The sequence below is a fragment of the Micromonospora haikouensis genome (assembly GCF_900091595.1).
Classification (GTDB): Bacteria; Actinomycetota; Actinomycetes; order Mycobacteriales; family Micromonosporaceae; genus Micromonospora; species Micromonospora haikouensis.
In genome coordinates this window covers 196375-254045 of record NZ_FMCW01000003.1, presented here as the reverse complement: position 1 = coordinate 254045, position 57671 = coordinate 196375, and the positions used below count along the sequence as shown (strand labels likewise).

Here is a 57671-nt window from a genome sequence, read left to right as displayed (position 1 = left end):
CGGCCAGGTCGGCCCGGGCCAACACGCGCAGCCGCCGCTCGCCGGACTGGGCGGCCAGCCGGTCCATGGCGGCCAGGCGACGCCGCGCCCCGGCCAGGTCGCCCACCCGGACGTCGTGCCAGGCGAGGCTGTGCTGCGCCACGGCCATGTCGCGCAGCCGCCCGTGCCGGGTGGCCAGGACGAGCACGGCGGCGGCCTGGTCGCGCGCCTCGTCGTGCCCCCCGGTCGCCCCCAGCAGCGCGCAGAGCACCGCCCGCGCCTCCAGCTCCCCGGCCACGTCGCCGGCCCGGTGCAGGATGGCCCAGGCGTCCCGGGCCGCCGGCAGCTCCTGCTCCGCCGCGCCGTGCTCGACGGCGAGCCGGGCCGCGCCCAGCACCGCACGGGCGCGCAGCCCCGGATCGGCGGCGGCGGTGCGCGGGTCGGCCAGCAGCCGCCGCAGCCACTGCCGCCCGACGACGTCCCGGCCCCGGAACCGCCACCAGCGGGCCAGCCCGACGGCCAGCCGGAGCGCGGTCGACGGGTCGTCGACGGCGGCGTGGGCCAGCGCGGCGGTGATGTCGGCGGTCGCCTCGTCCAGCCGGCGCACCGCCGAGGTCAGCTGCGGGCCGGCCAGGTCGGGGGCCGTCCGGGCCACCAGCCGCGCGAAGACCTCCGCGTGCCGCCGCCGGACGTCGCACCGTTCCCCGGCGCCGATGGCCTGCTCGGCGGCGAACTCCCGCACCGCGTCGAGCAGCCGGAACCGGAACGGACCGGTCCCCCGGACGCTGAGCAGGCCGAGCTGGAGCAACCGGTCCAGCAGCGGCACCGGGTCGATCGAGACCGTGCCCTCCGGGTCGGCGTCGTCGGCCAGCATCTCCTCGGCCAGCTCCACGGACCACCGGTTGCGGAACACGGAGAGCCGACGCAGGGCGGCCCGCTCGTCCGGGGCGAGGAGGCGGTAGCTGGCGGCCACCGCGTCCCGCAGGGTGACCGTCGCCCCACCCCCCGGCGTCCACCCGGGCCCGGGCCGCTGGGCCGGCGAGGTAGCGAGGTCGAGGACCCGGTCGCCGTACCGGTCGAGCAGCTCGTTGAGGTCGAGGATGCGCCCCCGGGCGGCCATCAGCTCGATGGCGAGGGGCAGCCCACCCAGCCGGCGGGCCAGCGCGGCGAGGGCCGGCAGCTCGGCCGGGTCCGGCGGCTCCCGCCGCACCCGGGCCAGCCGCGCCGTGAACAGCGCCACCGCCGGGTAGCCGGCCAGGACGGCCGGCCCGGCCGGGTCCAGCTCGGGCGGCGGCACGTCCAGCGGCGGTACGGGCCAGACGCGCTCGCCGGGCACACCGACCGGGTGCCGCCCGGTGACCAGCACCCGCAGCGTGGGCACCGCCCCCGCCAGCCGGTGCAGCGCCCCGGCCACCGGGTCGGGCGCCCGCTCCACCGCGTCGATCAGCAGCAGCGCCGGACGGGCGGCCAGTCGCACCGCGAGGTCGGACGCACGGGCCGCGCCGAAGGCCGCCGCCGCGGCGGAGAGCACGTCGGCCGGGTCCGAGCCCTCCCCGACGAGCACCCCGGCGACCTCGCCCGGCGCCCGCCCGGCCACGGCGTGGGCGACCGCCAGGGCCAGCGCCGTCTTGCCCACCCCGGCCAGCCCGACCAGGCTGACCACGGACGGGCCGTGGTCGGCGGTGAGCAGCTCGACGAGTTCGGCGACGTCCCGCTCCCGGCCGATCAGCTCGACGGGCGGCGGGAGCGCGATCGGCGTACCCCCGGGGTGGGCAGCCGACGACGGCCCGGCACCGACCGGGTGGGGAACCGACGGCGGCGGGGCGGCGGGTGGTTCGTCGGCCGCGCGGGCGGGGTCGGCCGGGGCCGCCCCCCGGGCGGCGGCGACGAACGCCGCGCGGACGGGCCCGGCGAGGCCGAGGGCACCGGCCAGCAGGTCGACGGTGGTCCGCTGCGGCCGCGCGGACCGGCCCCGCTCCAGGTCACGGACCGTCCGCACCCCGACCCCGGCGCGGGCGGCCAGCTCGGCCTGGGTGAGGCCGGCGGCGTGCCGGTGCGCGCGCAGCAGGGCGGACAATCCGGTACGACCGTCCGCGCCCGGCGGACGGCCATGATCGGGAGCCATGGGCAGGAAGGGTACGGATCGGGTCTGACTGTCGTCAGCCAACCGTCGCCCTGCCGACGCTGACCGGCACAAATATCCGACAGCGCTGCACGCGGGAGTTTACCGGCGTGAGAGGGGGACCCTTCTCTACCTCAGGCGTTAATAGGGGGCCCTTCCTTTCACAGGCCGAGGTCGCGGGCGATGATCATGCGCTGGACCTCGCTGGTGCCCTCGCCGATCTCCAGGATCTTCGAGTCGCGCCAGAACCGGGCCACCGGGTACTCGTTCATGAAGCCGTAGCCGCCGTGGATCTGGGTCGCCTCGCGGGCGTTGTCCACGGCGACCGTGCTGGCGTGCAGCTTGGCGATCGCCGCCTGCCGCTTGAACGGCTCGCCGGCCAGCATCCGGGCGGCGGCGTCGTAGTAGGCCAGGCGGGCGGTGTGCGCCTTCAGCTCCATGTCGGCGATCTTGAACTGGATGGCCTGGTAGTTGCCGATCGGCTGGCCGAACGCCTGGCGCTGGCTCGCATACTTGATCGACTCGTCGACGCAGCCTTGGGCGAGGCCGACGGCCAGGGCGGCGATGGCGATCCGGCCCTCGTCGAGGATGCGCAGGAACTGGGCGAAGCCCCGGCCCCGCTCGCCGAGCAGGTTGGCCGCCGGCACCCGGCAGTCGTCGAAGGTCAGCTCGTGGGTGTCCGAGGCGGTCCAGCCGACCTTCGAGTAGCCCGGCGCGACCGTGAACCCGGGGGTGCCCGACGGGACGATGATCGTGGAAAGCTCCTTCGACCCGTCCGGCCGGGTGCCCGTGACGGCGGTGACCGTGACCAGGGCGGTGATGTCGGTGCCCGAGTTGGTGATGAACGCCTTCGAGCCGTTGATCACCCACTCGTCGGTGGACTCGTCGAGGACGGCCCGGGTCTGGGTGCCGCCCGCGTCCGACCCGGTGCCGGGCTCGGTGAGGCCGAAGCCGGCCAGCGCCTCGCCGCTGAGCAGCCTCGGCAGCCACCGCTCCCGCTGCTCGGCCGTGCCGAAGCGGAAGATCGGCATCGCGCCGAGGGAGACGGCCGCCTCCAGGGTGATCGCCACGCTGGAGTCGACCCGCGCCAACTCCTCCAGGGCCAGGCAGAGCGCGAAGTAGTCGCCGCCCATGCCGCCGTGCTCCTCGGGGAAGGGCAGGCCGAACAGGCCCATCTTGCCCATCTGCCGGATCACCTCGTACGGGAAGGTGTGCTTCTCGTAGTGCTCGGCGATGACCGGGGCGACCACCTCGCGGGCGAAGTCCCGCACGCTGGACCGCAGCGCCTCTTGCTCCTCGGTGAGCCGGAAGTCCATCGATTCCTCCTGTACGCAGTCCTCCGTCGGGCGCTCGTGACGCCGACGGGGTGGGTGGTCCTGGGTAGCGGTGGTGGCCGTCGGTGGTGGCCGTCGCTGTGCTGGTGGGGGCGTCGCTGTGCTGGTGGGAGCGTCGCGGTGGTGGCCCGGGGGGTCGCGGTGGCGGTGCCGGCCCCGGCGCGGCGGGTCAGACCGGGGTGACGCCGTGGCGGCGGCGGGAGAAGTGCCGGTCCTTGGTGCGGGCGGCGGCGTACCGGCGGACCAGCTCGGCGCGCAGCTCGTGCGGCTCGACGATCGTGTCGACGACCAGCTCGCTGGCCAGGCGGACGACGTCGATGTCGCGCTCGTACTCGGCGCGCCTGGCGGCGACGAAGGCGGCCCGTTCCGCCTCGTCGGCGATGGCCGCGATCTTGTTGGCGTAGACGGCGTTGACGGCGGCCTCCGCCCCCATCACCGCGATCTTCGCGGTGGGCAGGGCGATCGTCGCGTCGGGCTCGAAGCCGGGGCCGGCCATCGCGTAGAGGCCCGCGCCGTACGCCTTGCGGACCACCACGCAGATCTTCGGCACCGTCGCCTCGGAGATCGCCGTGATCATCTTGGCCCCGTGCCGGATGATGCCCTGCTTCTCCACCGCGCTGCCCACCATGAACCCGGGCACGTCGGACAGGAACAGCAGCGGCACGTTGAACGCGTCGCAGAGCTGCACGAACCGGGTCGCCTTGTCGGCCGAGTCGACGAAGAGCACGCCGCCCTTGAACATCGAGTTGTTGCCGACGACGCCGACGACCTCGCCGTCGAGCCGGCCGAAGCCGATGGTCAGCTCCCTGGCCCAGAGCGCCTGGATCTCGAAGAAGCTGCCGTCGTCGAGCAGGCCCTTGACGTACCGGCGCATGTCGAACGCCTGCCGCTCGCTGGCCGGCACCAGCGCGGCCAGGTCGGCCTTGGCCGGCGCGGGCGTCGCCTCGGCGGCCGGCGGCGGCTGGGTCCAGTTGGCCGGCAGGTAGGACAGGTAGCGGCGGACCACGTCGAGCGCCTCGGCCTCGGTCTTGCAGAGGAAGTGCCCGACGCCGGACTCGGCGCAGTGCACGCGCGCCCCGCCCATCGCCTCCAGGGTGGTCTTCTCGCCGGTCACCATCTCGACCATCCGGTCGGAGCCGAGATACATGCTGGCGTTGCCGTCGACCATCGCCACCACGTCGCAGAACGCCGGGATGTAGGCCCCGCCGGCCGCGCTCGGCCCGAACAGGGCGCACACCTGCGGGATCGAGCCGGAGGCGCGGACCTGGTTCCAGAAGATCTTCCCGGCACCGCGCCGGCCGGGGAACAGGTCGACCTGGTCGGTGATCCGCGCGCCGGCCGAGTCGACCAGGTAGACCATCGGCACGCCGGTCGAGTAGGCCCGCTCGATGATCCGGATGATCTTTTCGACGGTACGCGCGCCCCAGCTGCCCGCCTTGACCGTGGAGTCGTTGGCCATCAGGCAGACCGGCCGGCCGTCGATGGTGGCGGTGCCGGTGACGACGCCGTCGGCGGGCAGGCCCTCGGCCAGGGCGTTGGCGTAGAGGCCGTCCTCGACGAACGAGCCCTCGTCGACCAGGAGCGCCACCCGTTCGCGGGCGAAGAGCTTGCCCTTGGCGGCGTTGGCCGCGTGGTATTTGTCCGCACCGCCGGCCTTCGCGCGCTTGCGTAGCTGCTCCAGTGCCTCACCGTCGAGCGTCACGCCGACTCCCCATTGCCGCCACCGTGCCGGCCCGCCGCACGGGCACGCCGACCACCCTGAACGATCGTTAGGGTATCCCACCCGCCGCCCGATCGGCGACCCCGGGGCGGAACCGGACGCCCCGACACGCCGTCGACCGACCGATCGTGATCCAAATATTGAAATGCGTAGATGATTCTCGTTAGGCTCCCGACACCCCCTCCCGAATAGGAGTCAGCGATGGCCTCACGAATCAGCCGGACCCTGGTCGCGACGGTCGCGACGGCCGGTGCGACCCTCGGCGTCACCCTCGCCAACCCGTCGCCCGCGTCCGCTGCCATGACCATCTGCTACAACACCAGCCAGGCCCCGAGCTACGCCAGCATCGCCAACCAGGCCGCCACGATCTGGAACAACGCCACGTCGAACCTGACGCTGACCGCGAACTGCGGCACCAACCTCCGGATCTACCAGATCACCGGCGGCGGCTCGTACGCCGTGCGGACCAGCCTCGGCAACGGGCGGGTCTACATCGACACCCAGCAGGCCGCCCAGTACAGCCCGCTGCGGATCATGACCCACGAGATCGGGCACATCCTCGGTCTGCCCGACAACTACAACGGCAACTGCGCGATCCTGATGTCCGGCGGCAGCGCCGGCACGAGCTGCACCAACCCGTACCCGAGCACCGCCGAGGCGAACCGGGTGACCAGCCTGTTCGCCGGCACCCGCAGCGCCACCGAGCGGGGCGCCGACAGCGGGTCGACCGTCTTCCAGGACAGCTGGCCCGCCGCACTCGCCCCGGTGAGCTGACCGAGCGGGAACACCGGAGGGGCCGGCAGCGCGCCGGCCCCTCCGCCGCGTCCAGCCGGCCCTGCCGCCTCCCGGTCGGTCAGGCCGGCAGGGGGGTCAGCCGGGTGCGCGGGCCCGCCCGCAGGACGCCGGAGGGGAGCTTCTTGCCGAGCAGCTCCTCGGCCAGCTCCGCCACCTCGACGAGGGCCGCCAGGTCGATGCCGGTGTCGATGCCCATGTCGTGCAGCATGTGCACCGCCTCCTCGGTGGCCAGGTTGCCGCTGGCCCCCGGCGCGTACGGGCAGCCGCCGAGGCCGCCGACGCTGGCGTCGAACTCGGTCACCCCCAGCTCCAGAGCCGTCAGCAGGTTGGCCAGCGCCGTGCCCCGGGTGTTGTGGAAGTGCAGCAGCACGGGAACGTGCGCGTTGCGGTCGCGTACCGCGCTGATCAGCTCGCGGACCCGGCGCGGCGTGCCCATGCCCGTGGTGTCACCGAACGCGACCCGGTCCGCGCCGTCGCGGACCACCCGGTCGACGATGCCGGCGACCCGCGCCGGGTCGACGTCCCCCTCGTACGGGCAGCCGAAGCTGGTCGCCACGATCACCTCGGCGGTTGCCCCGGCACCGTGCAGCAGGTCGATCAGCTCGGCGATGTCGTCGAGCGACTCGGCGGTGGACCGGTTGACGTTGCGCCGGTTGTGCGTGTCGCTGGCCGAGACCACCACCTCGATCTCGGTGAACCCGGCCGCCAGGGCCCGCTGCGCGCCCCGGGTGTTCGGCACCAGCGCCGAGTAGCGCACCCCGTCGACCTTCGCTGCCCGCCGCCACACCTCGTCCGCGTCGGCCATCTGCGGGATCGCCTTGGGGTGCACGAACGACACCGCCTCGATGCGGCGCACGCCGGTGCCGGAGAGCGCGTCGATCAACCGCACCTTGGCCTCGGTCGGAATGGGCTCCTCGTTCTGGAGTCCGTCGCGCGGCCCGACCTCCCGGATCGAGACCGCCGCTGGCATCTGGCTCATGGTCACCTCGCTGTGACGTCGGGCCGCCGGGGGTACCGCACGCGCCGCCGCCCCTCGTGAGGGCGGCCGACGGGACGACGCCGGACGACCAATGGTCCCTCCAGACAACCAGACCCCCGAGCCCCACCGCCAGGCCGACCCGCCCCGCCCCCTGCCGCCTGGGCGGCCTGCGAAGTTGACCAAGAGGTTTGCGTCACCGGGCATGCCGGATCCTGACGCAAACCTCTTGATCACCGAGGCGGAACGGCGGGTGGAACGGCGAGGCGGAACGGCGGTCAGCGCATGCGGGTGACGATGCCCGTGTCGTAGTCGCCGGAGAGGAACTCCTCGTTCTCCAACAGCTCGGCGAAGAACGGCAGGTTGCACTTGGGGCCGGCCACCTCGAACGCGGCGACCGCCGCGCGGGCCCGCTCGATCGCCTCCGCCCGGTCGCGGCCGTTGACGATCAGCTTGGCCAGCAGGCTGTCGTAGAACGGGGTGACCGTGTTGCCGTCGACGTAGCCGGAGTCGACCCGCACGCCCTCGCCGGCCGGCTCGCGCCATGTCGTGATCACGCCGGGGCCGGGCAGGAAGCGCTTCGGGTCCTCGGCGTTGATCCGCAGCTCGATGGCATGGCCGCGCGGGGCGAGCGCGTCCGGGTCGAACGTCGGCGCGAGGCCGGCGGCCACCCGGAGCTGCTCCTCCACCAAGTCGACGCCGTAGACCAGCTCGGTGACGGGGTGCTCGACCTGGAGCCGGGTGTTCATCTCCAGGAAGAAGAACTCCTGCGTGGCGGGGTCGAAGAGGCACTCCACCGTGCCCGCGTTGCGGTAGCCGACCGCCTCGCCGGCCCGCACGGCGGCGGCCAGGAGGCGCGCGCGCAGCTCCGGCGAGACCGCCGGGGACGGGGACTCCTCGACGAGCTTCTGGTTGCGCCGCTGCACCGAGCACTCCCGCTCGCCGAGCGCCACCACCCGGCCGTCGGCCAGGCCGAGGATCTGCACCTCGACGTGACGCACCCGGGGGAAGTACCGCTCGATCAGCACAGACCCGTCGCCGAACATCCGCTCGGCGAACGCGCGCACCTTGTCGTACTCGGTGCGCAGCGCCGCCTCGTCGGCGGCCACGCCCATGCCCATGCCGCCGCCGCCCGCCGCGGCCTTGACCATCACCGGGTAGCCGATCTCCGCGGCGGCGGCGACCGCCGCGTCCAGGTCGGCGGCCGGTTCGGTGGTGCCGGGCGCGACCGGCACGCCGGCCGCCGCCATCAGGTTCCGGGCGTTGATCTTGTCGCCCATCGCGGAGATCGCGTCGGCACCGGGTCCGACCCAGATCAGCCCACTGCTCTCGACGGTACGGGCGAAGTCGGCGTTCTCCGACAGGAAGCCGTAACCGGGGTGGATCGCCTGCGCGCCGGTCGACTTGGCGGCGGCGAGGAGGGCCTCGACGTTCCGGTAGCTCTGGGCCGGGTTCGCCGGCCCCACACAGACGGCCTCGTCGGCCTCGGTCACGAACGGCAGGCCGGCGTCGGCCTCCGAGTGGACAGCGATCGCGCGGATTCCGAGCCGGTTCGCGGTTCGGATGATCCGACGGGCGATCTCGCCGCGGTTGGCCACCAGCAGCGATTCGATCATGTTCTCCTCCAGCGTCCAGGGGTGGGGACGATGCCAGGGAACCATGGGTGACGGGCCGGCCACGAGTCAAGCGCGTGGCGGCGGGGCGGATTCAGCGGCCCGTGTCGAGCTGCTGCGGACACAGAACAGGCCCCCGGCGGATGCGGAGGGCCTGCGGGTCGAAGGGCTGCGGGACGAGGGTGCTGCGCGACGAGGGTGCTGCGGGGCGAGCGGGTCAGGCGGTGCGCTTCGCCAGCTCGACGAAGCCGCGCCACGAGGCCGGCGAGAAGGAGAGGGTGCCGCCGTCGCGGTCCTTCGTGTCACGGACGAGAACGACGCCGGGCAGGTTGTCGGCGACCTCGACGCAGTCGCCCTGGTTGTTGCCGCTCTTCGTGGACTTACGCCACCGCGCGTCGCTCACGTCCATGCTGCCGCTGCTTCCCTCAAGAGGTCCAGAGACTGCGACCGAGACAGGGCTTCGCCCCGGATGCGTTCCCACCGTCGCTCCAGGGTAACAAGGTCCGCCCCCTGCTCCAGAATCTGCGCCTGCGCCTGACTGTCGACATAGGCCACCCGCGCCCCGTCAGGCAACTCGGCGAGAGTGAACGGGCCGCCGAAGCCCGGGTACATCCCGGCGGAAGCCGGCACGATGTGGATCTGCACCGAGGGAAGCTGCGCGCACTCCACCAGGCGCTCCACCTGCGCCGCCATCAGCTCGCGGGCACCGGGGCGGGCGCGATGGAGGACGCCCTCGTCGATGACGGCGACGTACAGCGGGCCGCCGTGCCGTCGCAGAATCGCCTGCCGAGCGAGCCGCGTCGCCGCCAACTCGTCGACCTCGGATGGCGACAGGCCCTCGCCTTCGACCGTCGCCCGCGCATATGCCTCGGTCTGCAGAAGGCCCGGCACCCAGGCGAGCTGAAATCCGCGCAGCGAAACGGCCTCGCGCTCGATTTCCACCCACGGCCGGAACCACGCCGGCTCACGACGCTTCAGCACATCCGGCCAAAGGTCCTCTACGTCCCGGCCGAGGATGGCCGCGAGCTGAGAGCGACGCTGCGGCCTCGGAATGCGCCCCTTGCTCACCCACCGCTGAGCGGTCTTTGGGTCCACACCTACCTGAGCTGCGAGGCTCTCTGCGGTCTCGCCGGCTTGGGTCATGGCCGCGATTAAGCCATGGTTCACAGCTTCTCCTGCCTTAGCGTCCCGAACGTCCGGAAGTCCTAACGTAACGATGTGTTTGGGTCCTGTCACTATGCGACAGGTTGTTTGTGGGACGGCGTGGGTTGGCGGGCAACGGAGCCCCGGCCCGCGTTCGTCGAGGGGGCCGCCCGGTCGGTCCTGCGCACCAAGCGCGGGCGGCCCCCTCTCCAACGGCCACGGACAGGGGAAGCAGATGCCGAACCGAGCAGGACCCACCGCGCCGGCAACCGCCCGGACCGGGAGGCGGCGGTGACCGGCCAACCGATCGACCCGGGCGACGTGCTGCACCTGACCCGCGCCGCGAGCCCGCAATTCGTCAAGCCGATCACCGTACGGGTCATCCGCGAGGTGCGGGACCGGCACACCTACCACGGCTGGACGTGGATCGAGGCGTACGAGCTGGACGCCCGGGGCGACGCCGTCGCCAAGCGCGAACTGTTCGTGCTGCGCGAGGGGCTGCACCGGCTCGCCGTCGCCCTGCGGCAGGCCGCGCCCGCCCCGGGCACGAGCCCGGCCCGGGTGCGCTGATGCCCCGCCCGGGTTCGCTGGTGCCCCGCGTTGGTGCCGTGATGCCCCGCCGGCACCTACCGATGCGTCCCGCCTGGCTCTGTCGGGTCTGCGCCGCCCAGTGGCCCTGCCCGCCCGCGCGGCTCGACCTGCCCACCGAGTTCCACGGCCACAGCGTCGCGCTCGCGTTCTATCTGGCCGCCGCGATGCGGGATGCCATGGACGACATGTACCGGCTCGGCGGCCGGCCCGACAAGGCCACGATGCACGCCCGTTTCCTCGGCTGGCTCTCCCCGACCCACCCCCACGGGACCGAGCGCCACCGACCGCCCGGAGCGGGCTAGGCGTCGGCCTCGGCCAGGAGGGCGGCCAGCGTGGCGGCGCGCAGCAGCGCGGCCCGCCGCTGCCGGTCCACCTCGCCGCCGAGGAACGGCGTCGAGTTCATCAGGCCGAACGCGGCGTGCGCCAGCACCCGCGCCTCGCCGTCGGGCAGGCCCGGGTGCAGGGCGGTCAGCACCGTCACCCACTGCTCCACGTAGAGCCGCTGAAGCCGGCGGATGCGGCGGCGCGGCTCGTCCGGCAGCCGGTCCAGCTCGTGCAGGTGCAGGGCGATCACGGCCGGGTTGGCCAGCGCGAACTCGACGTGGAAGTCGATCAGCGACTCCAGCACCCCGCGCGGGTCGTCGGAACGGCCGGTGACCCGTTCCCGCCCGCCGTCGAGCAAACCCTCGCTGACCGGGATCAGCGCGGCGGCCAGCATCGCCTCCTTGCCGGCAAAGTGGTGGTAGAGGGCAGGGCCGGTGACGCCCGCCGCCGCGCCGATGTCGTCCATCGACACGCCGTGGTAGCCCCGCGCGGCGAAGAGCCCGACCGCGATCTCCAGGATCTCGTCCCGTCGGGACCGTCGCTTGCCAGTGCCCGCCACGCCGCCCGCCGCTCCCCGTGCCCGCTGTTCCACCGTCACCCGGCAAGCCTAGACCCGCCCGGACGCCTAGGTTACCCGCCGGTCGGCCCCCGCCAGCCGTCGTCGCCCCGTCAGCCGCCGTCGCGCTGGCAGCCGCCGTCGCCCCGTCAGTCGTCGTCGTCGCCCAGGCCGTGCTCCGCCCGGACCGCCGCCGCCTCGTCCGGGCGGCCCAGCTCGTCGAGCACCCGGGCGAGCAGCCACGCCGCCTGGGACGCCGGCCGGGAGCCCGGGGGCAGGCCGCCGAGCACGTTCCGCAGCAGCGGCTCCGCCTCGCCCGGCCGGCCGGCGCGCACCAGCAGCTCGCCGCCGAGCAGCTCCACCCGGGCCGCCTCGCCGAACGCCTCGATCGACCGCAGCCGGGCCGGCACCCCGGCCAGCCGGTCCAGGCCATCGTCCGGCCGTTCGTCGGCGGCCAGCACCCGGGCACCGACCTCCGCCGCGAGCGCCGCCTCGTACGTCACCACCGGCGGCACCTCCGGCCGACCGGTCAGCGCGGCGGCGAGCCCGTCCACCACCTCGACGGCACGCACCGCCGCCGGCACGTCCCCGGACCAGTTCAGGGCGTCGGCCTCCCGGCGGCGGGCGCGCAGCTCGTCGACCGGCGCACCGGCCAGCCGGTAGGCGGTGGCCGCCTCGGCGAACCGCTGCGCGGCCAGCGCGTCCCGGTCGGCGTCGTAGAGCAGCCCGCCGGCCTCCTCCAGCACCTGCGCCCGGTGGGGCAGGTTGTCCGGCCCGTCGAGGTTGCGGGCGAGCTGGTCCAGCAGGACCAGCGCCGGCTCCAGCTCACCGAGGTCGACGTAGATCCCGGCCAGCAGGTGCCGGCAGCGGTCCGCCTCGGCCTGCGCCCCGAGCCGGTCCAGCCCGAGCACCGCCTCCTCCGCCACCTCGGCCGCCTCCGCCGGCCGCCCGGCCGCCCGGTACGCGTTCGCCAGCTCCCAGCGCAGGAAGGCGTCCCCGTCGGCGCCCTGCTCGACGCAGAGGGTCACCGCCTCGGCGAAGTCCTCCACCGCCTCGGCCACCCGGTCCGCGCTCAGCAGGGCCCGCGCCCGGAACACCCGCACCGGCAACCGGGCCTGCGCCGGGGCCGTCTCCAGCGCCTCGTCGCAGGCGGCAACCCGCTCGGCCGAGTCGTCCGTCGCCCGCGCGTACGCCAGGGTGGCGGCGGTGACCAGCTCGCCCACGCCCACCTCGCGGGTGAGCCGGCGGGCCAGCTCGGCCGCCGCCCGGAACTCCTCCGGCCGCTCCAGCTCCTCCAGCACGTGCGCGCGGTGCAGCGCCACCCGGGCGGCCAGCCACGGGTCGACGTCGGCCTCGGCGGCGGCCAGGTCGGCGGCGGCCAGCGCCTCCTCCCAGCGCTGCAGGTGCGCCAACGCGAGAGCGAGCCGGTCGTACGCGGCGGCCCGCTCCCGGGCGTCGTCGTGCCCGGCGAAGAAGTCGGCGGACCCCTGCGCCAGCGCCAGCCCCTCCTCACCGTCGCCGGTGAGGCAGAGCAGCGCGCCGAGCCGGCCGGCGACCACCTGCTCGCGCACCGGGTCCGGCAGTTCCCGGTACGCGGCCAGCGCCGCCCGGTTCGCCTCCTGCGCCGCCTGCGGGCCGTCAGCGTCGGTCAGCTCGGCGGACCGCAGCTCCAGCCGCCGTGCCGCCGTGCGGGGCGGCTGCCCGGTCGCCCCGAACCGCCCGTCGTAGGCGGCCAGCGCGGCGGCCAGCCCCGCCCGGTCGTGCGTACGCCAGCAGTTGTCTGCCAGGTCGAGCAGCTCGTCGGCGGTGGCCCCGGCCGGCACGGTGGCCGCCGGAACCGGGGTCGCGGGCGGCTCGGGCCGGCGGGCCGGGCGACGGCGGAGGCTCGCCGACAGCGGCAGGTGCTCGCCGTCGGGGCCGGCGGCCAGCCGCCGGGCGATCCACTCCGACTGGTGGGTGGTGCCGTTTCGGGCGTCGAACCGCGCGGCCAGCGCGGTCGCCGTGTCGGTCAGCTCGGCGGCGAGCGCGGCGGCGGACACCTCGCCCGCCGGCCGATCGCCGGCCGCCCGCCGGTGCAGGGTGACGTCGCCGGCCCCGGCGGCGCGGCGCAGCGCGGCGGCGGCGGTGGCCGCGAAGTGCATCGCGGCGGCCGGGGTGGGCGCGCGGTCCAGCCAGTCGAGGTGCCGCTCGACGATCTCCACGGCCCGCGCCTCGTTGCCGGTCAGCGTGCAGAACTCGACGTGGTCGCCGATGTCCCACAGGTCCGACAGGTTGCCGCGCAGCCGCCGGTACGCCTCCCGGTGCGCGTCCCGCGCCGCGTCGCCCCGCCCCGAGCGGAGGTAGGGCACCAGCAGCGCGGTCAGGATCGCCTGCGGCTGCTCCGTGCAGGTCAGCCGGCCGGCGAGGACCGGCTCGGCCAGCGCCACCGCCTCGTCGTGCCGGCCCACGTGGGCGAGGTGGGCGACCTGGGTGGTGGGATCGCAGCCGGCGCAGTCCGACAGTTCGTCGCGCGGGGCGGTCAGCCACTCCTGGTACCACCGCTCGGCGGCCTCGGCGTCGCCCACGTGGTCGGCGACCAGGTAGCGGTGCTTGTGCACGGCCTGGAGGCTGTGCCCCGCGTTGGCGTACCGGCGCTGCATGTCGTCGAGCACCGCGTACGTGCGGTCCAGCGGCAGCTCGGGGAACTTCAGCATGGCGTTGACCATGTACTTGAAGTGCCAGAGGAGCTGGTGGGCGTAGCGCTCGTGGTAGGGCTGCGGATCCCGGTCGAACTCGGCCAGGCACCACGAGAATGTGACGAAGGACTTCGCCGGCTCGCCGCCGTAGACGTACGCGGTGGTGGCCTGCATCCGCACGGCGAACGCCAGGTGCCGGTCGTCGCCGCTGTCGGCGCGGCGCAGCAGCTGCTCCAGGGCGGCCGTGCGCCCCGCGCCGTACGGCATGCCGCTGCTCTCGTGCAGCATCCGCCACAGCTCGTCGTCACTCATCGGTGCCACTCTCCCGTCCCGGTACGGCCCGGCCGAGCAGGCCGAGGAAGGAACTGTTCAGCAGCGCGGCGTCGGCCGCGCGGATCGGGTGGTGCCCGAGCAGCAGGGCCTGCCCGTACAGCGCCTCGACGGCGAGCCCGACCAGCTCCGGGTCGTCGAGGGTGGTGACCCGGCGGACCAGCGGATTGCGGTGGTTGAGCACGAGCTGCGGGCGGTCCGGCGGGGCGGACGCGGCGAGCGCGTCGAGCACCCCGCCCCACAGCTCGTCGGCGGCGTCCCGGGTCGCGGCGAGCTGGTCGTTGAACGCCGCCGAGCGGCTGACCAGGTAGAGCGCCGGCAGCGACACCGGGTCGTACGCCCGCACCACCACCTCGCAGCCGAGCCGTTCCAGGGCCCGCTGCGCCCCGGCGAGGAACGGCCGCAGGGCCAGCTCGACGGCCGGGTCGAGGGCGTCGAAGCGGGTGGTCAGGTCGCTCGGCTCCAGCCGCTCGATGAGCACCGACCGGTCGACGGCCGGCAGCCGCTCGATCAGCTCCGCGTCGTACGTGAACCCGGCGTTGACCACCGCCAGGTCCTGCGCGGCGGCGACGGCGGCGAGCTGGCGGAACTCGTCCAGGCTGGCCGCGTACCGGACCAGGCCGTGGCGCTGCCGGAACTCGGCCAGGGTGAGGGTGCCGACGTTGGTCTCCATCGGCCACCACCGGTCGACCAGCCGCAGCATCTCGTCGTCGTGCACGGCGAGGGCCTTCACGCCGAGGTGGTGCACCTGGAGGAACTCGCCGAGCCGGCGCGGGTCGTGCCGGGCCAGCCGGACCAGCCAGCCGCGCACCTGGTCGCCGAGGGCCTCCCGGGTGGCGGTGAGCAGGGCGTCCTCGTAGAGCGCCTCGCGGCTGGCGGTGGGCCGCAGCTCCCCGGCGTCGACCACGCAGTGGGCGAAGAACGCCCAGTCGGGCAGCAGCCCGTCGGCGTGCTCGGTGAGCAGCATCCGCTTGAGGTAGACCCGGTGGCCGGCGCGGGCCGCCGGGTTCACCGGGGTCGGCAGGATGAACGCGACGCCGGTCAGGCCGGCCTCCGGCACCGACAGCGGCACCACGTCGAACGGGTCGACGCCGAGCAGCTGCCGGGCGTAGCGGGTCAGGGCCGGCCGGTCGACGCCCGCGCCGGGCGCGGTCGGCCAGGGCGGCCCGCCGGTGGTGGTGACCGTGTCGCCGACCCGGACGGTGACCGGCAGCAGCGACCCGTAGAGCCGGGCCAGCTCGGTGACGGTCGCGGTGCCGAACCACTGGTCGGCGTCGCGGCGCGGCACCAGCGTCACCGTCGTCCCGGGCTCCGGGCGCTGCTGACCGGCCGGGGCGACCTCGACGGCGTACCGGCCGTCGGCGTAGCCCGTCCAGAGCACCGTCGGCTCGTCGGCGTGCCGGGTGACCACCCGGATCTCGTCGGCCGCCAGGAAGCAGGAGAGCAGCCCGATGCCGAACTGGCCGAGGAACTCGTGCCGGGAGAAGCCCAGCTCGTCGCGCTTGGAGCTGCGGCCGATGGTGGCCAGCAGCTCGTGCACCTGCGCCTCGGTGAGGCCGATGCCGGTGTCATGCACCCGCAGCGTCCCGTCGCCGGTCAGCTCGGGCGGGAAGATCCGCACCAGCGCCGGCGCGTCGGGCTCGCTCGCCCGCCGTGCGGTGATCGCGTCGACCGCGTTCTGCATCAGCTCACGGACGTAGACCCGTGGGCTGCCGTACAGGTGATGACTGAGCAGGTCGACCACGCCTCGGAGGTCGACCTGGAAGGTGCGGTCCAACGCTGCTGCTCCCCGGTCCGATGCCGGCGCTCACCGTACCGGTGATCACCGACGCCCGGCTGCCCCCGTTCGGCCCGATCGCCGGACACCCGGTCGTCCGGCCCCTAGTGTGAGGGCCGGGACGCGCGCCGGAGCGGGAACGGGTCGGGCGGGGGGCACGGTGGTCGACGACGGCACGAAGGAGCGCCCGCTGGTGCTGGCGGGGATCCTGCTCGGCGGGGCGGGCGTCTTCGACGTGCTGGCCGGCGTCGGCGACCTGATCGGCGACCCGTACGTCTCCATCGAGGGCGGCGGGATGTACCACTACGACATCACCGGCTGGGCGTGGCTGCACCTCGCCGCCGGGGCGCTGTTGGCGGTGGCCGGGGCGCTCGTCCCGCTGGGTCGGCGCTGGTCCACCCGGCTCGCCCTGCTCGCCGTCGTCGTCGCCGTCGCGACGCACCTGCTGATGCTGACGTACCACCCGATCCGGGCGGTGATCGTCCTCGGGCCGGCGCTGGCCGCCGCCCGGTTGGTGCTGCGGCAGCGGCGCCCGGCACCGGCTGACCGCCCGCCCGCCTGACTACCCGGCCGCCTGGTGCCCGGCCGCCGACGAGCGCCGGCTGACCGCCCGGGCTACCGGGGTTCCCGGGACGGCTGGCAGACCTTGCCGGTCAACGCCGGGTCCGACTGCTCGCTCTCCTCCCACGCCGGGTTGGCCGAGATCGCCAGCGGAGGCGCCTGCCAGGCCGCCCCGAGCCGCTGGAACAGGGGATACCCGCGCCGGGTCCGCTGGATCGGCTCCCCGCCGAGGAAGTTGACCAGCCTGTCCTGGACCAGGGTCCGGTTGAGCAGGCCGCCGTGCACGCCCGGGGTCTGGAAGACCGGGATGCCGGTGTAGTCGCCGGGTGGCGCCTCGGCGGCCGTCGTGTACGGCAGGAAGGCGACCATCCGCACGCCGGGCACCGGGCACATGAGCTGGTTGCGGTAGAACGGCGCGTCGTCGAGCAGCGACCGGATGAACGGCTCGTCCGGCCCGTTACCCGGAGCACCGGCGAGACGTCCCAGCCCGAACATGGCTCGGAGCGTCCAGCCGGTGACCACTCCCCACCCGTGGCGCTGCCCACGGGGCGGGTAGTAGGCCCGGCCGGCGTTGATCAACGGGCTGAACATGACCAGCGAGTCGACCGCCGGGTGGGGCCGCCGGGCGAGGTAGGTGCGGGCCACGATCGCCCCCTCGCTCTCCCCGACCAGGGCCACCTTCCGGCCGGTACGCCGGTGCAGCCGGTCCACCTGCGCGGCGAGCAGCCCGGCGCTGTCCGCCACGGAGATGGTGGTGTCCCGTGGCCGGTAGGGCAGGGGTTTGCCGTCGGAGCCCAGCCCTCGGTAGGAGAACCGTTCCACCCTCGGGTCGCGCGGCTGCTCGCCCCCGTACGCGGAGCCGTAGCCGGCCAGCACCACCACCGCCTCGGTGACCTCCGGCGGCAGCGGCCGGGTGAGCAGCACGTCCTCGGTGCGCAGCTGGTTGCCGGGTACCGTGCTGACCAGCGTCGGGATCAGCAGCGGCACGACGAGTGCCAGCAGGGCCACGATCGGGGCCACCGGCACCCGGGCCCACCGCAGCCGGGGAGCGAGCACGGCCGCCCGTACCGTCCGGTTCCACAGCACGCCGTTGACCACGCCCGCCGCCGCTGCCACCGGCACCGTCCACCAGCCGGGCACGCTCCACGCCACCGCCCCGGCGACCGTGAGCACCACGAAGTTCAGCAGCGTCCACCCGACCAGGGGCAGCGAGGGCAACCCCCGCCACCATGGCCCGACGGCGGCGGCCCGTTGCAGGAACGGCGCGAGCAGGAACATCGGCAGCAGCGACGCGAGCAGCACCCAGGACAGCGCCACCACCGACGCGGCCACCGAGATCACCGCCCACGGCACGACGAGGACCGTGACCACCACGGAGACACCGACGTTGCGCTTCAACAGCTGGCGTACGGGCGGCCGGGGCGCCTCGACCGGCCAGGACAGCGCGACGAGGCCGGTGGTCAACGCGCCCCGGGTGAGCGCCACGTAGGCCAGCCAGAGGACGAACTCCGGCCACGACCGGTGGTAGACGAACAGCCACCTCAGGTCGTGGTACGTGTCGTACGGCCAGACCGCGCTCACCTGGGGCGCGATCCCCTCGGCCGCCACGAAGCCCATGGCGACCAGGACGGCGGCCTCCACCGCCGGGGACACGGCGGTCAGCACGAGCAACGCGACGAGCCTGCGGTCCAGGGTCAACATGGCCTCCTCGCCACCGTCGCGGGTCCTGCCCCATTCGCAGGCTCCACCGGTGGCGGGCTCCGTGTCGGCGCATCCGGCACATTGCCCACAGAAGGTCAGTCGGCCAGGCCTCCCGGCTGGTCGCCCTTCACGACGGGGGCCCGCACCAGGTTGCCCCACTCGGTCCACGAGCCGTCGTAGTTGCGCACCTGCGGGTAGCCGAGCAGGTGGTGCAGCACGAACCAGGTGTGGCTGGACCGCTCCCCGATCCGGCAGTACGCCACCACGTCGTCGGACGGGCTCAGCCCGAGCTGGTCGGCGTAGATCGCCCGCAGCTCGTCGGCCGACTTGAACGTGCCGTCGTCGTTCGCCGCCGACTTCCACGGCTTGCTCACCGCGCCCGGGATGTGCCCGCCGCGCAGCGCGCCCTCCTGCGGGTAGTCCGGCATGTGCAGCATCTCGCCCGTGTACTCGCCCGGCGAGCGCACGTCCACCAGCGGCCGGCCGGCGGCGACGTGCGCCATCACCTGCTCCCGGTACGCCCGGATCGGCGCGTCGTTGCGCTCCGGCACCGGGTACGCGGCGCGCGGCCGGGTGACCTTCTCGCGGGTCAGCTCCCGCCCCTCGGCGGCCCACTTCTGCCGGCCGCCGTCGAGCAGCCGCACGTCGGCGTGGCCGAAGAGGGAGAAGACCCAGAGCGCGTACGCCGCCCACCAGTTGAAGTTGTCGCCGTAGAAGACGACGGTGTCGTCGCGGCCGATGCCCTTGGCGGCGCACAGCTCGGCGAAGCTGGCCGCGTCCAGGTAGTCCCGGGTCACCTGGTCGTTCAGCTCGGTGTGCCAGTCGACCTTCACGGCGCCCGGGATGTGCCCGGTGTCGTAGAGCAGCACGTCCTCGTCGGACTCGACCACGACGAGGCCCTCGTCGCCGAGGTGCTCGGCGAGCCAGTCGGTGGTGACGAGCCGCTGCGGGTCGGCGTACGACTGGAGGCGGGGATTCGGATCACTCGGCACAGGCATGAGCCCAACCTACGCCGGTTCCCCCACCCCAGGGTGACGGTCGCGGTCAGGCGCGGCGGTGCACGAGGCGGCCGGCGACCACCGTGGCGACGCAGCTCCCATCGTCGGCGAAGACGGCCAGGTCGGCCCGGCCGCCGGTGACCAGCGCGGGCGGGCGCGCGGATGCCAGCAGCGCGACCCCGTTGCGGGCGGCGGCGGCCCGCAGGCCAGGGTCGGTCACCTGGTCGGCGAGCGCCGCGGCGGCCCCGAGCCCGAACAGGGCGTGCACCCGTTCGCGCGGGGTGGGGGCGGGCGGCAGCGGCCCGTCGTGCACCAGCGCCGGCCCGAGCACGCCGGGCCACCGACGCACCCGCACCCCCGGGTACGCGGCCGTCAGCTCGCCGGCCGGCGCCACCGCCTCGATCCGGTCCCCCGTCACCAGCACCGCCGTGTCGGCGACCGGCCGGTCGTCGAGGGTGCGCCGCAGCAGTGGCGCGGCGTGGATGGTCCGCACGTCAGTCGGCGACCGGGCCGAGCACCGGCCGCTTCGCCGTGACGGTGTCGCCGGACGAGCGGCCGGTGAGCCGGCGCTTGACCCACGGGGCGAGGTGCCGGCCAGCCCAGCGCAGGTCGGCGGCGCGGGCGGCCAGCCACGGCGTCGGCGCGGGGTGCGGCGGGACCAGCAGCCAGTCCTCGTCGCAGCCGACGCCGAGGGCGGTCAGCACCTGCCCGGCGACCCGCCGGTGCCCCGCCGCCGACAGGTGCAGCCGGTCGGTGCTCCACAGCATCGGATTGAGGAAGGTGTCGTCGGCGTAGAGGTCGACCAGGATCGCGCCGTGCCGCTCGGCGGTCTCCCCGACGGCCCGGTTGAGCAGGTGCACCCGGGGCGCGACGAGCCGCTGCCCGGGCAGCCGGGCCATCACGTCGGCGAACCGGAACAGCAGCACGTCCGCGCCACCGGAACGGAGCTGCCGGACCACGTCGTCGAAGCGGGCCACCAGCGCGTCCGGGTCGAAGGTGCGGCGCAGCACGTCGTTGCCGCCGGCCGCGAAGCTGATCAGGTCGGGCTTCATCGACAGCGCGGCCGGCACCTGCTCGGCCACCACGTTGGGGAAGAGCCGACCCCGGATCGCCAGGTTCGCGTACTGGAAGTCGGGGCCGGCACCGGCGGCGAGCCGGGTGGCCACCAGGTCCGCCCAGCCCCGGTAGGTGCCGTCCGGGTACGCGTCGTCCATGCCCTCGGTGAAGCTGTCCCCCACCGCCACGAAACTGCGCCAGCCCACCGAACCCTCCGCCTTGCCAGCAAGGAAGGGCCCCCTGTTAACGCATCCGGTTGTAAAGGGGCCCCTGCTTAACGTCAGACAGTCTGGCACCGGCCACCCGCGCACATCGTCCCGGCACCGGGAACGTGAGGGAGTTCATCGACCGCGAGGACGCCTCCGGTCGGCCGCGCCGGTAAACCGCGTCGCCCGGCCGGTCACCGCGGCCGTACGCTGCGCTGATGTTGTTGCGCATGTCGACCCTGCTGCTGCGGACCCTGCGTGAGGACCCGGCGGACGCGGAGGTGCCGAGCCACCGGCTCCTGCTGCGCGCCGGCTACGTCCGTCGCGCCGCACCGGGCGGCTACACCTGGCTGCCGCTGGGCAAGCTGGTGCTGGACCGGGTGACCGAGATCGTCCGGGGCGAGATGACCGCCATCGGCGACCAGGAGGTGCACTTCCCGGCGCTGCTGCCGGCCGAGCCCTACCGCACCAGCGGCCGGTGGGCCGAGTACGGCGACGACATCTTCACCCTCGCCGACCGCCGGGGCGCCGAGCACCTGCTCGCCCCGACCCACGAGGAGCTGGCCGCGCTGCTGGTGAAGGACCTGTTCACGTCCTACCGGGACTTCCCGGTGACGGTGTTCCAGGTGCAGACGAAGTTCCGCGACGAGGCCCGCCCCCGCGCCGGGCTGCTCCGCGGGCGCGAGTTCCTGATGAAGGACGCGTACTCGTTCGACCTGGACGACGCCGGGCTCCAGGCCGCCTACGACCGGCACCGCGAGGCGTACCGACGCGTCTTCACCCGGCTCGGGCTGGACTTCACCGTGGTCCGCGCGACGTCCGGGGCGATGGGCGGGTCGGCGTCGGAGGAGTTCCTGGCCGCCACGGACGTCGGCGAGGACACCTTCGTCGGCTGCACCGCCTGCGACTACGCCGCCAACACCGAGGCGGTCGTCACCCGGCCCCCGGCGGCCGGCGACCCCGACGCGCAGCCGGCGTCGGCCGTGCACGACACCCCGGAGACGCCGACCATCGCCGCGCTGGTGGGCCTGGCGAACACCCGCCGGCTCGCCGGCCGCGCCGACTGGACGGCCGCCGACACCCTGAAGAACGTCGTGCTGACCGTACGCCGGCCGGGCGCGGCCGAGGCCGAGCTGCTGGTGGTGGGGCTGCCCGGGGACCGCGAGGTGGACCTGAAGCGGCTCGGGGCGGCGCTCGCCCCGGCCACCGTGGCGGTCTTCGACGACTGGGCCGCCCACCCGGAGCTGGTACGCGGGTACATCGGGCCGCAGCGGCTGGCCGGGCTGGGCGTCCGCTACCTCGTCGACCCCCGGGTGGTCCCCGGGACGGCCTGGCTGACCGGGGCCGACGAGCCGGGCCGGCACGCCACCGACGTGGTCTGCGGCCGGGACTTCACCCCGGACGGCACCGTCGAGGCGGCCGAGGTGCGGCCGGGCGACCCGTGCCCGGCGTGCGCCTCCGGCGCGCTGACGATGCGGCGCGGGATCGAGGTCGGGCACATCTTCCAGCTCGGCCGGCGCTACACCGACGCGTTCGCCGTCGACGTGCTCGGCCCGGCCGGCAAGCCGGTCCGCCCCACCATGGGCTGCTACGGCATCGGGGTGTCCCGGGCGGTCGCCGCGATCGCCGAGCAGCACCACGACGACCGGGGCCTGGTGTGGCCGGCGGCGGTCGCGCCGTGCGACGTACACCTGGTGGCGGCCGGGAAGGGGCCGCAGCTCGACGCGGCGCTGGAGCTGGGCGGACGTCTCGCCGCCGCCGGCCTGCGGGTGCTGGTCGACGACCGCACGCACGTCTCCGCCGGGGTGAAGTTCACCGACGCCGAGCTGATCGGTGTCCCGCGCGCCGTCGTGGTCGGCCGCCGTCTCGCCGACGGGTACGTCGAGCTGCGCGACCGGGCCACCGGCGAGCGGACCGAGCTGCCGCTGGCGGGGCTGGTGGACCGGCTGCGCGACGAGGCGCTGCGTGCCCGGGGCGATCTGGTGTAGCGGGCGGCGCACTGGGTACCGGTTACCGATCGGCACAGGTGTGTATTCGGAGGCTCCCATGACCGGTTACCGGGTCAGCGACGTGATGACGAGGCAGGTGGTCTACCTGCCCGCGGAGACCACCCTGGACGAGGCGGCCAGGGTGATGAAGGAGGCGGACATCGGCGACGTCGTGGTCACCGACGGCGCGAGCCTCGCCGGCATGCTGACCGACCGCGACATCGTGGTCCGGGCGGTGGCCGAGCGCAGCGATCCGGCGACCACCACGATCGGTTCGGTCATCACCCGCGAGGTGGTGATGATCGAGCAGCACGCCACCGCCGGGGAGGCGGCGTCGCTGATGCGGGAACGCGGCATCCGGCGCATCCTCGTGTGCGACGGCGAACGCAGGCTCGTCGGCATCGTCTCCCTCGGCGACCTGGCCATGCAGCTCGACCCCAACTCGGCGCTGAGCGACATCAGCGAGCAGGCCCCGACCGCGTGAAAGGAGGGGCCCCCTGTTAACGCCTCCGGTAGAGCAGGGGCCCCTTCTTAACCGTGCGGTTGACCGCGTCGACCCGTCGGTAGCAAAGCGGGACGCCGATCCACCGCCGGTAGCCTGAACGGATGCCCGAGATGCCGACCAAGCTGGCCGAGATCGTCGACGAGTTCGCCGCAGCCCCCCGCGACGTGGTGCTGGAGATGCTGCTGGAATACGCCGACGTCATCCCGCCGCTGCCCGGGGAACTCGCCGGCCGGGAGGGCATGGAGCAGGTCCCCGAGTGCCAGACCGCGTTCTTCCTGCGGGCCGAGGTGAACCCGGACCGGACGGTGACCACCTGGTTCGACTGCCCGCCGGAGGCGCCGACGACGCGCGCCTTCGCCGGCATCCTCGCCGAGGGGTTGTCCGGGGCGAGCGCCGACGAGGTGCTCGCCGTACCGGACGACCTCTACCAGCGGATGGGGTTGGCGCAGGCGATCAGCCCGCTGCGGGTCCGGGGCGGCACGGCCATCCTGGCCCGGCTCAAGCGCCAGGTCCGGGAACAGATCTCCTGATCGACGGGTTGTCGCTGGTCATGGAGATCGAGATCTACGCCGACGTCGTCTGCCCCTGGTGCTGGATCGGCAAGCGCCGGCTCGAACAGGCACTGGAGTCGTACGGCGGTGAGGTGACCGTCCGGTACCGGCCGTTCCAGCTCGACCCGTCGCCGGTTTCCGAGCCGAAGCCGCTGGTGGAGGCGCTGGCCGCGAAGTTCGGCGGCCGGGAGCGGGCGGAGGGCATGTTCACCCAGGTGACCCGGGTCGCCGCCGGCGTGGGGCTCGACATGCGCTTCGACCGCGCGGTGCACGCCAACACCTTCGAGGCGCACCGGCTGATCCGGTTCGCCGCCGAGCGGGGCCGCTCCGCCGAGCTGGTCGAGGCGCTCTACCGGGCGCACTTCGCCGACGGCGTCGACATCGGCGCGCGGGACGTCCTGGTCAAGCTGGCCGCCGGGGTCGGCCTGGACGAGGTCGAGGCCCGGGACTACCTGGAGTCGAACCTCGGCCGCCGCGAGGTGGCTGCCGACCTGACCACCGCGCGCGAGCTCGGTGTCTCCAGCGTGCCGACCTTCGTGCTGGCCGGGAAGTACGTCGTCACCGGCGCCCAGGAGCCGGAGACCCTGCTCGCCGCCCTGCGCGAGGTCGAACAGCGCGAAGCCTGACGCGTCGGGGCCACGATCCGGGCAGCAAACGATCGGCGTCGATCACGTTCCACGTGAAACGACATCGATCTACGCCGTGGGCTGGGCGGGCCTGGCCAGCCCCTCCACCACCCGCGCACCGGGAAGCGCGCCGAGCGCCGGTCCCGGCAGGGCGATCTTGCTGTGCCGCACGCCGGAGCCGACGATCACGTACGGAGCGGCGACCACCCGCGCGTCGACCAGGATCGGCCAGTCCCCGGGCAGCCCGATCGGGGTGATCCCGCCGTACTCCATGCCCGTCAGCTCCACCGCCTCGGCCATCGGGGCGAAGCTCGCCTTGCGTACGTCCAGCGCCCTGCGGGCCACCCCGTTGACGTCGGCCCGGGTGGTGGCGAGGACGATGCAGGCGGCGTACCGGATCTCGCTCCCGCGCTTCCCGGCGATCACCACGCAGTTCGCCGACACCTCCAGTCCCACCCCGTACGCGGCGCAGAACTCGGCGGTGTCCGCGAGGCTCGCGTCGATCGGCGCGACCAGCACCTGGTCGACGTCCACCGGAGCGTCGGCGGGCCACTGCCCGAGCGCGGCGGCCACCGGGGGTGCCAGCAGGTCCGATCGGCTCCGGGCGGGCTCGGTCTTCAGCGTTCCCATCACGGCTGCGATCCTCGCACCCCCGGACGCCACCCGCTCGCGGGACGCCCACCGCAGGTGGCCGGGCCCACGCCCAGGCGAGGCCGGACCGACGATGCCGGTGTTACCACCTCGGGGCCGGCCCAGCCCCGTGCCCGGGCCGGCCCCGAGGTGCGTCCCCCGCCCCGCCGGGGGAGTCGTCCGGCCCCGTCCCCGTGGGGACCGGTGCCGGGTCAGCCGTTCGCGACGAACGGGTTCTCCCGGACGAACGTCCGGTCCTGCGCGGCGGCGACCTCCTGGGAGCGCAGCAGGCCGGGCCGGCGGGCCTCCAGGTCTTCGAGGGCGTGCCGTACGGCGAGCCGGATCACCCCGTAGAGGAAGACGAAGCCGGCGACGTAGAGGATCACGGTGGAGACGAGGACCAACATGGCGTCACGGTAGGCAGACGTCGAACGGGGAGACTTCTCATCTACGGTCGGTTCCCCCGTACGTGGCGGCGAGGTGGTCCGCCCACGTTCGGATGCCCGTCGGGGTCGCGGCGGCGGTGCCGCCGCCCGCGCCCGGCAGGGCTCGTCGCGCGCGAAGCTCACGGCCGGGGGCGCGCGGCCGGCCCCGCCGGGATCACCCGGCCGGCGAGCAGGACGCCCAGCCCGGCCAGGCCGGCCGCCAGCACCAGGGTCACCGCGTAGCTCGACCGGCCGGGGGTGGTGCCCGCCGCGAGCACCGCGCCGGTCAACGCCAGCACGGTCGCCGCGAAGAGCGAGTCGCCCAGTTGCAGAGAGGAGCTGTTGCGGCCCTGCTCGCCGGGGGCGGACAGCTCCAGGGTGAGCACCGACAGCGACGGGTAGAGCAGCCCCATCCCGAGCCCGGCGGCGGCCCAGCCGAGCACGCACACCGGCAGCGGCACCGCCGGCCACACCGCGAGCGCCACCGTGGCGGTCCCGCCGGTGATGCAGGCGAGCCCGGCGCGGACCAGCGTGGCGGAGGACCGGGGCGCGAGCCGGTCCCGCAGCCCGGCCAGGAAACCGCGCCGGGTCGCCGATGCGGTGCCCGGCACTGCGGCGCCGGGCGCGGGCAGCCGGCCCTGCAACCAGGACCCGGCCGACCAGGAGAGCGCGCCGACGGTCAGGACCAGGCCCGCGCCGGTCGGCGTGAGCCCGCGCTCCCGGGACAGCATCAGCGGGATCACCACCTCGGCACCGGCGAACGCGGCCGAGGCCAGCCCCCGCAGCCCCACCACCGTGGGCAGGCCCCGGCCGGCCCGCAGGAAGCCGGCCGGCAGCAGGCGCGGGGCGCAGCAGAACAGGCCCGCGAGCGCGGCACCGACCAGGCCGACCGCGAGCACGCCGCGCTGCTGCCCCCCGTAGTGCAGCAGTGCGGCGCTCGCCCCCGCCCCGAAGGCCCAGCCGACCCGGGCCGCCGCGCCGGCCGACGGCCGGACGACGGCGGACGGAGCGAGGCTGCGCAGGCCCGGCTGGACGAGCAGCAGCGCCGGCACCGCCACCGCCGGCACCGCCAGGAAGACCCACCGCCAGCCGAGGTACTCGACGACCAGCCCGGCGATCGCCGGGCCGACCAGCGACGGGATGACCCAGGCGGCCGCGAACGCGGCGAAGATCCGCCGGTGCAGCGCCTCCGGGTACGCCCGCCCGACCACCACGTAGAGGGCCACCGACAGCAGGCCCGAGCCGAAGCCCTGCACCATCCGGCCCGCCACGAGCACGCCCATCGTCGACGCGGAGCCGGCGACGAGCAGCCCGGCCACGAACCAGCCCACCCCGTGCCACACGGGTGCCCGGGGCCCCCGCGCGTCGCACCACACCCCGGAGACGACCATCCCCACCACGCCGGAGGCGAAGGCCCCGCCGAACGCGAGCCCGTAGAGGGACAGCCCGTCAAGGCTGCGGGCGACGGTGGGCATGGCCGTGCCGACGGCCAGCGCCTCGAAGGCCAGCAGCGACACCAGTGCCACCACGCCCACCGTCATGGCGCGCAGCGCGGGGGCGAACAGGTGCCCCGGGGCGGCCGGGGGCGCGACGGCGGTCACCGCCGACCGGCCGTGCGGAAGACCCACGCCGGTGGCGCAACCGGGGGCTTCCGCCGCCGCCCGCCGGCCGGGCGTTCCCGGCTCACCTCGATCCTCAGCAGTTCGATCAGCATGCGCCCAGCCTGCGACCTCAACCCGGATTCAGGTCAAGCCGGACGTGACCGGGCTCTCACCCCGCGCGATCGGGCCGCACCCACCCCTGCTCGACGCGCCGCAGGGGATCAGGCGGACTCCAGCGCCTCGCCGACCCCCCTCGCCAGCCCGGACAGGTGCTGGTCGGCGAGCAGGTGCCCGGCGGTGATGACCAGCGCGAGCGGCCACTCGATGACCTGGAGCGCGGCGAGCACCCCGAGGCCCGCGTAGTAGGCCACCTTGTCGGGCGGCGGCACGGCGACCTCGCCCAGCATCGGCACCTCCACCCGGCGGCTGTACGTCCGCACCATCTCGTGCGCCCCGCTGAGGTGTCGCGTGATCGTGCTCATCCCGGCCTCCCCTGTGTCGTCCGCGCTGGCCATGACCCGAGCCGCGTTCCACCGTCGGCCCCGTCCATGCCAGGGACGGAGGAACTTCTCCGGCCAACGCCGAGAAATTCCCGGACGAAGGGGGCATGACGCCCGAGCGGGCGGGAAGTCAGCCCGCCGGGACCGAGCGTGGGAGGCGAGATGGCGTACGGCGGGAGCTGCGGCGGCACGGGGAAAGCCGGCCGGCGGCGCTCCGGCCGTACCGCTCGATGACCTCGCTGGGCCGGCTCGCCGGCCGCCTCCTGCCGTCGGTGACGATGCCCCTGGTCGGCGACGTGTCCCGGACGGTGCCGCACCTGGTGGGCGACGCCTCCCGCAGCGTCGGCGTCGCCGCGACCCGGCTGGCCCGGTCGGCCGGCCTGACCAGTCGCCGGGTCTGGTCCCGGCCGGGTCGGCACCACATCGAGGTGCACGGCGTCGGCCAGGACGGCGGCGACCGGCTCGCCCGCCAGGTGGAACGCACGCTGGAACGGCTGCCCGGGGTGACCTGGGCCCGGGTGAACGCCGCCTCCGGCCGCGTGGTCGTGGCCGTCGAGGAACCGGAACCGAAACTGCGCGACCTCATCACCACGATCGCCCGCTGCGAACGCACCTGCGACCACGAGCCCGACCCGGAGATCCCGCCCCCGCACCCGCCCGAGGACGGGCCGCGCACCCCCCGCACCCTCGGTGCGCTCGCCTCGGACGCGCTCGGCCTGACCATCTCGGCGGCCACCCGGATCCTGCCGTTCACCCCGGTCCCGGGCGAGGTGTCCGGCCTGCTCACCGCCGTCGACCTGCACCCCAGGCTGCACGCCCTCGCCGGCCGGGGACTGCGCGCCGACCCCCGCGCCGACATCCTCTTCCCGCTCGCCGAGGCGGTCGTGCAGGGCCTCACCGGCGGCTGGGCCGGGATCGTGCTGGACGGCGCGCAGCGCGTCGTGCAGTGGGGCGAGGCCCGCGCCCAGCTCACGGCCTGGTCGAAGGCGGAGCCCCGGCTCACCGGCGACCCGGACCGGGCCGTCGCCCGGGTCCCGACGGCGCAACGCCCGAACCCGAAGCCGGACGGTCCCGCCGAACGCTTCGTCGCCCGGATGCTGGCGGCCGGCGCGGCGGCCGGCGCGGCGGCGATCCCGGTGGTCGGGGGCAAGCGGGCCGCCGCGCTCGGGCTCTCCAGCCTGCCCAAGGCACCGGGCAGCGGCCGTGAGGGGTACGCCGCCCAACTCGGTCGCATGCTCGCCCGGCGCGGCGTGATCGCCATGGACCGCAGCGTGCTGCGGGAACTCGACCGGATCGACACGGTGGTGCTGGACACCGCCGTGCTCGGCTCGCAGCGGGCGGTCCTCGCCGACCTCGCCCCGCTGTCCGGGGCGGACACCGGGCAGGTGGCCGCCCGCGCCTTCGCGCTGTTCGACCCGGCCGCCCCCGGCCAGGTGCAGCAGGCCGACGGGTGGCGGCTCGGCCCGCTGGACGACGTCGGCGCGACCGACCCGGGCGACACCGACGACAGCCGGCGGCTGCGCTCCGGCGGCGGCACGCTGCTCGGCCTCGCCGAGGCGGACCGCCTCGTCGCGCTGCTCCGGGTCGAACCGGAGCCCGCCCCCGGCGTGGACGCCCTGCCCACCGCCACCCGGCAGGCCGGCCTTCGGCTGGTGGTCGCCGGCAACGACGACGGCCGGTACGCCTTCGCCGACGCCGTCCTTCCCGGCGGCCCACGGACCGTCGACACCGTGCGTCAGTTGCAGCGCGACGGCGCGGTGGTGCTGCTGCTCTCCGCCGACCGGACGGCACTGGGGGCGTCCGACTGCGGGCTCGGGGTAGCCGGGCCCGACGACCTGCCGCCGTGGGGGGCGCACCTGCTGGTGGGCACCGACCTGCGGGTCGCCGCCCTGATCATCGAGGCGGCGGGGGTGGCCCGCCGGATGACCGCGCAGAACATCCGGCTGTCACTGGCCGGCACCGGGCTGGGGGCGCTCGGCGCGTTCACCGCCGACCCCCGGCAGCTGCCGGGCCGGACGCTGGCCGCCGTGAACGGGGCCGCCGCGCTGGCCTTCCTGCACGGGGTGTGGCGGGCGGGCCGGCTGCCGGACCGGACGGACACCGCGCCGCCGGCCCCGACGGCGTGGCACCTGATGCCGACCGACGCGGTGCTGCGCCAGCTCGACACCGGCCCCGACGGGCTCGACGACGCCGAGGCGCAACGCCGCCTGGTCGGCCGCACCGGGGACACGCCGGGCCCGTCCGGGCTGCTCCGCGCGTTCGTCGACGAGCTGGCCAACCCGCTCACCCCCGTACTCGCCGCCGGTGCGGTGCTCTCCGCGAGCTTCGGCTCGCTGGTCGACGCGGCCCTCGTCGGCGGGGTGGTCGGCGGCTCCGCGCTGGTCGGGGCCGTCCACCAGCGCAACACCGAACGGTCGCTGGCCGAGCTGCTGTCCCGTTCCGCGGTCACCGCCCTGGTCCGTCGCGGCGGCACGGAACGGACCGTCGCCGCCGAGGAACTGGTCAGCGGGGACGTGATCGTCCTCGGGCCCGGCGACGCCGTACCGGCGGACTGCCGGGTGCTCGCCACCGACGGGTTGGAGGCCGACGAGTCGTCGCTGACCGGCGAGTCGCTGCCGGTGGGCAAGTCCGCCGACCCGGTGGTCGCCGCCGCCGTCGCCGACCGCCACTCCATGCTGTACGAGGGCACCACCATCGCCACCGGCCACGGCACCGCCGTCGTCGTCGCCACCGGCGCGGACACCGAGGCGGGACGCAGCCTGGCGCTGGCCCGGCAGTCGCCCCCGGCCAGCGGCGTGGAGGCCCGGCTCGGCAAGCTCACCAGGTCGGCCGTCCCGTTGGCCGCCGGGTCGGCGGTGGCGGTGGCCGGGGCGGGGCTGCTGCGCGGCGTACCCCTGGCGGAGACGGCGGCGACCGCCGCGAACCTGGCGGTGGCGTCGGTGCCGGAGGGCCTGCCGTTCCTGGTCAGCGCGGCCCAGCTCGCCGCCGCCCGGCGGCTGGCCGAGCACGGCGCGCTGGTCCGCAACCCGCGCACCATCGAGGCGCTGGGCCGCGTCGACGTGCTGTGCTTCGACAAGACCGGCACCCTCACCGAGGGCAAGTTGCTGCTCGCCGGCGTCGGCGACGGCAGCGGCACCCGGTACGCCGCGCCGGAGGGGCTGGACGGTGCGCTGCGACGGACCCTGGCCGCCGCGCTGCGCGCCACCCCGGCCGGCGAACCGGACGAGCTGCCCCAGCAGACCGACCGGGCGGTACGCCGGGGCGCGGCGGCGGCCGGGGTCGACGAGCGGACCGGCGCCGACGGCTGGCAGGCGGCGGGCGGCCTGCCGTTCGAGCCGTCGCGGGGCTACCACGCCACCGTCGGCCGGGCCGGAGGCGGGCTGCTGCTCAGCGTCAAGGGCGCCCCGGAGACGGTGGTGCCCCGCTGCGCCGCCCGGCGCACCGCCGACGGGCACGACCGGCCGCTGGACGACGCCGGCCGGGCCGAGCTGCACCGGATGCTCGCCGAGCGGGCCGGCGCAGGGCACCGCGTCCTGGCCGTCGCCGAGCGTCCCGTCACCGCCGAGACCGTGACCGACGACGACGTGACGGGCCTCGTCTTCGTCGGCCTGCTGGCGATCGCCGACGGGGTACGCGAGTCCGCCGCGCCCGCCGTGCGCCGGATCCGGCAGGCCGGCGTGCACACCATCATGATCACCGGGGACCATCCGGCGACGGCCGAGGCGATCGCCGCCACCATCAGCCCCGACCACGGCGAGCAGCGGGTGGCCACCGCCACCGAGCTGGACCGCCTCGACGACGACGCGCTCGCCGAACGGCTGACCCGCATCGACGTGGTGGCCCGCTGCACCCCGGCCCACAAGGTACGCATCATCCAGGCGTTGCAGCGCAACGGGCGGACCGTGGCGATGACCGGCGACGGGGCCAACGACGCCCCGGCGATCCGACTCGCCGACGTCGGCATCGCCCTCGGCCAGCGGGGCACCCCCGCCGCCCGCGCCGCCGCCGACCTGGTGGTCACCGACGACCGGCTGGAGACCATCATCGCCACCCTCGTCGAGGGTCGGGCCATGTGGTCGTCCGTCCGACACGCGCTGAGCATCCTCGTCGGCGGCAACCTCGGCGAGATCGCGTTCAGCGTGCTCAGCGCCGCCAGCACCGGCCGGTCGGCGCTCAACGGGCGGCAGCTGCTCCTGGTCAACCTGCTCACCGACCTGGCACCGGCGCTGGCCATCGCCGTCCGGCCACCCGCCGACGGCCACGCCGACCACCTGCTGCGGGAGGGCCCGGACAGCTCGCTCGGCGAGACGCTGACCCGGGAGATAGCGCTGCGGGCGGCGTCCACCACGCTGGGCGCGACGGTGGGCTGGACGCTCGCCCGTTACACGGGGCGACGACGGCGGGCCGGTACGGTCGCGCTCGCCTCGCTCGTCGGCACCCAGCTCGGGCAGACCGTGCTGGCCGGCGGCACCAGCCCCACGGTGCTCGTGTCGACCGCCGCCTCCGTCGGGGCGCTGGTGCTCGTGGTGCAGACGCCGGGGGTCAGCCAGTTCTTCGGCTGCACCCCGCTCGGGCCGGTCGGCTGGAGCATCGCGGCGGGATCGGCGCTCGGCGCGACCCTGGCCAACGGCACCCTCACCCGCCTGCTGGGTAAGGAAGGGCCCCTTGTTAACGCCTCCGGTAGAGAAGGGTCCCCTTCTCACACCTGAACCGCAGCGCGCACGGCCGGGCTGGGCGGGCGGGGGCGGGCGGGGCCGGGGCCGGGGCCGGACCGCCCGCGTCAGGCGTCCGACCGCCAGGTCGCCGCCGCCCGGCCCAGCCGGTCGTTGACCGCCCGCCCCACCCCGACGTCCGGCACCCGCTCCGCGACGATCTCCGTGACCCCGGCCGCGTCGAGTCGATGCAGCGCGTCGAAGAGCCGGGCCGCCGCCACCGTCAGGTCACCCCCGGGCGACAGCACCTCGACCGCGGCCCAGTCGCCGCCCGCCGGTCGTTCCCGGAAGGCCAGCAGGCCCCGCCGGGTGCCGTCGCCGGCCGTCGTCTCCGCCCCACCTGCCACCCGCAACGGGGTACGCGGGGCGTAGTGCGCGGCCAGCGTCCCGGGTGCCACCGGCTGGCCGGAACTGCCCGGGCGTACGGTCACCGGGCCCACCGCCTCGACCAGGGTCTCCACCGGCAGCGCGCCGAGCCGCAGCACCACCGGCCGCCCGCCCCGGGCGTCCACGATGGTCGACTCGATGCCGCAGCGGGTCGGCCCGCCGTCGAGCACCACGTCGACCGCGCCGCCCAGCCCCGCCACCACGTGCTCGGCCCGGGTGGGGCTGAGCTGCCCGAACCGGTTGGCGCTCGGCGCGGCCACCGGCACCCCCGCCGCCGCGATCAGCGCCCGCGCGGACGCCTCGTCCGGCACCCGCACGGCCATCGTCTCCAGCCCCGAGGTGACGATCGGCGGGATGGCGGCGGGACGGTCCACGATCAGCGTCAGCGGCCCCGGCCAGAACCGCTCGGCCAGCGCCGCCACCGCCTCGGGCACGGGCCCCACCAGCCCGGCCAGGTCGGCCGCGTCGGCGAGGTGGGTGATCAGCGGGTCGAAGCTCGGCCGCTGCTTCGCCTCGAAGATCCGGGCCGCCGCGCGGGCGTCGAGGGCGTTCGCGCCCAGCCCGTAGACGGTCTCGGTGGGGAACGCCACCAGCCCCCCGGCCCGCAGGACCGAGGCAGCCTCGGCGATGCCGCTCTCGACGGGCAGGACGCGCGGAGATCCGGTGCTCACCCCCCGACGCTAACCTGCCCGTCCCGGGCGCACCGGCTCGCCCCTTCTCCTCTCCCCACCGGTACGGGAGGATGCGGGCATGCTCCGGACACCGCGTGCGCTCCTGCTCGACTTCGGCGGGGTCCTCGCGGACGCGCCACCGCAGCCACCGAACCCGCCCGAGCTGGTGCAACAGCTGTTCCGGCTCGTCGACGGCGCGGTCCCCGCCGAGCAGATCGCCCGCGACCTGACGGCCGGCGCCCACGCGTACGGGCGGTGGCGGGACGAGGAGAGCGCCGGGGAGCACCCCGTCGAGCTGGGCCACCGGCAGGTGTGGGCCAGGTTCGTCACCGGCGGCTGGCCGGCCCCGGCCCGGGCCGCCGTCGACCGGGAGGCAACCCCGCTGGCGTACGCGTGGACCTGGCACCAGCAGTGGGCCGTGCGCCCCGGCATCCCCGACGCCCTCGCCACCGCCACCCGCGCCGGCCTCCCGCTCGCGGTCGTCAGCAACACCACCTGCGGTGCCGCCCCACGCGACTTCCTGGCCGCCGCCGGCCTCGGCACACTGTTCACCGCGCAGCTCTACAGCGACGAGGCGGGCGTGCGTAAGCCGAACCCTGAGCTGGCCCGGCTCGCCGCCCAGGCGCTCGGCGTGCCGGTCGCCGACTGCTGGTTCGTCGGCGACAGCCGGCACCGCGACGTCGCCTGCGCCCGCCGCGCCGGAGCCGGGGCGGCGGTGCTGATGCGCTCACCGCGCACCGACCGCGAGGAGCGCCTGCCCGCGCTCGCCCCGGACGCCGTGGTCGAGGACGGCCACGGCCTGCTCGCGCTGCTCCGCGACGCCGGAGTCAGCGCCCCGGTCGGCTGACCAGCACCGTCATTCGTTCCGACGACCGGGCACGTCGCGCTCCGTGGCTGCCGAAAGTGGACGAACCGCGCTGATCGTGGGGACGACCGCAACGACGTCGAAACTGTCGCGGGGCGAGGGCAGGTCGAGGTAGTGCCTCTCGTCCTGCCCAGGGTCGTACACGCCAGAGACCACCCGGGTCCGCGCAGGTCGATCGAGCAGCGGCGCGACCTCGGTGGCAGCCGGCGAACGCAGGTCCACGATCCGCACGCCGCCCGCACCACGGGCCAGCAGCGCCCCTTCCAGCGAGTTCGGGCTCGGCTCGGGCAGGTCCATCCCCGGGATCCGCCCCCGGCCGAACGTGAGATGGACGGCGGCGTACCTGTCGGCGAGGGCAGCCCGAAGATGAGCGCCCAGCATCACCCCTCGGTGTGCGGCGACGTGCGCGCTGCCCTCCCAGAGGACGATGCGTTCGCCCGTCCGACGCTGATGCGCCAGGAGCCGATCGGCGGCGGAACGCTCCTCCCGGGCCACGTCGTGCCCCACACCGATGGCGTTGGCGTGGTGTTCCACGATCGCGTCGAGCATCAGCAGCACCTCGTCGCGATCGGGGCCGCCGTCGAGTGCGAGAACCAGATCGCGGGCGGTTCGGGCGAGGTCGACGAACGGCGTACCCGGGTGGGTGCCGTGTGCACGTTGGACGTGTTCGCCACTGTCGTGGGCGGTACGGATGACGTCGAACAGCTCCCCCACCCGCCTTGCCGTCGGCACGTCCAGCCGGGCAAGCAGCTCCACGGCGCGGTGGTAGTCGGCGGGCAGCACCCGCGACCCGCCGACAGCGATGACCCGCACCGGATCCGTCCGCCGCTGGTTGTGCCGGCGCAGCCAGCCGAGCGCCGCGCGCATCTCGGTCGTCCGCCACGGGCCCCACGCCTGGCCGAGCACCCCGTCGAGATCGATGTCCGCGCCCCGGACGAACTCGTCGTACAACTCGCCGACCCGCTGGTTGTCGAGCACCGCGACGACCCGGAACCCGCGACGGATCAGGGCGCGGGTCGTGTGTTCGACAAGGCCGAAGAGTTCGTGCGCCGCGCGGGTGGAGGTGCCCAACCCCACGACCGTAGCCGCGTCGACGAGGGAGGAAAGCTGCTGTCCGGCCCGCTGGAGATCGTCTGCCCGTTCGCTCATGTGACGAACCATCACAGTTGAACGTGCGTTGAGGTCAAGCCTGCGAACCTCGGGCCGGTGAGCAGTCACGGCGGCCACAACGCTGCACGACTTTGAGTGGAGCCCAGGGGACTCGAACCCCTAACCCCTGCCTTGCAAAGGCAGTGCTCTGCCAGTTGAGCTAGGGCCCCGAAGGCGGGCGGAACCGCCCGGAGCTGGCAGTCGAAGTGACGGTCAGCGCAGGTCGGGCGCGGTGGTCGCCTCGTGCCACAGGGCCCGCTCGTCGTTGGAGGCCTTGACCTTACGAGCGACCAGGGCAGCCACACCGAGGACGCCGGCCAGAATCAGAAGCTTCTTGAACATGGGGCGACCCCTTGCGCTCGACAGCCGTCGGAACGATGTGCGGTGGGGCTAGCTGGAATCGAACCAGCGACCTCAGAGTTATCAGCTCTGCGCTCTAACCGACTGAGCTATAGCCCCGCGTGGCGACGGCCAAGGTTAACGCATCCGCCCGCCGCGCCCCAAATCGGGGGCCGCCGAGCGCCGAGCGCCCCGCCGTACCCCCCGAAACTACCCGGACGCACGACGCCGGGGCGACCGCTTTACGCGGCCCGCCCCGGCGTCGGACGCGGTCAGTCCCGCTCGGCGAGCGTCAGCTCGATCCCGCCGACCAGGTCGGCGCAGACGTTGTAGACGAACGCGCCGAGAGTCGCCAGCGCGGTGAACAGGACGACGTTGACCAGGCCGATCAGGGCGGAACTCAGGATCACACCCTTGGCGGTGATCTGGAAGGTGCTGCTGCTCTGCCCGCCGGCGGCCACCAGGTCGGTCAGGCTGTCGTTGACGCTCTGGAACACACCCATCGCGTCCAGCGCCAGGTAGAGCACCGACGTGGCCACGACCACCACGATGAAGAGCACGACGGAGACCGCGAACGCGAACTTCATCACGGACCACGGGTCGATCCGCTTGAGGTTCAGCCGGGCCCGGCGGGGCCCGCGCGACGCGGCCGAGCTGACCGAGGTACGCGCCGAGCGCACCGCGTCACCCACGCGGGCCGCCCCGACGGCCGCCGCACCGGCCACCCCCGGCGGCAGCCCGCCGCCACTGGCGGGACGGCCGACACCGGCCGGACGGGCACCGTCCGGCTGCGGCTTCGTGGCGGTGCCACCCCCGATGCGCGGCAGGGTGCCTGTGACGGCGCTGCTGCCGGCCGCCGACTGCCCGCCGCCGGTCCTGATCGGCTGGGTCGTCGCCGGACGGGCCGCACTGCCCGCCGCCGCGGCCGGAGCCGCCGCGGAGGTGGGCGCGTCGATGCCGGATGTCTCGGTCTTGTCGCTCGCCCCCGAATCGTCGCCGGGGGAGTCCGGCGGCGGCGCCATCCCGGGCGCCCGGGTGAACTTCGGGGCAGGCGCGTCGGCGGGGACGGTTGCCCGGCCCACGGCCGCGCGGCCGGTCGCTGGTGCGCCGCCCTTCGCGGCGGCCTCCTCGTCGACCGGGTTGGCCGAGGTCCCCTTGTTCCCCGACTTCGCCTGTGTCTCCGTCATCAACTAGTCCTGTTCGTCAGGCTCGTCGGCATTGCGAGCAATCGCCACGATAGTCACGCCGTCCGGGAGGTCCATCAGCTTGACCCCCATTGTGTTCCGGTCACGCGTACGGCGTACAGGCTTCACCGGAGTCCGGATGACGCCACCGTTGCTGGTGATCGCGAACAGCTCGTCGTCCGGGTGGATCACCACAGCGCCGACCAGACCACCGCGGCGCTCGGTGATCTTCGCAGTCAGCACGCCCTTACCTCCCCGGCCCTGCACCGGGTATTCCTCGATCGGGGTACGTTTCGCATATCCCCCGTTCGTGGCCACCAGGACGTCCAGCCCCTCGCGGACCACCTCCATGGCCAGCAGGACGTCCTCGTCGCTGAACCGCATGCCGATCACACCCGACGTGGCCCGACCCATCGGCCGCAGCGCCTCGTCCGTGGCGTTGAAGCGGATCGCCTGCGCGTTCTTCGACACCAGCAGCAGATCGTCGGACGGGGCGACGAGGGCAGCACCGACCAGCTCGTCCTCATCGCGCAGGTTGATCGCGATGACTCCGCCGGAACGGTTGGAGTCGAACTCCTCGAGCCGCGTCTTCTTCACCAGGCCGTTCTTCGTGGCCAGTACCAGGTAGGGGGCCACCTGGTAGTTCGGGATTTCGATGATCTGCGCGATCTGCTCGTCCGCTTGGAAAGCGAGCAGATTGGCCACGTGTTGGCCCTTGGCTACCCTACTGGCTTCCGGAAGCTCGTACGCCTTGGCCCGGTACACCCGGCCCTTGTTCGTGAAGAACAGGATCCAGTCGTGCGTCGAGCACACGAAGAAGTGGCTGACGATGTCGTCCTGCCGCAGCGTGGCCCCGCTGACGCCCTTCCCGCCACGCCGCTGCGAGCGGTACAGGTCGACCTTCGTCCGCTTCGCGTACCCGGTGCGGGTGATCGTCACCACCACGTCCTCGCGGGCGATCAGGTCCTCCATCGAGACCTCGCCGTCGAACGGCACGATCTTCGTACGCCGCTCGTCGCCCCACTTCGCGATGATCTCGCCCAGTTCCTCCGAGACGATCCGCCGCTGCCGCTCCGGCTTGGCCAGGATGTCCTTCAGGTCGGCGATCTCCAGCTCCAGCTTCGCCAGATCGTCGAGGATCCGCTGCCGCTCCAGGGCCGCCAGCCGGCGCAGCTGCATGTCCAGGATCGCGGTCGCCTGGATCTCGTCGATCTCCAGCAGCCGGATCAGGCCCTGCCGGGCGTCCTCCACCGTCGGCGACCGCCGGATCAGGGCGATCACCTCGTCCAGTGCGTCCAGCGCCTTGCTCAGGCCGCGCAGGATGTGCGCCCGCTCCTCGGCCTTGCGCAGCCGGAACGCCGTCCGCCGCCGGATCACCTCGATCTGGTGCTCGACGTAGTAGCGGATGAACTGGGCCAGGTTCAGCGTGCGCGGCACCCCGTCGACCAGCGCCAGCATGTTCGCGCCGAACGTCTCCTGGAGCTGGGTGTGCTTGTAGAGGTTGTTCAGCACCACCTTGGCGACCGCGTCGCGCTTGAGCACGAGCACGATCCGCATGCCCGTACGCCCCGAGGACTCGTCCCGGATGTCGGCGATGCCGGCGAGCTTGCCCTCCTTGATCAGCTCCGCGATCCGCTCGGCCAGGTTGTCCGGGTTCACCTGGTAGGGCAGCTCGCTGACCACCAGCGCCGGGCGGCCCCGCTTGTCCTCCTCCACCTCCACCACGGCCCGCATCCGGATCGACCCGCGACCCGTGCGGTACGCGTCCTGGATCGCCTGGGTGCCCACGATCAGACCGTGGGTCGGGAAGTCAGGACCCTTGACGATCTCGATGAGCGCGTCGAGGGTCGTCGCCTCGTCGACGTCCGGGTTCTCCAGGCACCACTGCACCGCCGCGCCGATCTCGCGCAGGTTGTGCGGCGGGATCTTCGTGGCCATGCCGACCGCGATGCCCTCGGAACCGTTGATCAGCAGGTTCGGGATCCGCGACGGCAGGATGGTGGGCTCCTTGGCCCGGCCGTCGTAGTTGTCCTGCAGGTCGACGGTGTCCTCGTCGATGTCCCGCAGCATCTCCATCGCCAGCGGGTCGAGCTTGCACTCCGTGTTGTGGCTGACGAACCCGTCGGAGACGAACGAGTGGTCGTCCGTGTCCACCCGGATGCTGTAGACCGGCTGCACCCCGGCGTCCGTGACGCTGGCCACCTCGGCGTAGTAGAACCGGCCGTCGACCAGCGGCTCAACCACGTCGAGCACCTCGCGCTCGGTGATCCGGGCCACGATCTCCTCGCGGTCCCGCTCCCAGCGCTCGATCCGGTCGACGTTGTGCCGGCGCAGCCAGTCCCGCTCGGTCCACCGGGTGGCGCCGTGCTCGCGGATGAAGTCGCCGACCAGCGGCACGTGGTCGCCGGAGAGCGCGGTGCTGCTCGCCGGCACCTGGGCCAGCTCCGACTCCAGCTTGACCTGCTTGCGGCCGAGGAAGCCGACCTGCTGGGCGAAGATCCGGGCGTCGCGGCGGTTGGTCACCACCACCTTGATCTCGCCGTTGTCGTACGGGCACTGCCGGCTGATGACGCCGAACTCCAGCAGGAGCTGCTGCACCTCGCGGGCCAGCCGCTCGCTGCGGGTCGAGTACGAGATCTGGATGGTGTTGCGGGGCAGCACCGACGACGAGCCGTCGCCCTCGAACAGGGCCTGGAGGAAGGCCCGCTTGATCGCCGCCGGCCCCCGCCAGACGAACTCCGGCACGAACTTTGCGGCACTCCGCGCCCCGACCAGCTCGCCGAGGGCTGTAGTCGCGAGCTGCCGAACGCTTGCGCGAAGGCGGTGCAGGGTCTTGCCGGATGGCATGACCTCTTCGCTGAACCAACGCTTGCCACCGATGGCCAGGTCGAAGGCCGCGACAACCCGAGTGAAGAACCCACGATCCGCGTTGGCGAACTCGACCCATGCGTCGGAGATCCAACCCTCACTGACTAGGGCACCGGCGAGGACGGCCGCCTCGACGTGCTCCAGCATCGGGTAGCCGATCTCCTCCGGCACCGTCCGCTGGATGACCACCCGGTCGCCGGGGCCGATCTCGGCGAGCAGCTTCCACAGCAGGGTCGGCACGCCGGCCACGTCGACCAGGCAGAGCACCGGGTGGTTGTGGGTGCCGGTCAGCTCGTACCCCTCGCGGGTGCGCAGCCGCAGCGTCGGGTGCTCGCCGGAGTGGAAGAACTTGGAGGCGCGGACCAGGTCGCCGTTGCGGTCGCGGACCTTCAGCTCGATGTCGGTCTCGCTGCTCGGCGCGGCGTCGGGGACGACGTCACCGATCCGGACCGCGCCGTCGGCGGTACGAATACGGACATTACCGGTGATACAATATCTCATCGCCGCAGCCGGGTCGTTTCCGGGCGAACCGAAGTTGCCGTTGCCGTCGACCAGCGGGTAGCGCAGCGACCAGGGCTGCGCCATCCGGACCAGCGCGTCGTAGATCGCCGAGTCGCCGTGCGGGTGGAACTGACCCATCACGTCTCCGACGACGCGGGAACACTTCACGTAGCCGCGGTCCGGCCGGTAGCCGGAGTCGAACATGGCGTAGAGGATCTTGCGGTGGACCGGCTTGAGCCCGTCCCGGACGTCCGGCAGTGCCCGCCCGACGATGACGCTCATGGCGTAGTCGAGGTAGGAGCGCTGCATCTCCACCTCGAGCCCGACCGGCTCGATCCGGTCGTGCGCCACGACTGCGGCGGCGGGGGTCTCGGGGACCTCGGGCTCGCTCGGGGTGGACTCGGGGGTATCGGTCACTGTTAACCCTTATCAGAATCAGAGTCGGTTTCGTGCTGTGGATAACCGCTGTGGAAACCGGCCACACTGTGGATAACTCTGTGGATCGGCGGGCCGCCGGTGGACGGCCGGGCGGTCCCGCCGGCTCCGTCAGATGTCCAGGAAGCGGACGTCCTTGGCGTTGCGCTGGATGAACGAGCGGCGCGCCTCGACGTCCTCACCCATCAGCACGCTGAACAGTTCGTCGGCCACCGCCGCGTCGTCGAGCGTGACCTGACGCAGGGTGCGGGTCGCCGGGTTCATCGTGGTCTCCCAGAGCTCGGGGTAGTTCATCTCGCCGAGGCCCTTGAAGCGCTGGATGTCGTCCGGCTTGGCGTTGGGCTTCTTCTGCTGGCGCAGCGCGATCAGCCCGTCGCGTTCGCGGTCGGAGTACGCGTACTGCGCGTCGTCGCCCTTCTTGTTCCACTTGATCTTGTAGAGCGGCGGGGCGGCCAGGTAGACGTGGCCCAGCTCGACCAGGGGCCGCATGAAGCGGAACAGCAGGGTGAGCAGCAGCGTCTGGATGTGCTGGCCGTCGACGTCGGCGTCGGCCATCAGCACCACCTTGTGGTAGCGCAGCTTCTCCATGTCGAAGTCGTCGTGGATGCCGGTGCCCAGGGCGGTGATCAGCGCCTGGACCTCGTTGTTCTTCAGGACCCGGTCGATCCGGGCCTTCTCCACGTTGAGGATCTTGCCGCGGATCGGCAGGATCGCCTGGGTGCGCGGGTCCCGGCCCTGCTTGGCCGAGCCGCCGGCCGAGTCGCCCTCAACGATGAACACCTCGGACTCGCGCGGGTCGGTGGACTGGCAGTCGGCGAGCTTGCCCGGCATCGAGCCGGACTCCAGCAGCGACTTGCGGCGGGCCAGCTTGCGGGCCTGCTGCGCGGCGATGCGGGCGCGGGCGGCCTGGGACGCCTTGGTGATGATGATCTTCGCCTCGGCGGGGTTCCGGTCGAACCAGTCGACCAGCCACTCGTTGCAGACCCGCTGCACGAAGCTCTTCACCGGGGTGTTGCCGAGCTTGGTCTTGGTCTGGCCCTCGAACTGCGGGTTGGCCAGCTTGACCGAGATGATCGCGGCGAGGCCCTCGCGGATGTCCTCGCCGGAGAGCTTCTCGTCGCCCTTGAGCAGCTTCTTGTCCGCGCCGTAGCGGTTGACCACGCTGGTCAGCGCCGCGCGGAAGCCCTCCTCGTGAGTGCCGCCCTCGTGGGTGTTGATCGTGTTGGCGAAGGTGTAGACCGACTCGCCGTACGACTCGTTCCACTGCATGGCGATCTCGACCGACATGCCCTCCTCCTCGGCGCCGAACTCGACCACCGTCTTGTGGATCGGGGTCTTGGAGGCGTTGAGGTGCCGGACGAAGTCGGCGATGCCGCCCTTGTAGCAGAAGGTGACCTCGCGGGTCTTGCCCTCCTCGCCCTCGGGGACCCGCTCGTCGAGCAGGTGGATGGTGAGGCCCCGGTTGAGGAAGGCCATCTCCTGGAGGCGGCGGTAGATGGTCTGGAAGTCGAAGTCGACGGTCTCGAAGACGTCGGCGTCGGGCCAGAAGGCGACGGCGGAGCCGGTGCGGTCGGTGGTCTCGCCCTTCTCCAGCGGCGACGGCTTGGAGTTGGCGTACTGCTGCCGCCAGACGAAACCGGACTTGTGGATCTCCACCGCCATCTTGGTGGAGAGGGCGTTGACGACGGACACGCCGACGCCGTGCAGACCGCCGGAGACGGCGTACGCCTTGCCGTCGAACTTGCCGCCGGCGTGCAGCACGGTGAGTGCCACCTCGACGCCGGGCTTCTTCAACTTGGGGTGCAGGTCGACCGGGAAGCCACGCCCGTTGTCGGTGACCCGGACCCCGCCGTCGGCCAGCAGCACCACGTCGATGGTGTCGCAGTAGCCGGCAAGCGCCTCGTCGACCGCGTTGTCGACGACCTCCCACACCAGGTGGTGCAGACCGCGCTCGCCGGTCGACCCGATGTACATGCCCGGCCGCTTGCGGACCGCCTCCAGCCCTTCGAGGACGGTGATCGACTCGGCGCCGTACTCCTGCTTGTCCTGCGCTGCCACCCTCGGCCACTTTCTCGCGCCGCCAGCGCCGCAAGCGGCGAGTCGGGCGCGGGTTCGGCGGACAGGACGCGACGTCGGCGCGCGGACCGGCACCGGGCGTGAACCGGGGCACGGGCCGGAGCGCCGGTCGCCGCGGATGCCCGCGGATCGCGATCGGCTCGACCCGACGTGGGACAATGATCTCGGGCCGGTGGGCCCGTGTCCGTCGCACCGTGTCGGGTCTTCGTCTCGCCCTCAATCTTACTGTGCGCAGACGACAGAACCGCCACTCGGCACCCCTTCGCGGCGGCTGAGAACTCCGTAGCCGGCCGATCCGCGCCACCCGCGACTCCCCCTACGGGCGAGCCCCGGATCGGGTGGCGGCGCCGCCGCCGGGACTCGGGGGGTGGGGGTCGCGGCGGGAGGGACGGTGGGCGTAGGTTTGCGGCGCCCAGCGTGGCCGGTCTTGATCTTTTCCGGTCGGAACCGGACGATCGACCCGAACGCTTCGACACGTGCTCTCAAGGGGTGACGCCAGATGGGGCTGGACAACGTCGCGGTGCACTGGCCGCGGACCGGCCGCTTCTACGATCCGGTCGCACCGGCCGAGTTCGTCGACTTCGGCGAGATCGTCGACCTGCCGCGGATCTCCGCGCCGACGGCGGCTCTCGCCGAACACATCGCAAAGACCGGCACGGTCCGGGCGACCGCCTACACGGAGCTGGTCGACCTGCTGCTCGGGCTGGAGAATGTGCTCTACGCCACGGAGAACGCGGCCGAGGACGAGGACCCGGTGATCGACCCGGACGGCTGCGCCTGGATCGCCGGCGGGATCGAGCGCTTCGTGGCCGGTCACCGGCCGCACGGGGAGACGGTCACCTTCGACTCGGTCAGCACCGTGCTGCGTGGGCTGCTCGGCGACGGCCGCCTCGCCGAGCAGCAGTTGCGCTGGCTCGACACCCGCCTGGACGGGCTGCGCGACGAGAACGGCGACCCGCCGCAGTGGGACTTCACCTGCGCCGAGCTGGGTGTGCTGGCGGCCTTCTACCGCCGCTGCGCCGACCGGGGCTTCGCCGTCTACGCCGACGCCTGATCGGCCCGGCACCGGCCCGTCCCGCGCGTGGTGATCGACTCCATGTCGGCGACGTGGCGGTATCCGGGCGGCCGGGATACCGCCACGTCGCCGACATCGCGCGGCCGGCCCGCCCGAGGCGGCCCAGGCCCGCCCGCCCGCGCGGCCCGGGCGTCAGCCGTACGTGTCGCGGGGGCCCCGGCCCCGGACGCGGCGCGGCCCCCGGGACCAGGACGGCGCGGCCGGCCCGTGGATGTGCAGCTTGCGCACCACGTTGTGGCCCACCTCGCTGGCGATCTGCCGGAGCAGCGAGGCGGCGAGCAGCCGCAGCTGCGTCGCCCACGCGGTGGACCGGGCCTCGACGGTCAGCTCGCCGTCCTCCAGCTTGACCGGGCGGCTGTTCTGGGCCACCTCGGGGCCGACGACCCGCTCCCACGCGCCGAACACGGTCGCCTCGGCGGCCGGCTGCTCCCAGCCGCGCGCCTTCATCAGCCGGCCCAGCACGACACCCAGCGGCTGCGGGTCGCGGGGGTCCGGCCCGGGGCCGGAATAGCCGCGTAGCCGCCGGCCGCCCTCGCCGTCGCCGGAGACGACGCTGCGCCGGCGGTTCTTGGCCGCCGTCTCGCGGCGGGCCCGCGCGGCGTCCAGCACCGCCCGGGCCAGTTCCGGCCCCGCCGCCCCGGCGGGCGCGTCGCCACCGCCCGCGGCGGCCGGGCCGTCGGACCGTCCGGTCCCGTCGGCCGCCCGGCCGGCGCCGCGGCGTGCGCCGCCGCCCGGGGCTGCGGCGTCCCGGCCAGCCGGCCCCACGGCGGGGGTACGGGGCCCGAGCCGGGCCGGCGGCAGCTCCTGCTCATCCGGCACGGCGCACCTCACCCTCGCCGACCTGGTAGCGGACGCCGTGCAGGCCGGTCGGTACGTCGTCGTCCACGGCGCAGGTCACCAGCAGTTGGCTCGCCCCGCCGACCAGCCCCGCCAGCCGCTCGCGGCGGCCCGCGTCGAGCTCGGCGAAGACGTCGTCGAGCACCAGCACCGGCTCGATGCCGTCGGAGCGGAGCAGGTCGTATCCGGCCAGCCGCAGGGCCAGGGCGAACGACCAGGACTCGCCGTGGCTGGCGTACCCCTTGGCGGGCAGCGGGCCGAGGGTGAGGGCCAGGTCGTCGCGGTGCGGGCCGACGAGCGTGGTGCCGCGCTCCACCTCGGCGGACCGGGACTCGGCCAACGCCGCGAGCAGCGTCTCGGCCAGCGCCGCCCGGTCCGCCACCGGGTCCGTCAGTTCCACCGACGGCCGGTACGTGATGCCCGCCGCGCCCTTGCCGGCGGCGACCGCGTCGTAGGCCTTGGTGACGTGCGGGCCGAGCGCGGCGACGAGTTCCAGCCTGCCGGCGAGCAGCTCGGCCCCGTGCCGGGCGAGGTGGGTGTCCCAGACGGCGAGCGTGGACAGGTCCCCGCCGCGCGACCCGCCGGTCTTGCGGGCCAGGTACGCGGTGCGCAGCAGGGCGTTGCGCTGCTTGACGACGCGTTCGTAGTCGGCGCGCACCCCGGCGTAGCGGGGCTGGCGGCTGACCAGCAGGTCGTCGAGGTAGCGGCGGCGTTCCGCCGGATCGCCGCGGACGAGTTCCAGGTCCTCCGGGGCGAACAGCACCATGCGCAGCGCGCCGAGGACGTCGCGGGCCCGCCGGGCGGGTGAACGGCCCAGCCGGGCCCGGTTGGCCTTGCCGGGGACGATCTCCAGCTCGACCAGCAGTTCCCGGCCGTCGTGCGCCACCGCGCAGCGGATCACGGCCGACGTGGCGCCCAGCCGCACCAGCGGGGCGTCCGTGGCGACCCGGTGCGAGCCCAGGGTCGCCACGTAGCCGAGCGCCTCGACGAGGTTGGTCTTGCCGGTGCCGTTGGCGCCGACCAGGACGTTGGAGCCGGGTTCGAGGTCGACGGCGACCCGCTCGTAGGAGCGGAAGTCGACCAGTTCGAGCCGGCGGACGTACACGGGTGGCGGACGCCGCTCAGCGCTTGTGGACGGCGTGGCCGCCGAACTGCTGGCGCAGGGCGGCGACGGCCTTCATGGCGGGAGAGTCCTCCTGCCGGGAGGTGAAGCGGGCGAACAGCGAGGCGGCGATGACGTTCAGCGGCACGGCCAGGCGGATGGCCTCGTCGACCGTCCACCGGCCCTCGCCGGTGTCCTCCGTGTAGCCGCTCAGGTCGGACAGGTCCGGGTCCTCGTCGAGGGCGCGGTCGAGCAGGTCGAGCAGCCAGGACTGGACGACGGTGCCCTCGCGCCAGGACTTGAACACGCCCGGCACGTTGGTGACCAGCTCGGACTTGGTGAGCAGCTCGTAGCCCTCGGCGTAGGCGTGCATGAGGCCGTACTCGATGCCGTTGTGCACCATCTTGGCGTAGTGGCCGGCGCCGACGGGGCCGGCGTGCACGAAGCCGTGCTCGCCGGCCGGCTTGAGCGCCTCGAAGATCGGCATCAGCCGGTCGACGTGCTCCTGCGCGCCGCCGACCATCAGGGCGTAGCCGTTTTCCTTGCCCCAGACGCCGCCGGAGACGCCGACGTCGAGGTATCCGATGCCGCGCGTGTCGAGCCGTTCGGCCCGGGGGGCGTCGTCGCTGAACCGGGAGTTGCCGCCGTCGATGATGATGTCGCCGTCGCTGAGCACCTCGGCGACGGCGTCGATGGTGGTGTCGGTGACGCCGGCGGGGACCATCACCCAGACGGCCCGGGGGCCGTCGAGCTTCTCGGCCAGCTCGGCCAGGCTCGTGACGTCGCTGCGGTCGGCGTTGCGGTCGTAGCCGACCACCTCGTGACCGGCGGCGCGCAGCCGCTCGCGCATGTTGCCGCCCATGCGGCCGAGTCCTACGAGGCCGAGCTGCATGTGTTCCTACCTCCGCTGCGTCCGGGTCGGGTATGCGCGATCAGCGGGAGACGCGGATCGGCATGATGAGGTACCGGTACCCGGGGATGACCTCGCCATCCTCGCCTGCGGGGGAAATCACCGCCGGCTTGAAGGCGTCGACGAACGCGAGCTGCGCGAACTGGGCGCCCAGGTTGGCCAGCCCGTCGATGAGGTACTGCGGGTTGAAGCCGATGGTCAGCGGGTCGCCGGTGAAGGTGGCGTCCATGGCCTCGCTGGCCCGTGCCTCCTCGGTGCCGCCCGCCTCCACGACGAGACCGTCGGAGCTGAAGCTGAGCAGCACGGGGGTGGTGCGCTCGGCGACCAGCGCCACCCGCTTGACGACCTCGATGAGGGTGCTGACGGCGAGGCGGGCCTCGGCGTTGTGGCTGGCGGGGAAGAGCGAGCGCACCGGCGGGTAGTTGGCGCCGTCGAGCAGCCGGCTGGTGGTGCGCCGGGTGCCGCCGGAGAAACCGATCATGCCCTCGCCGGCCGCCCCCTGGGACAGGGCCATCGTCACGTGCCCGCCGAGCGGACCGAGGGCCTTGGCGGTGTCGTGCAGGGTGCGCGCCGGCACCAGGGCGTTGATGCTCACCTCGGGGTCGTCCGGGTGCCACTCCATCTCGCGCAGGGCGAGCCGGTAGCGGTCGGTGGCGAGCATCGCCAGGTTGCCACCCGAGAGCTCGATGCGGACGCCGGTCATCATCGGCAGCGTCTCGTCCCGGCCGGCGGCCACGGCGACCTGGGCGACGGCGGCGGCGAACGCGGCGGCGTCGACCGTGCCGGTGCTCTCCGGCATCTCGGGCAGGGCGGGGTAGTCCTCCACCGGCATGGTGGGCAGGGTGAACCGGGCGCTGCCGCAGACCAGTTCGAGGTGCGCGCCGACCGCGGCGATGTCCACCGGCTTCGCGGGGAGTGCCTTGGTGATCTCGGCGAGCAGCCGGCCGGAGACCAGGGCGGCCCCGTCGGCGTCACCCTGCACCTCGACGGTCACCTGGCTGGAGACCTCGTAGTCGAAGCCGGAGACCTGCAGGTTGCCGTCGGTCACCCGGAGCATCACGCCGGCCAGGACTGGCACGGACGGCCGGTTGGGCAGGCTCTTCGCGGTCCACGCCACGGCCTCGGCGAGCGCGTCGCGCTCCACTCGGAACTTCATCAATGCCTCCGCGTCGACGTCAGCGACAACTCTCTCATGCCGACCGCTGCCCACCGTCCCGCCCGACTGTGCGGGTTCCCATCGCACCTTAGGGCGCGCGGGCATCGGCTGTGCGCCCGACCCCGTGGATCGGGCCGGTGCCGGAGCGACTGTCTCCGGCCGTTCCGGCCCCATCCACAGGAAGTCCAACGGTGATGATTGGTTTTTGTTCTCTTAGAAGAACAAACTCATCGTCTTCGTAGCACCTGTGCAAACTGTGGAAAACCCGCGTCTGCGCAGGTCAGACACGTTATCCACCGGTGGTTAGCCTGTGGAGAACCCGGGGTAAAACCGGGCCGGTCGTCCACAGGCCCTCCGATCCACCGGGTTGTCCACCGCCGTCCACCGGTTATCCACCGGTTATCCACCGACTTTCTCCCCAGTCCTGTGGACGGGCCGCACCGGTCTTCGCGTCGTTGTCCCCAGAACCTTCAACAGGAAGCCCACAGCCGTCCTCCTGCCTGTGGGCGACGGGCGGCATCGTCCACAGGTGTCCACAGGCATCCACAGGTCCGTCCCCAGGGTTTGTCCACAGCCTGTGGGTAACCGGGGTCGGACCCTGCGTAGTTTTCCACCGCCGGTGGACAACCGGCTGTGGACAGCGTGTGGAAACTGTGGACGAGCATGTGCCGATCCTGGGGCCTGAACCGCGTCGAGGGTCAACACGAGGCGTCCCGGCACGCCTGTGGACGACGGCTCCGGGGTCTGGACGTGACCGGCGTCACGTCGACCCGGGTGCGCGGGCGCGGGGTCGACGCCGCCCCGGAACGCGAAAACGCCCGGCCGTCGTGGTCGGCCGGGCGTCGGTCGCCGCTGCGGGCGCGGGCGTGGTGGGCGTACGCCTCAGGTGGTCTGCTTGATCCGGTTGGTCAGCTCGGCGATCTGGTTGTAGAGCGAGCGGCGCTCCGCCATCTGCTGGCGGATCTTCCGGTCGGCGTGCATGACGGTCGTGTGGTCCCGCCCGCCGAACGCCTGCCCGATCCGGGGCAGCGACAGGTCGGTCAGCTCCCGGCACAGGTACATGGCGACCTGGCGGGCGTTGACCAGCACCCGGGAGCGGGAGTGCCCGCGCAGGTCCTCCAGGCTGACCCCGAAGTACTCCGACGTGGAGACCATGATCTGGTCGGCGGTGATCTCGGGGCCGGCACCGTCGGGGATGAAGTCCCGCAGCACCTCCTCGGCCAGCGACAGCTCGACGGTCGACCGGGTGAGGCTGGCGAACGCGGTGACCCGGATCAGCGCCCCCTCCAGCTCCCGGATCGAGTTCGACACCCGCGACGCGATGAACTCCAGCACGTCCGGCGGGGCGTAGAGCCGCTCCTGGGCCGCCTTCTTCTGCAGGATCGCGATCCGGGTCTCCAGGTCGGGCGGCTGGATGTCGGCCAGCAGTCCCCACTCGAACCGGGTGCGCAGCCGGTCCTCCAGCGTCGCGAGCTGCTTGGGCGACCGGTCGGAGGTGACGACGATCTGCTTGTTGGCGTTGTGCAGCGTGTTGAAGGTGTGGAAGAACTCCTCCTGGGTCCGCTCGCGGTTCTCCAGGAACTGGATGTCGTCGATCAGCAGGATGTCGACGTCGCGGTAGCGGCGCTGGAACGCGCTCGTCTTGTCGTCGCGCACCGAGTTGATGAAGTCGTTGGTGAACTCCTCGGTCGAGACGTACCGGACCGAGCGGGCGTTGCCCAGCGTGGTGGCGTAGTGACCGATGGCGTGCAGCAGGTGCGTCTTGCCGAGCCCGGAGCTGCCGTAGATGAACAGCGGGTTGTACGCCTTCGCCGGCGACTCGGCGACCGCGACGGACGCGGCGTGCGCGAACCGGTTGGACGAGCCGATGACGAACGTCTCGAACATGTACTTCGGGTTGAGCCGGTTCCCACCGGTCTCCGCCCCGCCGGGGAGCCGCCGGTCGTCCCGTCCACCCGGACGGTGATCCATGCCACTGCGACCCGGCCCGCTGTCGGTGCCGCCGTCGCGCGGCAACCGCTGGGGGGCCGGCACGGCGCCGGCCGCGTATCGGCCCTCGTAGGGGCGGGCCCCGCCGACGTCGATCCGGGGCCGCTCCTCGAAGCCGCGCCGGTCGGCGCCCGGCACCAGCGGTTCGGCGAAGGCGTCGCCGAACAGGGGCTCCTGGGCGTCGCGGGCGGCGGGGACGAGCCCCTGGCGGTGCCCGTCGTCGTTCGGGGCTGGCCGGGACGCGGGCCCCGGCTCCGCCACCCCGTGCCCGGGATGCCCGGCGGTGCCGTCCTGGCCCGGGTGGGGTGACCGCGCGTGGTCGGTGCCCGGCTCGTCGTGGCCGGGGTGGCCGGGATGGCCCGGGGCGGGAAAGCCGAGCGCGGGTTCGTGTCGGCCCGCGCCGGGCTCGTCGTATCCCCGGGTGTCGAACGCCGCTGCGGCGTCGAAGCCGACGGACCCGTCGAGGGCGGGCTGTTCGCCCGGCCCGGCGTCCGGGGTGCTGCGGTAGACCGTGCCGGCGGGGCGACCCGAGGGGTCCTCGGCGACCCGGACGGTCACCGCCACCTGGATCGGGCGGCCCAGCCGCCGGGTCAGCGCCTCGGTGATGGCCGGCCGCAACCGGGACTCGATCACGTCGCGGGTGAAGGCGTCCGGCACGGAGAGCAGGGCGGTGTCCTCGACGATCGCGCGGAGCCGGGTGAGCCGCAGGTACGCGCGTTGCTGCGCGGAGATGATCTCGTCGGCGAGTTCGTCCGTGGTCGCCGTCCACACCGCGGCTAGGTCGGTCGTACCGGCCACCGTCGTGCCACCCCCCTCGCTTCTGCTCCCGACCGCCGCGGTGGTCCAGCCGGACGGCTCACCGGCCGTCGTCCACAAGTTATCCACAGCCTGTGTGTACTGACCGATTGTGGCCCCCCGCCCGAAGCGGGTGGGACCTGCCCCCTGTCTGAACGGGCGCTGAAGCGGGTTTCACCGTGCCGAACGATTCACTGCCTGGTCGGGTCTTGCCCGAGTCCGGTCCTGCTCGACGACGACCGTCTCGCCCGACGACGGGAACGGGGCGACGACGCCGACCGCAAACGCGCACGCTAACAGCGCGGGGCCGGGGCCATCAACCGTCGACGCGGTGGCACCCTTGGCGACATCAGTGAAAAGCAGCGCTTCGGTCGTGGTCAGGGGCGCTGTGGGGGTGTGGCGGGGTGTTTGACGCTCATTGTCCCGCTGCGTAGGCTGGATCGGCTGCTCTGCCGCCCTCTGCTAGGGTGGTGCGTGCTTGCTGTCCGCGGTCGCCTCCCTCGCATCGCCGAGGTTCCGCGCCGCCGGGCAGCACCGATCGGGGGCCACCGCCGAGGTGGCCTGGACCACCACACGACCCCGGCGATCCCGCGCCCGGGGCGTACGAAAACGGAGAGCCTGACGTGAGCAAGCGCACCTACCAGCCGAACAACCGCCGGCGCGCGAAGACCCACGGCTTCCGGCTGCGTATGCGCACCCGGGCCGGCCGCGCCATCATCTCGACCCGTCGCGCCAAGGGCCGCACCCGCCTGTCGGCCTGAGGCCGACCGAGGCCGGTCCGGGGGACGTGGGCAGTCGTGCTGGCCGCCGCGCAACGACTGCGGCGCAGCAGTGACTTCGCCGCAGCGGTCCGGGCTGGTCGCCGGGCCGGCCGTGGCGTGCTCGTCGTCCACCTGACCCTGCCCGGCACACCAGGGACACCGACGGACGTCTCGCCGAAGCCGGCGCGGACCACCGGTGCGGAGCACACCTCCGCAGCGACCCGCGCCGGCTTCGTCGTGTCCAAGGCCGTCGGCCCGGCCGTCGTCCGCAACGTGGTCCGGCGTCGGCTGCGGCACCTGGTCCGCGAGCGGCTCGCGGCCCTGCCCGAGGGCAGCACCCTGGTCGTACGGGCACTCCCGGCCGCAGCCGAGGCGTCATACTCCCGGCTCGGGGCCGACCTCGACGCGGCGATCGCCACAGCCCGCGCCCCCCGGGGGCGGCGGCCCCGATGAGCAGCGATTCCACGGCGTCGCCGTCGACGAGCTTGGGTGCCCGGGTGCTGACCGGCCCCATCGTCGCGTACCGTCGTTGGATAAGCCCGGCACTGCCGGCCCGCTGTCGGTTCTACCCGTCGTGCAGTGCGTACGCCCTTGAGGCCGTGGCCCGGCACGGCGCGATTCGGGGGGCCGGTCTGACGGTCCGACGGTTGTTGCGCTGCCACCCCTTTCACCCTGGTGGACACGACCCGGTGCCCGAGCCGGGCGGTCGCCGCCGTGCCGAAGTGACTGGAGCCTGAGAATTGTTCAGTCTGGACTGGATCTACTACGCGATCTCGTGGATCCTGCTGACCTGGCACTCGGCCTGGGACGCCATCGGAGTACCGGTCGACGCGGTGATCGGGACGAACTGGGCCTGGATCCTGGCCATCGTCTTCCTGGTGGTCACCGTCCGGGTGATCCTGTTCCCGGTCTTCGTCAAGCAGATCAAGTCCCAGCGGGCGATGCAGGCGCTCCAGCCCAAGGTGAAGGAGCTCCAGGAGAAGCACAAGGGTGACCGGGAGACGCTCCAGAAAGAGATGATGGAGCTCTACCGGAAGGAAAAGGCCAACCCGCTCATGGGCTGCCTTCCGATGTTCCTCCAGATCCCGGTCTTCCTCGGCCTCTTCCACGTGCTGCGCCGCCTCGACCCGGCCAAGATCAATAAGACGCTCTACGGCTGGACGGTCGAGCAGTTCGACAGCGCCTCCAGCGCCAAGCTCTTCACCGCACCGATCGCCGGCAAGTTCGGCTCGACCGCCGACGAGCTGGCCCGCCTCGGGGCCAACGGCACCACCGTGAAGGTGATCGCCGGCATCCTGGTCCTGGTGATGATGGGCACCACCTACCTCACCAGCCGCCAGATGATCCTCAAGACCGGCTGGGCGGAGGACCCGCAGCAGAAGATGGTGCAGCGCCTGATGCTCTACGGCATCCCGCTGTCGCTGCTCGTCTCCGGCGCGATCTTCCCGATCGGTGTGATCATCTACTGGGTCACGAACAACCTGTTCACCCTCGGCCAGCAGCAGTGGGTGCTGCGCAAGTACCCGCCGCCGCCCACCCCGGGCCGCACCGGCGTCAAGTCCAACAGCCCGGTCCAGCCGGCCAAGACCGCCGGCCTGTTCGGCCGCAAGGCCGCCCCCGCTCCGGTCAAGCAGGCGCCGGCCACGCCGAAGGTCGCCGGCCCGAAGCCGGGCGCCAAGCCGGTCAACCCGAAGAAGAGCGGCCCGGCCAAGCGCCAGGGCTGACGCCTCCCCACCCGCGCCGGCCGCCCGGCACGGGCGGGACCGGGCCCTGGCCGCCGCCCGAGGGGCAGCGCCGGGCCGAACCCACCGCGCGTAGCGCGGTCGCGGGCGCCAGCCGCCCGTGCAGACGTGCCCGTGGGCACCGGTGATCTCCCGCCGGCCCCCGGGGAACCAGCGGACCCGACGGTCCGGCCGAGCGAGTACGGAGATGAGACCGTGACCGAGACCAGCATCCCCAGCGCTGACCCGTCAGTGGACGAGGAGAGCACGCCGATCGAGGCCACCGACGACGACACCGAGGAGGAGGCCGAGACCGGGGCCGCTCCCCGGGAGAAGAAGGCGCCGGCCGAGAGCGAGCTGTTCCGACAGAGCGAGATCGCCGCCGACTACGTCGAAGGGCTGCTCGACATCCTCGACTACGACGGGGACATCGACGAGCTGGTGTCCGGTGGGCGTCCGGTGGTCGAGGTCGTCGGCGGCCGACTGCAGAACCTGGTCGGGCAGCGCGGGGCCACCCTGGAGGCGCTCCAGGAGCTGGCCCGGCTGGCGGTGTTCCGGCAGACCGGGACCCCGAGCCGGCTGCTGCTCGACGTCGGCGGCTACCGCGCCACCCGGCGCAAGGAGCTCGCCGCCGTCGCCAAGAACGCGGTGGAGAAGGTCAAGGAGCACGGGGAGCCGGTGCGGCTCGAACCGATGTCCGCCTTCGAGCGCAAGTGCGTCCACGACGTCGTCAACGCGATGAGCGGCGTGGAGAGCGAGTCCGAGGGCGTCGAGCCGAACCGCCGCATCGTCGTCCGGCCTGCGGACTGACCAGGTGACCCACGACGACACCACGGCGGCAGCCGTGTCCGGCCCGGGTGGCACGCCGCCCGGGCCGTCGCCTGCCTGGCCCGGGGCGGCCGACGAAGCAGCGCCCGGCGTCGAGGCCGCGCCGCCCAGCGTGACGGCGCCGGCCCTCGGCGACGATGCGCCCCGCCCGACCGGGGAGGCACCGGATCCGGCCGTCGCGACGCTGCCGCCGGAGCTGGCGGAGGCCGCCCGTGCCCTCTTCGGCGACCGGCTCGAACTCGCCGCCGCGTACGCGGAACTGCTCGCCACCGACGGGGTGGTCCGCGGCCTCATCGGGCCACGGGAGGCACCGCGGATCTGGGACCGGCACCTGCTCAACTGTGCCGCGGTGGCGGAACGGATCCCGCCGGACGCGTCGGTGCTCGACGTCGGCTCCGGCGCCGGCCTGCCCGGGCTGGTGTTGGCCATCGCGCGGCCCGACCTGACCGTCACCCTGGTCGAGCCGCTGGCCCGACGCACCTCGTTCCTCGTCGAGGTGGTCGAGAACCTGGGGCTGGCGAAGACGGTCCGGGTCTTCCGGGGACGGGCCGAGGAGGCGGCGACCGGCTCGACCGGCGTCGGCCCCTTCAGCGCGGACATCGTCACCGCTCGCGCCGTGGCCCCGCTCGACCGCCTCGCCGCCTGGTGTCTCCCCCTGACCGTGCGGGGCGGGCGGCTGGTGGCGATGAAGGGCGCTTCCGCCGCCGACGAGATCGCGGAGCACGCCGAGGCCGTCGCCAAGTTGGGCGGGGGCGAGCCGACCGTGCAGCGCTGCGGGGTCGGTGTGATCGAGCCGCCGGCGACGGTGGTGGAGATCGTGCGCGAGCGGGTGGTGAACCAGCCCCGCGTCAAGTCGGCGGCGAAGCGCTCGCGCGGCGGGCGTCGCCGGGGCCGCTGACCGCCTTCGTCCTCGCGCGCCGGCTTCCCGCCGCAGGTCGGGTCGTTGATACGGGTGCGGGCACGCGCGGGCGGGAAATCCGGCGTGGACCGGCCGCGCCCGTCCGCCGTAGGCTGACCGCGCGTCGATAGTGTGGAGTGGACGGCATCTGACCCTCAGGGGGTCCCGGCCGCTCCCGCCGGGCCGTAGGCTCCGTGATGCGAACGAGCGTGGCCAAGACGACGGGGTGCGGGCCGACCATCCGGAGCGGGTAGGGATGACAGGTGCATGACGACGGCAGGTACGACGATCCACGGGTGAACGGTCGCGGAGAGCGGTCCGCAGCGGGCCCCGTTTCACGTGAAACCGACGAGCCCGGCTGGCCCGGCGGCGCCTACGGGGCGGCGGCACGCCCGATCGGCGGCGGCCCCGCTCCACGCCGCGACGCCCCTGCCGCCGCCAGCACCGGCACCACCGCCCCCCGGGCGGAGGCGTCCGGGACGATCTATGGCAGGGCCGGCAGCCCCGGCGTTCCGGCGGCCGACGGTTCCGACCCCGGGCCCTCCGCTCACTTCGAGTCGACACCCCGGCCTGCCGTCGTGCTCCCCCAGCAACCCGCACCGCACGTGGTGCCTGACGCGGCCCCGGAAGCCGCCGTTCCAGTCGACACGCCGGCACCGCGGGCCGGGGCCTATGGCACCGAACCGGCCGATGCCGCGTACGTTTCACGTGAAACCCCGACGCGCGAAGAGGATGACCCACCGTTGGCTATGGAGGCTATGCGCGCCGTGCAGATCCTTAATCCGAGTGGCGAGGTGACCATGCCGCGTCCGGAGCGGACCCGGGTGATGTGCGTCGCCAACCAGAAGGGCGGCGTGGGGAAGACCACGACCACGGTGAACCTGGCGGTGGCGCTCGCCCTGCACGGCAACCGGGTCCTCGTGGTCGACCTCGACCCGCAGGGCAACGCGTCGACCGGGCTGAACGTCCCGCACCACACCGGCGTGCCGGACGTCTACGATTGCCTGATCAACAGCGTTCCGCTGGAGGAGGTGGCCCAGGGCGTCGAGGGCATCCCCAACCTGTGGTGCGTGCCGGCCACGATCGACCTCGCGGGCGCGGAGATCGAGCTGGTGTCCGTGGTGGCCCGCGAGTCGCGGCTGTCCCGGGCGATCGACGCCTACCCCGGCCACTTCGACTACGTCTTCATCGACTGCCCGCCGTCGCTGGGCCTGCTCACCGTCAACGCCCTGGTGGCCGCGCAGGAGGTGCTCATCCCCATCCAGTGCGAGTACTACGCGCTGGAAGGGCTGAACCAGCTGATCAACAACATCAACCTGGTCCGCAAGCACCTCAACCCCAGGCTCGACGTCTCCACCATCCTGCTCACCATGTACGACCGGCGCACCCGACTGGCCGACGCGGTGGAGCAGGACGTCCGGAACCACTTCGGTGACAAGGTCCTGCAGGCGGTGATCCCCCGGAACGTCCGAGTCTCCGAGGCACCGAGCTACGGCCAGTCGGTCATGACCTACGATCCCGGTTCACGGGGGGCGACGAGTTACTTCGAGGCCGCCCAGGAGATCGCCGAGCGTGGGGTCAAGGAGCCGGTGAGCCGGAATGCGTAGTGCGGACAAGTCGCTGGGAGGCATCGTATGAAGAACCGTCCTCGGGGGGGTCTGGGTCGAGGGCTCGGGGCGCTGATCCCCACCGGCCCGGTCCAGCCCGTCGAGACGACGACGGCGATGCCCGAAGACGGCGAGGCGCCCGTCCCGGCGTCTGCACCGGCCCCGATGGCGGTGCCGGTCGACGTCGAGGCCCCTGCGGTCACGCCGCCGTCCGAGCCTCAACTCAGCCCGGTGCCCGGTGCCCGGTTCGCTGAGGTGCCGGTCGACGCGATCGTGCCCAACCCGAAGCAGCCCCGCCAGGTCTTCGACGAGGAGGCCCTGGAGGAACTGAAGACCTCCATCCAGGAGGTCGGCTTCCTCCAGCCGATCGTGGTGCGGGCACTCGACGGCGAGAAGTACGAACTCGTCATGGGCGAGCGCCGCTGGCGGGCCGCGCAGGCCGTCGGCCGGGAGAACATTCCCGCCATCGTCCGGGACACCCGCGACGACGCCATGCTCCGGGACGCGCTGCTGGAGAACATCCACCGGGCCAACCTCAACCCGCTGGAGGAGGCCGCCGCATACCAGCAACTGCTGGAGGAGTTCGGCGCAACCCACGAGGAGTTGGCCCGCCGGATCGGCCGGAGCCGCCCGCAGATCTCCAACACCATCCGGCTGCTGAACCTGCCCGCCCAGGTGCAGCGCCGCGTCGCCGCCGGGCTGCTCTCCGCCGGCCATGCCCGCGCGCTGCTGAGCCTGGACGAGGCGCAGGCGCAGGAGCAACTCGCGGCGCGCATCGTCGCCGAGGGGCTCTCCGTCCGATCGACCGAGGAGATCGTCGCGCTCGCGCTGGCGGACGGGCCGGCGAAGGCCCCGGCCGCGAAGCGGCGGACCACTGCCCACGCCCCGGCCCTCACGGACCTCGCGGACAGGCTCTCCGACCGGTTCGACACCAGGGTGAAGGTGGACATCGGCCGGAGCAAGGGCAAGATCACCATCGAGTTCGCCACGGTCGACGACCTGGAACGGATCGTCGGCCTCATCGGGGTCGGTCAAGAGGACACCCCCGAGGACTGACCCTCCACGCCTGCCCGCCGGCCGCGCCGTCCCACCCGGGCGACGCGGCCGGCGGCGTTTCAGGCTGCTGCCCGGGTGGCCCCGAGGGGCATCGCCTCCGGCAGTCGTCGCCCCGTGGCGGTCGGCACGATGCGGCCCAGGCTCCGTGAGGCGGTGCGAGGGCCGTCCACCTCCGTGCGCCGCGGTCGCCGACACGTTCCACGTGAAACCCCCGGTCTCCGGTGGGCTGCCCGCCGTCGGAGGTGACCGCCAGGCGGGCTCGCCCCATGGCGGTGGGAGACGGGACACGTCTCGGCCGACGATCGGCTCGGAGCCCATCGCATACGCCGAAGACGTTGGTGGACAGGTAATGCCGAGCACGCCCCCGGGCGCGGAGCGGGGCACCGCAGTGTCCGGGGGGTCGGCGCCATTGCTACGCGGGCTTGCCGCCGTTGGCTCGCGGACTTGCGGGATCGGCGCCGTTGGC

48 protein-coding genes and 2 tRNA genes (1 of these 50 running past the window's edge) are annotated in these 57671 nt (G+C 73.6%); 19 read left to right on the top strand and 31 right to left on the bottom strand.

All coding sequences use genetic code 11. The features are described from left to right. The 3 genes from GA0070558_RS04650 to GA0070558_RS04640 all read right to left on the bottom strand — a co-directional run. Nucleotides 1-2104 carry the 5' portion of an ATP-binding protein gene (locus GA0070558_RS04650; RefSeq protein WP_091276103.1) on the bottom strand. It extends 548 nt beyond the left edge of the window, so the window shows 2104 of its 2652 coding nt (coding positions 1-2104); the start codon lies at nt 2102-2104; its stop codon lies beyond the left edge, outside the window. 158 nt (nt 2105-2262) lie between these two features. Next, on the bottom strand, nt 2263-3417 hold the full coding sequence (locus GA0070558_RS04645) for an acyl-CoA dehydrogenase family protein (protein WP_091276101.1): 1155 nt from the start codon (nt 3415-3417) through the stop codon (nt 2263-2265). A 187-nt stretch (nt 3418-3604) separates the two neighbouring features. After that, nucleotides 3605-5137 (bottom strand): acyl-CoA carboxylase subunit beta, encoded by a 1533-nt coding sequence (locus tag GA0070558_RS04640; protein WP_091276099.1) that lies wholly within the window; start codon nt 5135-5137, stop codon nt 3605-3607. 219 nt (nt 5138-5356) lie between these two features. Between GA0070558_RS04640 and GA0070558_RS04635 the strand changes: the two genes are divergently transcribed. Next, nucleotides 5357-5929, top strand: a complete 573-nt coding sequence (locus tag GA0070558_RS04635) for a snapalysin family zinc-dependent metalloprotease (protein ID WP_091276095.1) — start codon at nt 5357-5359, stop codon at nt 5927-5929. A gap of 79 nt (nt 5930-6008) precedes the next feature. On the opposite strand, the gene GA0070558_RS04630 is transcribed toward GA0070558_RS04635, so the two are convergent. The 4 genes from GA0070558_RS04630 to GA0070558_RS04615 all read right to left on the bottom strand — a co-directional run bounded on the left by GA0070558_RS04630 (nt 6009) and on the right by GA0070558_RS04615 (nt 9706). Then, nucleotides 6009-6929: a hydroxymethylglutaryl-CoA lyase gene (locus tag GA0070558_RS04630; protein ID WP_091276289.1), complete on the bottom strand. Its 921-nt coding sequence runs from the start codon at nt 6927-6929 to the stop codon at nt 6009-6011. Nucleotides 6930-7204: 275 nt separating this feature from the next. Continuing rightward, the gene (locus tag GA0070558_RS04625) at nt 7205-8542 is read right to left on the bottom strand and encodes an acetyl-CoA carboxylase biotin carboxylase subunit (protein ID WP_091276092.1); all 1338 of its coding nucleotides are present in this window, start codon (nt 8540-8542) and stop codon (nt 7205-7207) included. 214 nt (nt 8543-8756) lie between these two features. Beyond that, the gene (locus GA0070558_RS04620; RefSeq protein WP_091276089.1) at nt 8757-8948 is read right to left on the bottom strand and encodes a DUF397 domain-containing protein; all 192 of its coding nucleotides are present in this window, start codon (nt 8946-8948) and stop codon (nt 8757-8759) included. Further along, nucleotides 8939-9706, bottom strand: a complete 768-nt coding sequence (locus tag GA0070558_RS04615; protein WP_074475696.1) for a helix-turn-helix domain-containing protein — start codon at nt 9704-9706, stop codon at nt 8939-8941. The genes GA0070558_RS04620 and GA0070558_RS04615 overlap by 10 nt, the downstream gene beginning before the upstream one ends. A gap of 267 nt (nt 9707-9973) precedes the next feature. Between GA0070558_RS04615 and GA0070558_RS04610 the strand changes: the two genes are divergently transcribed. Beyond that, nucleotides 9974-10252 carry a hypothetical protein gene (locus tag GA0070558_RS04610; RefSeq protein ID WP_256091764.1) on the top strand — a complete coding sequence of 93 codons (279 nt, stop codon included), beginning with the start codon at nt 9974-9976 and terminating at the stop codon, nt 10250-10252. Continuing rightward, nucleotides 10252-10575 carry a hypothetical protein gene (locus tag GA0070558_RS04605; protein ID WP_176734102.1) on the top strand — a complete coding sequence of 108 codons (324 nt, stop codon included), beginning with the start codon at nt 10252-10254 and terminating at the stop codon, nt 10573-10575. Before GA0070558_RS04610 ends, GA0070558_RS04605 begins: the two co-directional genes overlap by 1 nt. On the opposite strand, the gene GA0070558_RS04600 is transcribed toward GA0070558_RS04605, so the two are convergent. The 3 genes from GA0070558_RS04600 to GA0070558_RS04590 form a co-directional block, all read right to left on the bottom strand. After that, nucleotides 10572-11195, bottom strand: a complete 624-nt coding sequence (locus tag GA0070558_RS04600; protein ID WP_091276085.1) for a TetR/AcrR family transcriptional regulator — start codon at nt 11193-11195, stop codon at nt 10572-10574. The genes GA0070558_RS04605 and GA0070558_RS04600 overlap by 4 nt on opposite strands. 107 nt (nt 11196-11302) lie before the next feature. Further along, nucleotides 11303-14140 carry a hypothetical protein gene (locus GA0070558_RS04595; RefSeq protein ID WP_091276081.1) on the bottom strand — a complete coding sequence of 946 codons (2838 nt, stop codon included), beginning with the start codon at nt 14138-14140 and terminating at the stop codon, nt 11303-11305. Then, the gene (locus GA0070558_RS04590; RefSeq protein ID WP_091276074.1) at nt 14133-15935 is read right to left on the bottom strand and encodes an HSP90 family protein; all 1803 of its coding nucleotides are present in this window, start codon (nt 15933-15935) and stop codon (nt 14133-14135) included. Before GA0070558_RS04590 ends, GA0070558_RS04595 begins: the two co-directional genes overlap by 8 nt. Before the next feature lie 160 nt (nt 15936-16095). Here GA0070558_RS04590 and GA0070558_RS04585 point away from each other — a divergent pair, with 160 nt between their 5' ends. Then, complete coding sequence (locus GA0070558_RS04585) at nt 16096-16497, top strand: DUF7144 family membrane protein (protein WP_091276071.1); 402 nt, start codon at nt 16096-16098, stop codon at nt 16495-16497. A 53-nt stretch (nt 16498-16550) separates the two neighbouring features. Here the strand turns inward: GA0070558_RS04585 and GA0070558_RS04580 are convergent, their stop codons facing one another. The 4 genes from GA0070558_RS04580 to GA0070558_RS04565 form a co-directional block, all read right to left on the bottom strand. Further along, nucleotides 16551-18197, bottom strand: coding sequence for an esterase/lipase family protein (locus GA0070558_RS04580; protein WP_091276067.1), 1647 nt, complete (start codon nt 18195-18197; stop codon nt 16551-16553). 95 nt (nt 18198-18292) lie between these two features. Further along, nucleotides 18293-19195 (bottom strand): sulfurtransferase, encoded by a 903-nt coding sequence (locus tag GA0070558_RS04575; protein WP_091276064.1) that lies wholly within the window; start codon nt 19193-19195, stop codon nt 18293-18295. A gap of 46 nt (nt 19196-19241) precedes the next feature. Continuing rightward, nucleotides 19242-19688, bottom strand: coding sequence for an imidazolonepropionase-like domain-containing protein (locus GA0070558_RS04570; protein ID WP_091276060.1), 447 nt, complete (start codon nt 19686-19688; stop codon nt 19242-19244). 1 nt (nt 19689) lies between these two features. Next, complete coding sequence (locus GA0070558_RS04565; RefSeq protein WP_091276057.1) at nt 19690-20457, bottom strand: SGNH/GDSL hydrolase family protein; 768 nt, start codon at nt 20455-20457, stop codon at nt 19690-19692. Between the two features lie 218 nt (nt 20458-20675). Between GA0070558_RS04565 and GA0070558_RS04560 the strand changes: the two genes are divergently transcribed. From GA0070558_RS04560 to GA0070558_RS04545, 4 genes are all read left to right on the top strand, one after another. Next, nucleotides 20676-22445 (top strand): proline--tRNA ligase, encoded by a 1770-nt coding sequence (locus GA0070558_RS04560; RefSeq protein WP_091276055.1) that lies wholly within the window; start codon nt 20676-20678, stop codon nt 22443-22445. Nucleotides 22446-22503: 58 nt separating this feature from the next. Continuing rightward, nucleotides 22504-22929 (top strand): CBS domain-containing protein, encoded by a 426-nt coding sequence (locus GA0070558_RS04555; RefSeq protein ID WP_091276051.1) that lies wholly within the window; start codon nt 22504-22506, stop codon nt 22927-22929. 122 nt (nt 22930-23051) lie between these two features. After that, complete coding sequence (locus GA0070558_RS04550) at nt 23052-23480, top strand: SufE family protein (protein ID WP_077935383.1); 429 nt, start codon at nt 23052-23054, stop codon at nt 23478-23480. A 20-nt stretch (nt 23481-23500) separates the two neighbouring features. Next, the gene (locus tag GA0070558_RS04545; protein ID WP_091276048.1) at nt 23501-24127 is read left to right on the top strand and encodes a DsbA family oxidoreductase; all 627 of its coding nucleotides are present in this window, start codon (nt 23501-23503) and stop codon (nt 24125-24127) included. Between the two features lie 69 nt (nt 24128-24196). Here GA0070558_RS04545 and GA0070558_RS04540 read toward each other — a convergent pair whose 3' ends face one another. From GA0070558_RS04540 to GA0070558_RS04525, 4 genes are all read right to left on the bottom strand, one after another. Continuing rightward, nucleotides 24197-24757, bottom strand: coding sequence for a YbaK/EbsC family protein (locus tag GA0070558_RS04540; RefSeq protein ID WP_091276044.1), 561 nt, complete (start codon nt 24755-24757; stop codon nt 24197-24199). A 212-nt stretch (nt 24758-24969) separates the two neighbouring features. Then, nucleotides 24970-25164, bottom strand: a complete 195-nt coding sequence (locus tag GA0070558_RS04535; RefSeq protein WP_074475710.1) for a hypothetical protein — start codon at nt 25162-25164, stop codon at nt 24970-24972. A 158-nt stretch (nt 25165-25322) separates the two neighbouring features. Then, nucleotides 25323-26783, bottom strand: a complete 1461-nt coding sequence (locus GA0070558_RS04530) for an MFS transporter (RefSeq protein WP_439709565.1) — start codon at nt 26781-26783, stop codon at nt 25323-25325. A 221-nt stretch (nt 26784-27004) separates the two neighbouring features. Further along, nucleotides 27005-27265 (bottom strand): hypothetical protein, encoded by a 261-nt coding sequence (locus tag GA0070558_RS04525; RefSeq protein WP_176734101.1) that lies wholly within the window; start codon nt 27263-27265, stop codon nt 27005-27007. Nucleotides 27266-27513: 248 nt separating this feature from the next. On the opposite strand from GA0070558_RS04525, the gene GA0070558_RS04520 reads away from it, so the two are divergent. Continuing rightward, nucleotides 27514-31992, top strand: a complete 4479-nt coding sequence (locus tag GA0070558_RS04520) for a cation-translocating P-type ATPase (RefSeq protein WP_091276037.1) — start codon at nt 27514-27516, stop codon at nt 31990-31992. A gap of 71 nt (nt 31993-32063) precedes the next feature. Here GA0070558_RS04520 and GA0070558_RS04515 read toward each other — a convergent pair whose 3' ends face one another. Next, nucleotides 32064-33029 (bottom strand): L-threonylcarbamoyladenylate synthase, encoded by a 966-nt coding sequence (locus GA0070558_RS04515; RefSeq protein WP_091276278.1) that lies wholly within the window; start codon nt 33027-33029, stop codon nt 32064-32066. A gap of 103 nt (nt 33030-33132) precedes the next feature. Between GA0070558_RS04515 and GA0070558_RS04510 the strand changes: the two genes are divergently transcribed. Beyond that, on the top strand, nt 33133-33900 hold the full coding sequence (locus tag GA0070558_RS04510; protein WP_091276034.1) for an HAD-IA family hydrolase: 768 nt from the start codon (nt 33133-33135) through the stop codon (nt 33898-33900). 9 nt (nt 33901-33909) lie between these two features. On the opposite strand, the gene GA0070558_RS04505 is transcribed toward GA0070558_RS04510, so the two are convergent. From GA0070558_RS04505 to gyrB, 7 genes are all read right to left on the bottom strand, one after another. Continuing rightward, nucleotides 33910-35145, bottom strand: a complete 1236-nt coding sequence (locus GA0070558_RS04505; protein WP_141722162.1) for an erythromycin esterase family protein — start codon at nt 35143-35145, stop codon at nt 33910-33912. Nucleotides 35146-35164: 19 nt separating this feature from the next. Continuing rightward, a tRNA-Ala gene (locus tag GA0070558_RS04500) sits at nt 35165-35237 on the bottom strand. 43 nt (nt 35238-35280) lie between these two features. Continuing rightward, complete coding sequence (locus GA0070558_RS33805; RefSeq protein WP_218106962.1) at nt 35281-35409, bottom strand: DLW-39 family protein; 129 nt, start codon at nt 35407-35409, stop codon at nt 35281-35283. Nucleotides 35410-35452: 43 nt separating this feature from the next. Next, a tRNA-Ile gene (locus tag GA0070558_RS04495) sits at nt 35453-35526 on the bottom strand. Between the two features lie 152 nt (nt 35527-35678). After that, on the bottom strand, nt 35679-36593 hold the full coding sequence (locus tag GA0070558_RS04490) for a DUF3566 domain-containing protein (protein ID WP_091276030.1): 915 nt from the start codon (nt 36591-36593) through the stop codon (nt 35679-35681). Between the two features lie 3 nt (nt 36594-36596). Next, the gene (gene gyrA / locus GA0070558_RS04485) at nt 36597-40310 is read right to left on the bottom strand and encodes an intein-containing DNA gyrase subunit A (RefSeq protein WP_369523367.1); all 3714 of its coding nucleotides are present in this window, start codon (nt 40308-40310) and stop codon (nt 36597-36599) included. Nucleotides 40311-40505: 195 nt separating this feature from the next. Beyond that, the gene (gyrB, locus tag GA0070558_RS04480; RefSeq protein WP_077935373.1) at nt 40506-42452 is read right to left on the bottom strand and encodes a DNA topoisomerase (ATP-hydrolyzing) subunit B; all 1947 of its coding nucleotides are present in this window, start codon (nt 42450-42452) and stop codon (nt 40506-40508) included. 517 nt (nt 42453-42969) lie between these two features. Between gyrB and GA0070558_RS04475 the strand changes: the two genes are divergently transcribed. Beyond that, a complete protein-coding gene (locus GA0070558_RS04475; RefSeq protein ID WP_043961011.1) occupies nt 42970-43524 on the top strand; it encodes a hypothetical protein in 555 nt (184 codons plus the stop codon). A gap of 153 nt (nt 43525-43677) precedes the next feature. Here GA0070558_RS04475 and GA0070558_RS04470 read toward each other — a convergent pair whose 3' ends face one another. From GA0070558_RS04470 to dnaA, 5 genes are all read right to left on the bottom strand, one after another. Further along, nucleotides 43678-44310: a DciA family protein gene (locus GA0070558_RS04470; protein ID WP_439709564.1), complete on the bottom strand. Its 633-nt coding sequence runs from the start codon at nt 44308-44310 to the stop codon at nt 43678-43680. A gap of 43 nt (nt 44311-44353) precedes the next feature. After that, the gene (gene recF / locus GA0070558_RS04465; RefSeq protein WP_091276020.1) at nt 44354-45487 is read right to left on the bottom strand and encodes a DNA replication/repair protein RecF; all 1134 of its coding nucleotides are present in this window, start codon (nt 45485-45487) and stop codon (nt 44354-44356) included. A gap of 16 nt (nt 45488-45503) precedes the next feature. After that, entirely contained in the window at nt 45504-46376 is an 873-nt protein-coding gene (gene gnd / locus GA0070558_RS04460; protein ID WP_077935365.1) for a phosphogluconate dehydrogenase (NAD(+)-dependent, decarboxylating), read from the bottom strand. Between the two features lie 40 nt (nt 46377-46416). Next, entirely contained in the window at nt 46417-47550 is a 1134-nt protein-coding gene (dnaN, locus tag GA0070558_RS04455) for a DNA polymerase III subunit beta (protein WP_077935364.1), read from the bottom strand. Between the two features lie 882 nt (nt 47551-48432). After that, on the bottom strand, nt 48433-50337 hold the full coding sequence (gene dnaA, locus GA0070558_RS04450; protein WP_091276275.1) for a chromosomal replication initiator protein DnaA: 1905 nt from the start codon (nt 50335-50337) through the stop codon (nt 48433-48435). Between the two features lie 620 nt (nt 50338-50957). Between dnaA and rpmH the strand changes: the two genes are divergently transcribed. The 8 genes from rpmH to GA0070558_RS04410 all read left to right on the top strand — a co-directional run bounded on the left by rpmH (nt 50958) and on the right by GA0070558_RS04410 (nt 57205). Continuing rightward, nucleotides 50958-51095, top strand: a complete 138-nt coding sequence (gene rpmH / locus GA0070558_RS04445; RefSeq protein ID WP_074478258.1) for a 50S ribosomal protein L34 — start codon at nt 50958-50960, stop codon at nt 51093-51095. A gap of 36 nt (nt 51096-51131) precedes the next feature. Then, nucleotides 51132-51548: a ribonuclease P protein component gene (gene rnpA, locus GA0070558_RS04440; RefSeq protein ID WP_091276010.1), complete on the top strand. Its 417-nt coding sequence runs from the start codon at nt 51132-51134 to the stop codon at nt 51546-51548. Further along, nucleotides 51545-51832, top strand: coding sequence for a membrane protein insertion efficiency factor YidD (yidD, locus tag GA0070558_RS04435; RefSeq protein WP_077935362.1), 288 nt, complete (start codon nt 51545-51547; stop codon nt 51830-51832). The genes rnpA and yidD overlap by 4 nt, the downstream gene beginning before the upstream one ends. Nucleotides 51833-51835: 3 nt before the next feature. Continuing rightward, nucleotides 51836-52819: a membrane protein insertase YidC gene (yidC, locus tag GA0070558_RS04430; RefSeq protein WP_077935361.1), complete on the top strand. Its 984-nt coding sequence runs from the start codon at nt 51836-51838 to the stop codon at nt 52817-52819. A 213-nt stretch (nt 52820-53032) separates the two neighbouring features. Beyond that, on the top strand, nt 53033-53626 hold the full coding sequence (locus GA0070558_RS04425; protein WP_091276008.1) for a Jag family protein: 594 nt from the start codon (nt 53033-53035) through the stop codon (nt 53624-53626). 202 nt (nt 53627-53828) lie between these two features. Continuing rightward, nucleotides 53829-54542, top strand: coding sequence for a 16S rRNA (guanine(527)-N(7))-methyltransferase RsmG (gene rsmG / locus GA0070558_RS04420; protein ID WP_091276272.1), 714 nt, complete (start codon nt 53829-53831; stop codon nt 54540-54542). Between the two features lie 263 nt (nt 54543-54805). Beyond that, nucleotides 54806-56149, top strand: a complete 1344-nt coding sequence (locus GA0070558_RS34820) for a ParA family protein (RefSeq protein ID WP_091276005.1) — start codon at nt 54806-54808, stop codon at nt 56147-56149. Between the two features lie 27 nt (nt 56150-56176). Then, a complete protein-coding gene (locus GA0070558_RS04410; RefSeq protein WP_091276002.1) occupies nt 56177-57205 on the top strand; it encodes a ParB/RepB/Spo0J family partition protein in 1029 nt (342 codons plus the stop codon). Nucleotides 57206-57671: the final 466 nt, after the last annotated feature.

Bases quoted from the DNA above. Each gene is read 5' to 3' on its own strand.
- GA0070558_RS04645 (WP_091276101.1), bottom strand. From the start codon at position 3,417: ATGGACTTCCGGCTCACCGAGGAGCAAGAGGCGCTGCGGTCCAGCGTG.
- GA0070558_RS04635 (WP_091276095.1), top strand. From the start codon at position 5,357: ATGGCCTCACGAATCAGCCGGACCCTGGTCGCGACGGTCGCGACGGCC.
- GA0070558_RS04630 (WP_091276289.1), bottom strand. From the start codon at position 6,929: ATGAGCCAGATGCCAGCGGCGGTCTCGATCCGGGAGGTCGGGCCGCGC.
- GA0070558_RS04625 (WP_091276092.1), bottom strand. From the start codon at position 8,542: ATGATCGAATCGCTGCTGGTGGCCAACCGCGGCGAGATCGCCCGTCGG.
- GA0070558_RS04620 (WP_091276089.1), bottom strand. From the start codon at position 8,948: ATGGACGTGAGCGACGCGCGGTGGCGTAAGTCCACGAAGAGCGGCAAC.
- GA0070558_RS04605 (WP_176734102.1), top strand. From the start codon at position 10,252: ATGCCCCGCCCGGGTTCGCTGGTGCCCCGCGTTGGTGCCGTGATGCCC.
- GA0070558_RS04595 (WP_091276081.1), bottom strand. From the start codon at position 14,140: ATGAGTGACGACGAGCTGTGGCGGATGCTGCACGAGAGCAGCGGCATG.
- GA0070558_RS04580 (WP_091276067.1), bottom strand. From the start codon at position 18,197: ATGTTGACCCTGGACCGCAGGCTCGTCGCGTTGCTCGTGCTGACCGCC.
- GA0070558_RS04575 (WP_091276064.1), bottom strand. From the start codon at position 19,195: ATGCCTGTGCCGAGTGATCCGAATCCCCGCCTCCAGTCGTACGCCGAC.
- GA0070558_RS04560 (WP_091276055.1), top strand. From the start codon at position 20,676: ATGTTGTTGCGCATGTCGACCCTGCTGCTGCGGACCCTGCGTGAGGAC.
- GA0070558_RS04555 (WP_091276051.1), top strand. From the start codon at position 22,504: ATGACCGGTTACCGGGTCAGCGACGTGATGACGAGGCAGGTGGTCTAC.
- GA0070558_RS04550 (WP_077935383.1), top strand. From the start codon at position 23,052: ATGCCCGAGATGCCGACCAAGCTGGCCGAGATCGTCGACGAGTTCGCC.
- GA0070558_RS04545 (WP_091276048.1), top strand. From the start codon at position 23,501: ATGGAGATCGAGATCTACGCCGACGTCGTCTGCCCCTGGTGCTGGATC.
- GA0070558_RS04540 (WP_091276044.1), bottom strand. From the start codon at position 24,757: ATGGGAACGCTGAAGACCGAGCCCGCCCGGAGCCGATCGGACCTGCTG.
- GA0070558_RS04535 (WP_074475710.1), bottom strand. From the start codon at position 25,164: ATGTTGGTCCTCGTCTCCACCGTGATCCTCTACGTCGCCGGCTTCGTC.
- GA0070558_RS04525 (WP_176734101.1), bottom strand. From the start codon at position 27,265: ATGAGCACGATCACGCGACACCTCAGCGGGGCGCACGAGATGGTGCGG.
- GA0070558_RS04520 (WP_091276037.1), top strand. From the start codon at position 27,514: ATGACCTCGCTGGGCCGGCTCGCCGGCCGCCTCCTGCCGTCGGTGACG.
- GA0070558_RS04510 (WP_091276034.1), top strand. From the start codon at position 33,133: ATGCTCCGGACACCGCGTGCGCTCCTGCTCGACTTCGGCGGGGTCCTC.
- GA0070558_RS33805 (WP_218106962.1), bottom strand. From the start codon at position 35,409: ATGTTCAAGAAGCTTCTGATTCTGGCCGGCGTCCTCGGTGTGGCTGCC.
- GA0070558_RS04490 (WP_091276030.1), bottom strand. From the start codon at position 36,593: ATGACGGAGACACAGGCGAAGTCGGGGAACAAGGGGACCTCGGCCAAC.
- GA0070558_RS04475 (WP_043961011.1), top strand. From the start codon at position 42,970: ATGGGGCTGGACAACGTCGCGGTGCACTGGCCGCGGACCGGCCGCTTC.
- gnd (WP_077935365.1), bottom strand. From the start codon at position 46,376: ATGCAGCTCGGCCTCGTAGGACTCGGCCGCATGGGCGGCAACATGCGC.
- dnaN (WP_077935364.1), bottom strand. From the start codon at position 47,550: ATGAAGTTCCGAGTGGAGCGCGACGCGCTCGCCGAGGCCGTGGCGTGG.
- yidD (WP_077935362.1), top strand. From the start codon at position 51,545: ATGAGCAGCGATTCCACGGCGTCGCCGTCGACGAGCTTGGGTGCCCGG.
- GA0070558_RS04410 (WP_091276002.1), top strand. From the start codon at position 56,177: ATGAAGAACCGTCCTCGGGGGGGTCTGGGTCGAGGGCTCGGGGCGCTG.